Annotated in this window: 47 protein-coding genes and 2 pseudogenes (1 of these 49 running past the window's edge); 32 read left to right on the top strand and 17 right to left on the bottom strand. The window is 71.4% G+C overall.

What is annotated here, in order from left to right; all coding sequences use genetic code 11:
• The 4 genes in view from AB0I51_RS02710 to AB0I51_RS02695 are tightly spaced (at most 49 nt apart) and all read left to right on the top strand, a layout consistent with a single transcriptional unit that may run on beyond the window.
• Window positions 1-202 carry the final stretch of a toxin gene (locus AB0I51_RS02710; RefSeq protein ID WP_362970651.1) on the top strand. Its footprint begins 332 nt before the window's first position, so the window shows 202 of its 534 coding nt (coding positions 333-534); its start codon lies off the left edge, out of view; it ends in the stop codon at window positions 200-202.
• The gene (locus AB0I51_RS02705; protein ID WP_362970649.1) at window positions 199-1,383 is read left to right on the top strand and encodes an MAB_1171c family putative transporter; all 1,185 of its coding nucleotides are present in this window, start codon (window positions 199-201) and stop codon (window positions 1,381-1,383) included. The genes AB0I51_RS02710 and AB0I51_RS02705 overlap by 4 nt, the downstream gene beginning before the upstream one ends.
• Window positions 1,380-2,555, top strand: coding sequence for an MAB_1171c family putative transporter (locus AB0I51_RS02700; protein ID WP_362970647.1), 1,176 nt, complete (start codon window positions 1,380-1,382; stop codon window positions 2,553-2,555). Before AB0I51_RS02705 ends, AB0I51_RS02700 begins: the two co-directional genes overlap by 4 nt.
• Before the next feature lie 49 nt (window positions 2,556-2,604).
• Entirely contained in the window at window positions 2,605-4,002 is a 1,398-nt protein-coding gene (locus AB0I51_RS02695) for an FAD-dependent monooxygenase (protein ID WP_362970645.1), read from the top strand.
• A gap of 34 nt (window positions 4,003-4,036) precedes the next feature.
• Here AB0I51_RS02695 and AB0I51_RS02690 read toward each other — a convergent pair whose 3' ends face one another.
• The 4 genes from AB0I51_RS02690 to AB0I51_RS02675 form a co-directional block, all read right to left on the bottom strand.
• Entirely contained in the window at window positions 4,037-4,879 is an 843-nt protein-coding gene (locus AB0I51_RS02690) for an SMP-30/gluconolactonase/LRE family protein (RefSeq protein ID WP_362970643.1), read from the bottom strand.
• Complete coding sequence (locus AB0I51_RS02685; RefSeq protein ID WP_362970641.1) at window positions 4,876-5,649, bottom strand: IclR family transcriptional regulator; 774 nt, start codon at window positions 5,647-5,649, stop codon at window positions 4,876-4,878. Before AB0I51_RS02685 ends, AB0I51_RS02690 begins: the two co-directional genes overlap by 4 nt.
• A gap of 133 nt (window positions 5,650-5,782) precedes the next feature.
• Window positions 5,783-7,024 carry a helix-turn-helix domain-containing protein gene (locus tag AB0I51_RS02680; RefSeq protein WP_362970639.1) on the bottom strand — a complete coding sequence of 414 codons (1,242 nt, stop codon included), beginning with the start codon at window positions 7,022-7,024 and terminating at the stop codon, window positions 5,783-5,785.
• A 4-nt stretch (window positions 7,025-7,028) separates the two neighbouring features.
• The gene (locus AB0I51_RS02675; protein ID WP_362970637.1) at window positions 7,029-7,181 is read right to left on the bottom strand and encodes a hypothetical protein; all 153 of its coding nucleotides are present in this window, start codon (window positions 7,179-7,181) and stop codon (window positions 7,029-7,031) included.
• Between the two features lie 154 nt (window positions 7,182-7,335).
• On the opposite strand from AB0I51_RS02675, the gene AB0I51_RS02670 reads away from it, so the two are divergent.
• The 10 genes from AB0I51_RS02670 to AB0I51_RS02625 all read left to right on the top strand — a co-directional run bounded on the left by AB0I51_RS02670 (window position 7,336) and on the right by AB0I51_RS02625 (window position 19,509).
• Complete coding sequence (locus AB0I51_RS02670; RefSeq protein ID WP_362970635.1) at window positions 7,336-8,313, top strand: DUF3068 domain-containing protein; 978 nt, start codon at window positions 7,336-7,338, stop codon at window positions 8,311-8,313.
• A 201-nt stretch (window positions 8,314-8,514) separates the two neighbouring features.
• A complete protein-coding gene (locus AB0I51_RS02665) occupies window positions 8,515-9,738 on the top strand; it encodes a glycosyltransferase family 4 protein (RefSeq protein ID WP_362970633.1) in 1,224 nt (407 codons plus the stop codon).
• Window positions 9,735-10,469, top strand: a complete 735-nt coding sequence (locus AB0I51_RS02660; RefSeq protein WP_362970631.1) for a class I SAM-dependent methyltransferase — start codon at window positions 9,735-9,737, stop codon at window positions 10,467-10,469. The genes AB0I51_RS02665 and AB0I51_RS02660 overlap by 4 nt, the downstream gene beginning before the upstream one ends.
• On the top strand, window positions 10,466-14,938 hold the full coding sequence (locus tag AB0I51_RS02655; RefSeq protein ID WP_362971133.1) for an alpha-(1->3)-arabinofuranosyltransferase family protein: 4,473 nt from the start codon (window positions 10,466-10,468) through the stop codon (window positions 14,936-14,938). Before AB0I51_RS02660 ends, AB0I51_RS02655 begins: the two co-directional genes overlap by 4 nt.
• Window positions 14,935-16,224 (top strand): condensation protein, encoded by a 1,290-nt coding sequence (locus tag AB0I51_RS02650; RefSeq protein ID WP_362970629.1) that lies wholly within the window; start codon window positions 14,935-14,937, stop codon window positions 16,222-16,224. Before AB0I51_RS02655 ends, AB0I51_RS02650 begins: the two co-directional genes overlap by 4 nt.
• Complete coding sequence (locus AB0I51_RS02645) at window positions 16,221-16,949, top strand: class I SAM-dependent methyltransferase (protein WP_362970627.1); 729 nt, start codon at window positions 16,221-16,223, stop codon at window positions 16,947-16,949. The genes AB0I51_RS02650 and AB0I51_RS02645 overlap by 4 nt, the downstream gene beginning before the upstream one ends.
• Before the next feature lie 23 nt (window positions 16,950-16,972).
• Entirely contained in the window at window positions 16,973-17,878 is a 906-nt protein-coding gene (locus AB0I51_RS02640) for a hypothetical protein (protein WP_362970625.1), read from the top strand.
• Complete coding sequence (locus AB0I51_RS02635; protein WP_362970623.1) at window positions 17,875-18,084, top strand: Trm112 family protein; 210 nt, start codon at window positions 17,875-17,877, stop codon at window positions 18,082-18,084. Before AB0I51_RS02640 ends, AB0I51_RS02635 begins: the two co-directional genes overlap by 4 nt.
• The gene (locus tag AB0I51_RS02630) at window positions 18,081-19,031 is read left to right on the top strand and encodes an FkbM family methyltransferase (protein ID WP_362970621.1); all 951 of its coding nucleotides are present in this window, start codon (window positions 18,081-18,083) and stop codon (window positions 19,029-19,031) included. Before AB0I51_RS02635 ends, AB0I51_RS02630 begins: the two co-directional genes overlap by 4 nt.
• Window positions 18,919-19,509 (top strand): hypothetical protein, encoded by a 591-nt coding sequence (locus AB0I51_RS02625; protein WP_362970619.1) that lies wholly within the window; start codon window positions 18,919-18,921, stop codon window positions 19,507-19,509. Before AB0I51_RS02630 ends, AB0I51_RS02625 begins: the two co-directional genes overlap by 113 nt.
• Here AB0I51_RS02625 and AB0I51_RS02620 read toward each other — a convergent pair.
• Window positions 19,499-20,371 (bottom strand): hypothetical protein, encoded by an 873-nt coding sequence (locus AB0I51_RS02620; RefSeq protein WP_362970617.1) that lies wholly within the window; start codon window positions 20,369-20,371, stop codon window positions 19,499-19,501. The two genes, AB0I51_RS02625 and AB0I51_RS02620, sit on opposite strands and share 11 nt — an antisense overlap.
• 139 nt (window positions 20,372-20,510) lie before the next feature.
• On the opposite strand from AB0I51_RS02620, the gene AB0I51_RS02615 reads away from it, so the two are divergent.
• The 5 genes from AB0I51_RS02615 (at window position 20,511) to AB0I51_RS02595 (ending at window position 27,268) form a co-directional block, all read left to right on the top strand.
• The gene (locus AB0I51_RS02615) at window positions 20,511-21,557 is read left to right on the top strand and encodes a MerR family transcriptional regulator (protein WP_362970615.1); all 1,047 of its coding nucleotides are present in this window, start codon (window positions 20,511-20,513) and stop codon (window positions 21,555-21,557) included.
• Window positions 21,558-21,615: 58 nt separating this feature from the next.
• The gene (locus AB0I51_RS02610; protein WP_362970613.1) at window positions 21,616-23,061 is read left to right on the top strand and encodes an acyl-CoA synthetase; all 1,446 of its coding nucleotides are present in this window, start codon (window positions 21,616-21,618) and stop codon (window positions 23,059-23,061) included.
• The gene (locus AB0I51_RS02605) at window positions 23,054-24,607 is read left to right on the top strand and encodes a carboxyl transferase domain-containing protein (protein ID WP_362970611.1); all 1,554 of its coding nucleotides are present in this window, start codon (window positions 23,054-23,056) and stop codon (window positions 24,605-24,607) included. Before AB0I51_RS02610 ends, AB0I51_RS02605 begins: the two co-directional genes overlap by 8 nt.
• A 193-nt stretch (window positions 24,608-24,800) precedes the next feature.
• A complete protein-coding gene (locus tag AB0I51_RS02600) occupies window positions 24,801-25,841 on the top strand; it encodes a rod shape-determining protein (RefSeq protein WP_362970609.1) in 1,041 nt (346 codons plus the stop codon).
• A 62-nt stretch (window positions 25,842-25,903) separates the two neighbouring features.
• Window positions 25,904-27,268 carry a GAF domain-containing protein gene (locus AB0I51_RS02595; protein WP_362971131.1) on the top strand — a complete coding sequence of 455 codons (1,365 nt, stop codon included), beginning with the start codon at window positions 25,904-25,906 and terminating at the stop codon, window positions 27,266-27,268.
• Window positions 27,269-27,536: 268 nt separating this feature from the next.
• Here the strand turns inward: AB0I51_RS02595 and AB0I51_RS02590 are convergent, their stop codons facing one another.
• Window positions 27,537-28,061, bottom strand: a complete 525-nt coding sequence (locus tag AB0I51_RS02590) for a hypothetical protein (protein WP_362970607.1) — start codon at window positions 28,059-28,061, stop codon at window positions 27,537-27,539.
• Window positions 28,062-28,279: 218 nt separating this feature from the next.
• On the opposite strand from AB0I51_RS02590, the gene AB0I51_RS02585 reads away from it, so the two are divergent.
• A complete protein-coding gene (locus tag AB0I51_RS02585; RefSeq protein ID WP_362970605.1) occupies window positions 28,280-29,119 on the top strand; it encodes a DUF1932 domain-containing protein in 840 nt (279 codons plus the stop codon).
• A gap of 40 nt (window positions 29,120-29,159) precedes the next feature.
• Here AB0I51_RS02585 and AB0I51_RS02580 read toward each other — a convergent pair whose 3' ends face one another.
• Window positions 29,160-29,669, bottom strand: coding sequence for a hypothetical protein (locus tag AB0I51_RS02580; RefSeq protein WP_362970603.1), 510 nt, complete (start codon window positions 29,667-29,669; stop codon window positions 29,160-29,162).
• Between the two features lie 160 nt (window positions 29,670-29,829).
• On the opposite strand from AB0I51_RS02580, the gene AB0I51_RS02575 reads away from it, so the two are divergent.
• Window positions 29,830-30,366, top strand: a complete 537-nt coding sequence (locus AB0I51_RS02575; RefSeq protein WP_362970601.1) for a hypothetical protein — start codon at window positions 29,830-29,832, stop codon at window positions 30,364-30,366.
• A gap of 56 nt (window positions 30,367-30,422) precedes the next feature.
• On the opposite strand, the gene AB0I51_RS02570 is transcribed toward AB0I51_RS02575, so the two are convergent.
• Window positions 30,423-31,343 (bottom strand): DUF4231 domain-containing protein, encoded by a 921-nt coding sequence (locus AB0I51_RS02570; RefSeq protein ID WP_362970599.1) that lies wholly within the window; start codon window positions 31,341-31,343, stop codon window positions 30,423-30,425.
• Window positions 31,344-31,579: 236 nt separating this feature from the next.
• Between AB0I51_RS02570 and AB0I51_RS02565 the strand changes: the two genes are divergently transcribed.
• The 5 genes from AB0I51_RS02565 to fxsT all read left to right on the top strand — a co-directional run bounded on the left by AB0I51_RS02565 (window position 31,580) and on the right by fxsT (window position 40,281).
• Complete coding sequence (locus AB0I51_RS02565; protein WP_362970597.1) at window positions 31,580-31,741, top strand: hypothetical protein; 162 nt, start codon at window positions 31,580-31,582, stop codon at window positions 31,739-31,741.
• A 160-nt stretch (window positions 31,742-31,901) separates the two neighbouring features.
• Window positions 31,902-34,079: a radical SAM/SPASM protein FxsB, inactivated metallohydrolase extension form gene (fxsB, locus tag AB0I51_RS02560; protein ID WP_362970595.1), complete on the top strand. Its 2,178-nt coding sequence runs from the start codon at window positions 31,902-31,904 to the stop codon at window positions 34,077-34,079.
• Between the two features lie 16 nt (window positions 34,080-34,095).
• The gene (locus AB0I51_RS02555; RefSeq protein ID WP_362970593.1) at window positions 34,096-34,905 is read left to right on the top strand and encodes an AAC(3) family N-acetyltransferase; all 810 of its coding nucleotides are present in this window, start codon (window positions 34,096-34,098) and stop codon (window positions 34,903-34,905) included.
• A 106-nt stretch (window positions 34,906-35,011) separates the two neighbouring features.
• Entirely contained in the window at window positions 35,012-36,343 is a 1,332-nt protein-coding gene (locus AB0I51_RS02550) for a TIR-like protein FxsC (RefSeq protein WP_362970591.1), read from the top strand.
• On the top strand, window positions 36,340-40,281 hold the full coding sequence (fxsT, locus tag AB0I51_RS02545) for an FxSxx-COOH system tetratricopeptide repeat protein (protein ID WP_362970589.1): 3,942 nt from the start codon (window positions 36,340-36,342) through the stop codon (window positions 40,279-40,281). Before AB0I51_RS02550 ends, fxsT begins: the two co-directional genes overlap by 4 nt.
• 3 nt (window positions 40,282-40,284) lie before the next feature.
• Here fxsT and AB0I51_RS02540 read toward each other — a convergent pair whose 3' ends face one another.
• The 5 genes and pseudogenes from AB0I51_RS02540 to AB0I51_RS02520 all read right to left on the bottom strand — a co-directional run bounded on the left by AB0I51_RS02540 (window position 40,285) and on the right by AB0I51_RS02520 (window position 44,247).
• On the bottom strand, window positions 40,285-41,163 hold the full coding sequence (locus AB0I51_RS02540; RefSeq protein WP_362970587.1) for an alpha/beta hydrolase: 879 nt from the start codon (window positions 41,161-41,163) through the stop codon (window positions 40,285-40,287).
• Between the two features lie 291 nt (window positions 41,164-41,454).
• Window positions 41,455-41,817: pseudogene (locus tag AB0I51_RS02535) on the bottom strand (beta-ketoacyl synthase N-terminal-like domain-containing protein); the annotation flags it as partial.
• Between the two features lie 280 nt (window positions 41,818-42,097).
• Window positions 42,098-42,856, bottom strand: a complete 759-nt coding sequence (locus AB0I51_RS02530; RefSeq protein ID WP_362970585.1) for an SDR family oxidoreductase — start codon at window positions 42,854-42,856, stop codon at window positions 42,098-42,100.
• A 50-nt stretch (window positions 42,857-42,906) separates the two neighbouring features.
• A complete protein-coding gene (locus AB0I51_RS02525) occupies window positions 42,907-43,878 on the bottom strand; it encodes an alpha/beta hydrolase (RefSeq protein ID WP_362970583.1) in 972 nt (323 codons plus the stop codon).
• A gap of 51 nt (window positions 43,879-43,929) precedes the next feature.
• Window positions 43,930-44,247 (bottom strand): antibiotic biosynthesis monooxygenase, encoded by a 318-nt coding sequence (locus AB0I51_RS02520; protein ID WP_362970581.1) that lies wholly within the window; start codon window positions 44,245-44,247, stop codon window positions 43,930-43,932.
• 153 nt (window positions 44,248-44,400) lie between these two features.
• Between AB0I51_RS02520 and AB0I51_RS02515 the strand changes: the two genes are divergently transcribed.
• Window positions 44,401-45,306 (top strand): AraC family transcriptional regulator, encoded by a 906-nt coding sequence (locus AB0I51_RS02515; RefSeq protein ID WP_362971130.1) that lies wholly within the window; start codon window positions 44,401-44,403, stop codon window positions 45,304-45,306.
• A gap of 999 nt (window positions 45,307-46,305) precedes the next feature.
• Here AB0I51_RS02515 and AB0I51_RS02510 read toward each other — a convergent pair.
• A complete protein-coding gene (locus tag AB0I51_RS02510) occupies window positions 46,306-48,063 on the bottom strand; it encodes an AMP-dependent synthetase/ligase (RefSeq protein ID WP_362970579.1) in 1,758 nt (585 codons plus the stop codon).
• Between the two features lie 228 nt (window positions 48,064-48,291).
• On the opposite strand from AB0I51_RS02510, the gene AB0I51_RS02505 reads away from it, so the two are divergent.
• From AB0I51_RS02505 to eno, 3 genes are all read left to right on the top strand, one after another.
• The gene (locus AB0I51_RS02505) at window positions 48,292-48,966 is read left to right on the top strand and encodes a GNAT family protein (protein WP_362970577.1); all 675 of its coding nucleotides are present in this window, start codon (window positions 48,292-48,294) and stop codon (window positions 48,964-48,966) included.
• A gap of 677 nt (window positions 48,967-49,643) precedes the next feature.
• Entirely contained in the window at window positions 49,644-51,380 is a 1,737-nt protein-coding gene (locus AB0I51_RS02500) for a stealth family protein (protein ID WP_362971129.1), read from the top strand.
• 424 nt (window positions 51,381-51,804) lie between these two features.
• The gene (eno, locus tag AB0I51_RS02495) at window positions 51,805-53,079 is read left to right on the top strand and encodes a phosphopyruvate hydratase (protein ID WP_362970575.1); all 1,275 of its coding nucleotides are present in this window, start codon (window positions 51,805-51,807) and stop codon (window positions 53,077-53,079) included.
• Window positions 53,080-53,878: 799 nt separating this feature from the next.
• Here the strand turns inward: eno and AB0I51_RS02490 are convergent.
• On the bottom strand, window positions 53,879-54,805 hold the full coding sequence (locus AB0I51_RS02490; RefSeq protein WP_362970573.1) for a LysR family transcriptional regulator: 927 nt from the start codon (window positions 54,803-54,805) through the stop codon (window positions 53,879-53,881).
• A 119-nt stretch (window positions 54,806-54,924) separates the two neighbouring features.
• On the opposite strand from AB0I51_RS02490, the gene AB0I51_RS02485 reads away from it, so the two are divergent.
• Together AB0I51_RS02485 and AB0I51_RS02480 are read left to right on the top strand one after the other, a co-directional pair.
• Window positions 54,925-55,668 (top strand): SDR family oxidoreductase, encoded by a 744-nt coding sequence (locus AB0I51_RS02485; RefSeq protein ID WP_362970571.1) that lies wholly within the window; start codon window positions 54,925-54,927, stop codon window positions 55,666-55,668.
• Window positions 55,669-55,705: 37 nt separating this feature from the next.
• Window positions 55,706-56,140, top strand: a complete 435-nt coding sequence (locus AB0I51_RS02480) for a hypothetical protein (RefSeq protein WP_362970569.1) — start codon at window positions 55,706-55,708, stop codon at window positions 56,138-56,140.
• 505 nt (window positions 56,141-56,645) lie between these two features.
• Here the strand turns inward: AB0I51_RS02480 and AB0I51_RS02475 are convergent.
• On the bottom strand, window positions 56,646-56,858 hold the full coding sequence (locus AB0I51_RS02475; protein WP_362971127.1) for a hypothetical protein: 213 nt from the start codon (window positions 56,856-56,858) through the stop codon (window positions 56,646-56,648).
• 138 nt (window positions 56,859-56,996) lie between these two features.
• A pseudogene (locus AB0I51_RS02470) lies at window positions 56,997-57,671 on the bottom strand (hypothetical protein); the annotation flags it as partial.

Genomic DNA, 57,671 nt, shown 5'->3' with positions numbered 1-57,671 from the left:
CGTCGCCGCCCGCACCGACTTCAGCGTCGCCGACGAGCAAGAGGCGGACCGGTTCGGCATGTTGATGAGCGGGCGGCTCCGCCCCTGGCTGGAGTCGGCGGCCGGCGCCGACCCCGTGTACGGCCCCGCCGACGACGGTACGCAGCAGGGCGTCGCCGGGCGCATCGGCGCCGCCCTCAACTACCGCGGGACCAGAAAATGAGCGGCCTGATCAACTACCTCAGCTGCGGCCTGCTGTGGCTGGGCATGCTGGTGAAGGCCCCGGACCTCGTACGTCACTGGCGCGACCCCTATCTCCGCGTCATCTGTGTACTCCTCGCCCTCGCCGGGGCCTGCTTCTTCCTCGGGGCGCCGCCCACCGTCGGCGCGATCAACCACCTCAGCGGCGTCCCCAACCTCGCCGCACCGCTGACGTACGCGTCGATCACCGCGTACAGCGCGTCCTCGCAGGTCCTGATCGTCTACTGGCGGGGCGGACCGCACGTCCACCGCACCGCCCGCCGCTGGATCGTGGCCTACACGGTCGTCCTCGTCGGCATCGCCGTGATGTTCGCGCTCGGCCACACACCCGTGGAGCGCCGCACCGACTTCGACACCTACTACGCGACGACACCGTTCACCGCCGAGATGATCGTGCTGTATCTCGCCGGTCACCTCGCCGCCGTCAGTGTCACCACGGTCTCGTCGCTGCGCTGGGCCCGGCAGGTGCACGGCTGGCTCCGCGCCGGGCTGGTCACGCTGGGCGTCGGCTCGCTGTGCGGCGCCGGTTACAGCCTGACCAAACTCGCGGCGGTGATCGCGCGTTGGTGCGGGCGGGACTGGACGGAGCTCGGTACGACCGTCTCGCCGGCCGCCGCCGGACTGGGCGCGGTCCTGATCGTCGTCGGCGTACTGATCCCGCTGGGCGGCCCCCGGCTGACCCAGCGGCGGCAGGCCCGGCGGACGTACGCCCGGCTCGAACCGCTCGCGCACGAGCTGGACGAACTCCTCACCCGCCGTGCGCTGCGGCTGCCTCGCCCGCGCTGGTCCTCGCCCGCGACCCGGCTGGTGTGGCGGCAGACCAGCATCCACAACGCGCTCGGGCACCTGGACGCGTTCTTCGACCGGGCCCTGTACGAGCGGACGCTGGAGGCCGCGGCACGCACGACGGGCGGGGCGGAGCAGGCCGAGGCGACCGCGTGGGCGGCGGTCGTCGCCGCGGCCGTGGCCGAGGATCGCGCCGGCGACCCGGGCCTCGCCCCCGCAGACGCACCGGACCGGCTCCCGGACCGGACCCCGGGCACCGCACTCCTCGTGCCCATCGCCGACGCGCTGGCCCGGTCCCCGCTCGTCGCCGCCGCCCGGGTCCGCACCGGCACGACGGAAGGGAGTTCGCGGGCATGAGCCTCATGGTGTACATCGCCGCCGCCGTCTTCGGACTGTCCTGCACCGCTCTGCTGGCCCGGCCCTCAAGGGCCCCGCGCGACCCGCTGACCGTGTCCACCTGCGCGGCGATCGTCCTCGGCTCCCTTGGCCTCGTCTGCGCGGCGCCGACGACCCTGAGCGCGGTCAACAGCCTGACCGGCATCCCGAACTTCGGCGCACCCCTCACCTACGGCATGATCTCCGCGTACAGCTGCTCCCTGCTGATCCTGCTCATCCAGTGGCGCGGCGGCTCCCCCGCCCGGATCCGCCGCATGGTGCTGCGCAGCATCGCCGCCTACAGCGCGCTGATCGGCGCCATCGTCGTGCTGTTCACGCTGGCCGACCCGAGCGTCGAGCGGCTCACCGATCTCGACACGTACTACGCCAACACGCCCTACATGCGCGAGATGATCGTGCTCTATCTGCTCGGGCACAGCGCGGCCACCCTGGCGATGTGCTCGGTGTGCGTGGCCTGGGCCCGAAAGGTCACCGGTCTGCTGCGGACCGGTCTGCAACTCATCCTGGTCGGCACGATGTTGGACGTGATCGGCTTCCAGCTCGTCAAATACACGGCGGTCGTGGCCCGTTGGACCGGCCACGACCTGGACTTCCTCTCCACCGGAATCGCCCCGCCGATGGCCTCGCTGGCCGCACTCACCTGTTCCGCGGGCTTCGCCCTGCCCAGGCTGCTGCCCACGTTGCGCGCGCACTGGCGCGACCTGGGCGACCTGCGCGGGCTGGGCCCGCTGTGGTCGGAGGTCCGCTTCGCGTCCCTCGCCCCGAAGCCGCCCAGCGCGCTCTGGCAGCTTCCCCGGATGCGGCTGCACTGGCGTGAAGTGTCCATACACGACGGCCTGTTGGCGCTCGCCCCGTACTTCGACGACCGGGTCCGCGAACGCACCCGCGACGCCGCCCTGCACGAGGGCCGCTCCGCGCACGAGGCCCGGGTGGCGGCCGAGGCGGCGATGGTGGCCGACGCCGCCCGCCGCGCCGCCGCCCGCGAGGAGCCCTTCGGTACGCCGAGCACCTACCGCCTCTACGCCACCGAGGTCTCCGACACCTGCGGGCTGGTCGAGCTGGCGCGGGCCCTCGCCCGGTCACGGCTCGCCACAGCCGTACCGGAGAGTACGGTGAAGGCCACCCCCCGCTGACCCACGGTCGCGCGAACACCTGAGTTTCCAGGCTGACTTGAGGAGCCCCATGCCGCGGAGAGCTGTCGTCGTCGGTGCCGGACTGGCCGGCCTGCTGGCCGCCGCCGCCCTGTCCGTCCACACGGACGAGGTGATCGTGCTGGACCGGGACGAGCTGCCCGACGGACCGGAGCACCGCAGGGGTCTCCCGCAGGGGCGCCACGCCCATCTGCTGATGTCCGGCGGCCTGGCCGCGATGGAGGACCTCGTGCCCGGCCCGAGCGTGCGCGAACAGCTGCTCGCCGCGGGCGCCCACGAGATCTCCCTCAGCTCGGGCATGCTCGCCCTGACCTCCGAGGGCTGGCTGCGCCGCTGGAAGCACGAGGGCCCCCGGATGCTCACCTGCACCCGTGCGCTGCTGGACTGGGTGGTGCGCTCGGCGGTCCTGGCCGACACGAAGACCGAGATCCGTACGGCCCGGGGCCTGGGCCTGCTCGGCGACGCCCGGCGCGTGACCGGCGTACGCGTCTCGACAGACGCCGGGGTCACGGAACTCGAGGCCGATTTCGTGGTCGAGGCCAGTGGCCGCGGCTCACGGATCGTGCGCTGGCTGGGAGCGCTCGGGGTGACCGGGATCGACGAACGGACCGTCGACTCCGGCCTCGTCAACGCGACCCGGATCTACCGCCGGCCGGAGGGCGCCGAGCGCTTCCCCCTCACGATCCTCCAGGCGAACCCGTACGAGTCCCGGCCCGGCCGCGCCGGAATGGTCCTGCCCATCGAGGGCGACCGCTGGATGGTCAGCCTCGCCGGCACCCGGGGCGGCGAACCGCCCGCCGACCCGGACGGCTTCCTCCAGTACATCCTCGACCTGCCGGACCCCATCCTCGGTCGCCTCGTCTCCGGCGCCGAACCCCTGACGGAGATACACACGAGCCACAGCAGCAAGAACGTCCGCCGCTATCTGGAGAAGGTCCGGGACTGGCCCGAGGGCCTGATCGTCCTCGGCGACGCCCTCGCCACCTTCAACCCGGCCTACGGACAAGGCATGTCGGTGGCCGCGCTGGGCGCACAGATACTCTCCCGTGAACTGGACCACGAGGGTTTCACCGCCCCCGGCCTGGCCGCCAAGGTCCAGCGCGGAGTGGCCGCCCCGGTGGAGGGCGCCTGGGCCATGGCGGTGGGCCAGGACGTCTGGTACCCCGAGACGAAGGGTCCCGAGCCGACCAGGGCGGACCGCCTGATCACCGGCTACTCCCGCCGCCTCCTGAAGTCGGCAACGGGTTCGTACAAGGCGGCGGCAGCACTCGCAGCGGTGACGAGCATGGAGGCGGACGCGTCGACCCTGATGCGCCCCAGCACTTTGCTGGCGGCCCTCAACGGCCCACTCCTGCCGCCGCTTTCGGGCCCACCGCTGACCTCGTCGGAACGAAAGACGCTGGCCGACTTGGAGCGCGCGGCGAGCTGAGTCTCTGTCTTCTTGGGGGGGGCCGTATCAACCGTCACCCGTCAAATGCAGGCTGCGCCAACCCCTTTCCCGCCCCCGGCACCACCAACAGCGAACCAGCAACAGGATGCGGCGAGTTGAGCCCCACCCGGGCTGTGGTGACGTACAGGTCGGTCAGGTCCGCCCCGCCGAACGCGCACGCGGTGACCAGCGGAACAGGCAGCCGGACCTCGCGATCCAACTCCCCGTCCGGCGTATACCGCCGCACCGCGCCCCCGTCCCACAACGCGACCCACACACACCCGTCCGCATCGACGGTCAACCCGTCCGGGAACCCCGCACCGTCCTCGATCTCGGCGAACCGCCGCCGCTTCGAGACCCGCCCGTCCGCGTACTCGAAGACATCGATCCGCCGCGTGGGCGAGTCGATGTAGTACATGAGCCGCCCGTCCGGACTCCACCCCGTCCCGTTGCTGACGGCCACGTCGTCGAGGACCAGCCGGACCGCCCCGTCCCCGGTGATCCGGGACAGCGTGCCGCCGCACGCCGCCTCGTCGTAGCGCATCGTGCCCACCCACAGCGCCCCGTCCGGTGCCACGGCCGCGTCGTTGGCGCGCCGCCCGGGGACCGGGTCCCGGTGCAGCCACCGGAAGCCGCCGTCCGGATCGACGAGACCGACCCCGTCCCGGAGATTGAGGACCAGTCCCCCGCCGGCCCGGGGCTTCGCCGCGCCGACGTGCTGTTCGGTCACCCGGACCGTGCGCGCGCCGGTCGCGGGGTCGTACGTATGGACCCTGGAGCCGAGGATGTCGATCCAGATCAGCCGCCCGGCCGCCGCGTCCCACGTCGGCCCCTCGCCGAGGGTGGCCTCGGCCCGTACCGCCACTTCGTACGTCATGCCACGCTCCGGTGTCCGAGTCGCTCCGACAGTTCTGCGGCGCCCTTCGCGGCGAGCTGCTCCAGTTCGACGCGGCGCTCGTCGCTCCATCGGATCATGGGGACGGAGATGGAGAGCGCGGCGACGACCTGGCCGGTGCGGTCCCGGACCGGGGCAGCCACACAGGACACGTCCGGATTCGACTCACGGCTCTCGACCGCGACCCCGCGCGACCGGATCTCGGCGAGAGCCTCCCTGAGGGCGTCCGGCTCGACGATGCTGTTGGGCGTCATCGCGACCAGCGACGCGTCCGCGGGGATGCGGGCGGTGAGCTCCGGCTCGGGGAGGGAGGCCAGCAGCATCTTGCCCACGGAGGTGCAGTGGGCGGGCAGCCGGCGGCCGGCCGCCGACACCATGCGCACCGCGTGCGTGGAGTCGACCTTGGCGATGTAGATGACGTCGGTGCCTTCGAGGATGGCCACGTGCACGGTCTCGTCGCAGGTCTCGGCGACGGACCGGGCGACCTGCTGGCCCTCGGCGGCGAGGTCGAGCTGCTCGGCGTACCGGCTCCCGAGCTGGTACGGACGGACTCCGAGCCGGTAGCGTCCGGGTTGTCCGGGCACGGGCACGATGTACGACCGGGCGGAGAGAGTGGTGACGAGTTCGTGCACGGTGGTGCGCGGCAGTTGCAGCTTGCGCACGATGTCGGGGGCGGAGAGCGTCCCGTCCCCGTCGAGGAAGAGCTCAAGGATGTCGAGAGCCCGGGTCACGGCAGGTACGAGGCGTCCCACAACCGGCCCCCTTCTTGGATGTCGATGAGTGGCTGCGCCAGCTGGCGTGTTCGAAATTTCAACTGACGATCGGGATAACGAACACAGGCTAGCCATAGAGGGTTGCACGGGCAATGGTCGGGTGACCGTGTGACTACCGCCGGGCCCGCGGATCGCCCAGCGCGCCACGCAACCGCTGGGCCCGCAGGACGAGTTCGAGCTCGAAGCGCCGGTCGGGATCGTCGATCTCGCCGCCCCACAGTTCGCGGATCTGACGCAGCCGGTAACGCACGGTCTGCGGGTGCACACCGAGCCGCGCGGCCACCTCCGGCGCCCCGCCCCGCGTCTCCAGCCAGGCCAGCAGGGTCTCCGCGAGCCGCCGCCCGTGCGTCGGCCCGCAGTGCGCCAGCGGCGCCAGACACCGCAGCGCGAGATCGTCGATCAGCTCCTCCGGCTGCAGCAGCACCAGCGCCTCGGTGTGCTCGGTGCAGTACAGCACCTCTCCGGCCGGCAACAGCCCCCGCTCCATCAGCCCTACGGCGGCCTCGGCCCAGCGCGCCGACTTCACCGCGTCGGCCAGCGGCACCGGGGGCCCGATCGCGCCGGCCCAGCCGGTCAGCGCGCGGTGCAGCAGCTCGGGGCGGCCGGCCGCGTCCGGTTCGGGGACGACCATGCGGGGCTGCTCGTACTCCATGTCGAGCAGGACCTCCTGCCCTACGGCGGGGGCGACCGCCTCGCGGGCCGGGCGCAGCAGCACGCCGACGGAGACCTTGTCGGGCAGCGGCCAGCCGATGCGGGCGGCGCGTTCGGAGAGGGCCTCGGCCGGGTCGCCGCGGTGGTGCTCGGCGAGGAGGAGTTCCATCAGCCGCCGCTGGAGGCGCAGCCGCTCCCCCGCCTGCCGTGCGGCGGCCTCGGCATACCCGCGCACGGACTGGTCGACCAGCCCGTCGAGGTACTCGTAGCCCGCGTCGACGAGTTCGTACATCGCGGGCGGCGGGATCTCGACGCGCTGGCCGATCTCGGCGAAGCGCCGCCAGGCGAGCCGTACGCCCATGCGGTAGATGGCCTGGAGCGAGTCGAGGCTGCGGCCGTGCAGGCCCTCGCCGCGCCCGAACTCCTGGAAGACGCCCGGCGGTACGGTCGGGCGGCCCTCGGCGGTCTCCAGGTGCTGGACGAAGACCTCGATGGCGCGGCGGATGCCGATCAGGGCCATGGGCTCGCCCGAGTCGTCGAGGACCAGGGGCAGTTGGGGGTGCTCGCGGCGGATCTCGCGCAGGATCTCCTCGGCGAGCGCGGGCGCCTCGGCCATGACGATCGCGGCGAACTCGCGCACCTGGAGGCGCGGCACGTCGAGCCACGCCGAGCGTGCCGTCACGGTCGCCGGTCGAGCAGCCATGGGGTCAACTCCCCTGACCCGCTTGCTCGTAGGTGATCAGAGGCGTGTTCGGCTGATCCGGCCTGGCGTCGAGCAGCGCGACGATGCCGAGCGCGGCGCCGACGGCGAGGGCGGCGGCGAGAGCCATGGTGAGTACGGCGGCGAGCAGTCTGGACATCGCAGGGTCAGCCTCTCTGTCCTGAGGTCCGTGCGCCCGACCCTGCCCGTCGGCCCAGTGTCGGCAGACATTGACACTCCGTCAAGGGGCGCCTACGGTTCCCGGCCCAAGGGCCGGCGAGAACTCCGTAACCGAATTCCACTGGAGTGTCCGGATGCGCCGTACAGCCTCTCCATTCTCGTTAATCCTGCTGGGACTTGGCACGTTTCTGCTGGTCCTGGCGCCGCTGCTGGCGTGGTACGTCGAGCCGCGGGCCGCCGTGACGCCGATCGACATCGACACGACCGCCGTCTACCGGGGCACCGGAAGCTACTTCGACACCGGCGAGTTGCGGACCGTGGACAACCAGCGGATCACCGTCACCCAGCAGGTGCGCGGCGATGTCGCGGACAGCGAGAAGAGCGGGCACGCGGTGTGGGACGTCACCACGACCGTCGACACCGACAAGTCCCTGCCGGCCGCCGATCCCCACGACGCGCTGGAGTTCTTCCCCAACCGGTGGGTCACGGACCGCAGGACCAACAAGCCGGTGCACTGCTGCCACGAGAACCCGTACTTCGAGGGCGACGCCTACCTGAAGTTCCCGTTCGACGTGCGGAAACAGCCGTACCAGTGGTGGGACAACTCCCTCGGCGGGACGGTCACTCTGCGCTACTCCGGGACCAGGAAGGTGCAGGGCTACTCGGGTTACGTCTTCAGGGGCACGGTCCCGCCCACGAAGATCGGCACCCGGCTGGTCCCGGGCAGCCTGGTCGACCAGCCCGGCTCCCCGCAGATCCTGGCCGAGGAGTGGTACTCCAACCACGGCATCGAGTTGGTCGTCGACCAGCGCACCGGCCGGGTGGTCTACGCCCGGACAGGCCCCCGCCGCACTCTGCGCGCCCCCGGTCACGCCTACGACGCGGTGCTCCTCCTGGACGCCGACAAGCTCGCGTTCACCACGGCCACACAGAAGGAACAGGTGAAACTGGCGAAGCAGGAGAGTGGTCAGCTGCGCCTGGTGGGGCAGTCGTTGCCGATCGGTACCGCTGTGGCCGGATTCGTCCTGGCCGTGATCGGCGGCGTTTTGGTGCTACGAGGACGCCGACGCCCCGAATCACCCGTTTCACCCGAGTATCCGCCCACGATGTGACGTGACGTCAGTTCTAATAACCCCGGAAATTGTCACGCGGGTGAGTAGCCGTCGGGAACGCCGAAGCGAAAACTGTCCACCCACCCGAGCACAGCCCACCCACAGAAATCCGCACCGCGCCCGCCCTTGTCCGCCCCTGCCGGCCCTTGCCACTCCCTTGTCCCCGCAGAGTTCCGCACCCCGAGACGAGTTGGAGCACCCATGCCCCAGCACGTGCCCCACCATCCCCCACCCTCGAACTCGCTCGGGTGGGGGGACCCCCACCGCACCGCGTCTCCACCGGCCGCGCAGCACCACCCGACCCCGGTGCCGCAACCGCGCCGCATCGTCTTCCTCGCCCACCGGGATCTCGGCAGCCCCTCGGCGGGCGGCTCCGAACTCCTCGTGGACAGACTCGCCGACGGCCTGACCCGACTCGGCCACCAGGTGACCCTGCTGTGCGGCGGCCCCGCCTCCCCCGTTCCCGGCTCCGCTCGAACGGGAGAAGCCCCCATCCGCGACTACCGGGTCGTGTCGGCGGGCGGCGCCTACGGCCACTACCTGCGCGCCCGTTCGGCGTTCAGCCGGCGGATCGGTGACTGCGATCTGCTGGTCGAGGTGTGCAACGGCATGCCCTACTTCGCTCCCGTCTGGCACCACGGCCCCACCATCTGCCTGGTCAACCACGTCCACACGGACGTCTGGAGGATGCGGTTCGACGGCCCGATGGCCCCGGCGGCGAGAATCGGCCGACGCCTCGAACAGTGGGCGCTGACCGGGGCGCAGCATCGCGGCCTGCTGGTCGCGGTCTCCCCCTCCACCGCACACGCGCTGCGCGGGATCGGGATCGAGCGGGACCGGATCCGGGTCGTCCACAACGGAGTCGAAGAACCCGGTCCCTGTGCCGAGCGCTCGCCGGAGCCGCTGTTCGTGGCGGTGGGGCGGCTCGTCGAGTACAAGCGGATCGATCTGCTGCTGCGGCTGTGGGAGCGGGTGCGGCCGGTCACCGGCGGGCGGTTGTTGATCGTCGGCGACGGGCCCGAGCGGGATCGGCTGGAGCGACTCGCCGGTCCCGGCGTGGAGTTCACCGGGCATGTCTCCGAGTCACGGAAACACGAACTCCTCTGCGCTGCCTGGCTGTTGCTGCATCCGTCCGCGCTGGAGGGATGGGGGCTGGTGGTGACGGAGGCCGCCGCCCGGGAGACGCCGGCGATCGCGTTCGACGTGCCCGGGCTCCGGGACTCCGTCGTGGACGGGGAGACGGGGGTACTGGCGCGGGGGGAGTCCTCTTTCGCGGCGGCCTGGTGCACGCTGGCTCTGTCCGGGCGTCGGCGTGAGGCCATGGGCAAGGCCGCGCGTGACCGTGCGGCGCGCTACCGCTGGGATCGGACGGTGAGACAGTTCCGGGCTGTTGCCGCTGAGGCGGTGAGGGGCTGGGGGTCGTGACCGGCCCCAAGGACCCTTCCCTACGCAGGTCGGTGGCTCTGTTCCGGGCCTTCCTGCACGAACAGGACGACCCGGAGTCCTGCTACTCGCTGCTCGCCCGCGACGCAGCCGATCAGGTCGAGGCCTACGACGGACCTGTCAGCGGGCGCACGGTCCTGGACGTCGGCGGTGGCAGTGGCCACTTCACCGAGGAGTTCCGGCGACGCGGAGCCCACGCCTATCTCTTCGAGCCGGACGTACGGGAGTTGGGGCAGCAGCCGCCGGACGGGACGGTGATCGCCGACGGGTATCTGCTCCCGCTGTCCGACGGGGTCGCCGATGTGACCTTCTCGTCCAACGTCCTTGAGCATGTGGCCGATCCGCAGACGTTTCTCAGCGAGCTGACGCGGGTGACCCGGCCCGGTGGGCTGATCTATGTGTCGTTCACCAACTGGCTCTCCCCGTGGGGCGGTCACGAGTGGGCGCCCTGGCACTACCTCGGCGCCGAACGGGCCCGGGCCCGCTACCGGCGGCGTACCGGCAAGGCCGCCAAGCACACCCTCGGCGAGAACCTGTTCGCCGTGCACATCGGTGCCACCCTGCGGCAGGTCCGTGCCCGCGACGACGTGGCGGTCGTCGCGGCGCGCTCCCGCTACTGGCCCTTCCTCGACCGAGCCGTCGTCAAGGCGCCCGGGATAAGGGAGTTGGCCACCTGGAACCTCCTCCTCATCCTCCGGCGGTGTCCACGATGACGGCGACCACGGTCCAGGCTCCGCCCCCGGCGGCCGATCCCACCAGCACGACCCTGGCCGGACCCCCGGAGGGTCCGAGGTCGTGGCGCTGGCTGCTGGGTTTCTGGGCCGTGGTGTTCGTGCTGTTCCTGGCCGTGCATCCGGGTCGGCAGACCTTCGACACGAAGCTCGGCGTCACCGTCGACCCGGGCCAGTTCCTCTCCGATCTGGGCCAGTTGTGGCACGACCGGGGTTCGTTCGGAGGCATCCAGGACCAGTACGCCGGCTACCTCTGGCCCATGCTGCCGTTCTACTGGCTGGCCCACGCCGTGCACCTGCCGGTGTGGCCGGCGGAACGCCTGTGGCTGTCCCTCGTCGTCTCGGTGGCCTTCTGGGGCGCGCTGCGGCTGGCCGAGCGGCTGCGGGTCGGCAGTCCCGCGTCCCGGCTGCTCGCCGCCGTGACCTACGCGCTGTGGCCGGTGTTCACGATCGTCGTCGGTTCCACGTCGGCCGCCGCGCTGCCCGGCGCCTTCCTGCCCTGGGTCCTGCTGCCGCTGACCAACGAGCGCCACACGGCCCGCGTGGCCGCCCTACGATCGGCGCTGATCGTCCCGTTCATGGGCGGGGTCAACGCCGCGGCGACCCTCGCGTCCCTGTTCCCGGTGGGCCTGTATCTGCTGTCCCGCCCGCCCGGAGCACGGCAGCGCAAGCTGATCGCCTGGTGGGCGCCGGGGGTCGTGCTGGCTACGGCATGGTGGTGGATCCCCCTCCTCATGCTCGGTGTCTACGGCGAGAACTTCCTTCCCTACGTGGAGACTTCGCAGACCACGACGGACACCATGTCGGCGACGGAGGGCCTGCGCGGAGCCGGTGACTGGGTCGCCTATCTGCACCTCGGGGAGGCCTGGATACCGGCCGGCTGGACGGTCGTCTCCTCGGTGATCGTGATCGTCTGCTCGGCACTCGCCGCGGGGCTCGGTCTCGCCGGGCTGGCCCGCCGGGACATGCCGGAGCGGCGCTGGCTGGTACTGGTCGCGATGTCGGTCGCACTGATCCTGTTCGCCGGGTACGGCGGCCCGTTCGGGGCGCCCTTCCACGGGCTGGTCCAGGACTGGCTGAACGGCCCGCTCGTCCCGTTCCGCAACATCTACAAGTTCCAGGCGGGCCTGGCCCTCGCCCTCGTCCTGGGCCTGGCCCACCTGGTGGGCGTGGCCGCCGAGTCGCGGGGCGCCCGTCCGGTCCGCGGGCGTCGGCTCGCCCCGCTGATCGCGGTGGTCCTGGTCCTGCCCGGCCTTGCGTGGCCGTATCTCAACGGGTCGATCCTGAACCCGGGTTCGTTCCAGCAGCTCCCCAAGTACTGGCAGTCCACGGCCGATTGGCTGCACAAGTACTCGCCCGACTCCCGCGCCCTGGTCGTCCCGGCGACCGCGCACGGCATCTACACCTGGGGCTCCCCCATCGACGAGCCTCTGGATGTGCTGGCCGACTCCCGCTGGGCGGAACGGGACTACGTCCCGATGGGCACCCCCGGCAACCGGCGCGCGATGGACGCGGTGGAACAGGCACTGGACTCCGGCGGCGAAGTCCCGGGCCTGGCCGACTACTTGAGCCGGGCCGGCATCTACTACGTCGTCGTCCGCAACGACCTCGACCCCGACCAGATCGGCTATGTCCCGACGACCACCGTGAAGCGCGCCCTGGAACAGTCCGGCTACCAGCGGGTGACCGGCCTCGGCCCCGTGATGACCGGCGGCCGGATCGCGGGCGGCACCCCGCTCCAGGTCGAGGGCCTCTACCCGCGCCAACGGGCGGTGGAGATCTACGAGCCGACGAGCAAGGACGCGGTACGGCCGGGCCAGGCGGGCCTGACACAGGTGGCCGACACGGCGGTGGTCTCCGGCGGACCGGAGTCCCTGCTGCCCCTCGCCACCGAACTCCGGGGCAGGGCAACGGTGTTGACCGGCGACAACCACCCGGGGCTGGGCTCACCCACCCTCCAGGTACTCGGCGACGGACTGCGTCGCGCGGACACCCGGTTCGGCCTGGTCGACGCCAACACCTCGTACACGTACACCCCCGACGAACGCAACGCGCCGGACGCGGTCCAGGACGCGGGCAAGAAGCCGAAGCAGATCCTGCCGACGAAGGGCATCGCCCATCAGACGGTGGCCGAGCTGCGCGGCGCCCGCTCGGTGACGGCGTCCTCCAGCGGCAACTGGCTGTTCCAGCTGCCCCAGTTCGACCCGGTGAACGCCTTCGACGGCAACCCCGACACCGCGTGGGCGGAGGGCGCGGCGGGCTCCCCGAACGGGCAGTGGCTGCGCATCGGCTTCACGGGCGGGTCGTACGACATGCCGGGTTCGTTCAAGGTGACCCCGCTCCCGCAGGAGAGCGTGCGGGCCGCGGCGACCGAGGTGAGGGTGGAGACGGCGAAGGGCTCGGCGACCAGCTACCTCCAGCCGAACGGCATGACGCAGACGGTCAGAGCCCCCTCAGGAACAACGAGTTGGATGAAGCTGACGATCGTCGACTCGGTGGTCCGCCGCACCGGTCTCACCGGCGCGGGCTTCTCCGAGATCGCCCTGCCGCACGTCCAGGTCACCCGGCTCCTGAAACTCCCCACCGACGCGAACAGCTCCGACGCCACCGCCGAGATCGTCTCCCTGCACCGCACGGCCGACCCGACCGGACTCTCCCCGACGGGCACGGAGGCGGGCCTGCACCGCACGTTCTCGACGTCGACTGCGGGAACGTACGAGGTGAAGGCGAGCGCGGTGGCGATCCCCGGCGAGGAGTTGGACAAACTCCTCTACGAGGTGGCCCCCGCCCAGCAGCACCGCATCACGGCGACGGCCGACTCCACGGCGGCGCTCGGGGCAGGCCTCTCGGCCCGCAACCTGACGGACGGCGACCTGACGACGGGCTGGGTGGCGGGCGACCGCCCCACGATCCATCTCAGCTGGACCGGTAAACAGGCGGTCGGCGAAGTGGTGTTGGCGCCCGCCGGCGGTCTCTCGACCCGCGCCACCGAGGTCGACATCAGCTCACCCGACGGCGCGACGATCGCCGGCGTCGACGACAACGGCGTGGTCCGCTTCGACCCGATCACCACGGACCACCTCGACATCACGATCACGAAGACGGCCCCGCTCACGCTCCACAACCCGGTGGCCGACGAGAACCTCCAACTCCCCGTGGGCCTGTCCGAGGCGTACGTCCCGGCCCTCGACCAGTACCGCACCCCGCAGCCCGACCCCACCCGCACCTTCACGCTGGCCTGCGGAAAGGGCCCGGTGGTGGCGGTGGACGGCGAGCTGTACCGGACGAGCGTGACAGGGACGGTACGGGACCTGACCGAGCGCCGGGCCGTGCAGGTGACGCTCTGTCAGGAGGGGCGGAACGACCCGGCACTGGAGCTGGCGTCGGGCACGCACCGGGTCGAGGCGGGCGACGCGGGACCCCTCTCCCTGACGGCCGTGACACTGACCCGGGGAAGTGTCACACCGGCGACGGACGCCGGTCGGGGGCTGCGGGTCGTGGACTGGCTGGGCGACCGCCGAGAGGTGACGGTCGGCTCGGGCACGGCCTCCTACCTCACCACGTACGAGAACTACAACGACGGCTGGAAAGCCACCCTGAACGGCAAGGAGCTGTCCCCGGTCCGCCTGGACGGCTGGCAACAGGGCTGGCGCGTCCTGGCAGGCGCGGGCGGCACGATCAAGCTGTCCTACACCCCGGCGACAACATACGAGGCAGGCCTCATCGGCAGCGGGGCGGCGTTGGCCGTACTTCTGGCCCTGGTGATCTGGCGCCGCCACGAACCGAACCCCGACGAGCTCCGACCACCGCCACCCCTCCCTGGATTGTGGCTGGGCGCGGTGGCACTGACGCTGGTGGGAGTGGTGATCGCGGGCTGGTTCGCGCTGCTGGTACCGGCGTTGGCATTGCTCGCCTACCGCCGTCACGCACTGCTGGTCCCGATCGCCTTCGTGGCACTGGCGGGCGCGGGGATCGTTGCGGCGACGGGAGCCGGCGACCCGGTGGGCGCGGGCGAGGGCGCGTTCAGCCGCGCCGCCCAACTCCTCGCGCTGATCGGGTTGTTCGCGGGGCTGGTGAGCGTACGGGAGTGGCGGGACCCGGAGACCCCGGACTCGACGCCGGTCCTGCCGCCGTCACCGGCGCCACTGCTGCAACGGGAGCGGGGGACGAGCGCGATGGGCGAGCAGCCGGGAGGCGAGGGAAAGCCAAGTACCTGGGAGGAGCTGGCCGGACGGTGGTCGGAGACCGAATCGGAGCCGAACGCCGCGGAGGGCCCAGGGGCGATCGAGTCCGGTCCCACGATCTCGGCGCGCGGCCCGGGCCACCAGGAGTCTCGGCCGACGCCACCGCAAAGCGCCCCTTCAGGGGGGCGGGGCCGTGACATCAGCGGCTCCGCCGCGCGGGCGCGACCAGCCCCCACGCACCCGCACCAAGAGGACGACCCCCAATGACCGCACTCGACCACCCCGTCCACACCCCCCGCATCCCCTTCCCCACAGTCGACGAAATAGCCCGCCACTGCCACCAGTCCGCCGAACCCGAAACCGTCCACATAGAGGTCCACCTCCCCGGTCCGCTCGACCCGGAACGGCTCCGCGCCGCGTTCACGCAGGCCCTGCACCACCACCCCCGCATCCTCATGCGCGAGGCCCCGGGCCCCTGGTACCGCCGCCGCTACGAATGGGAGTTGACCGACAACCCGGACACAGAGGTGGTGGCCTTCCCACCCCCCACCCGAGACGCCCTCAAACACGCCCGCACCCGCTCGCTGGACCACACCCCACCCCTGACCGCATCCCCACCCATCCGCCTGGAAGCCGTCGAACTCCCCCACGGCACCGCCCTCCTCCTCACCGTCAACCACACCGCCCTGGACGGCCCCGCCTGCCTCCGCGTCCTCGCCACCGCGGCGGAGCTGTACGGCGGACACCCCAACGCCCCGACCGACCCGCCGACCCGCCCCCCGGACACCCCCGAACTCCCCACGGCCACCCCGTCCGTGTGGACCCCGCCCGCCCGCGTCGCTCCCGGCGCCCCCGACCCCTGTCCCGGCGGCAACGGCCTCCTCCTCACCGAACTCGGCGTCCCGCACCGCCCCAAGGGCTCCCCGTACACCGTGAACGACCAACTCATGGTCACGACGGCCCTGATGATCGCCCACTGGAACCGCGAACACGGTGCGCGCCCCCGCCCGCTGCGCATCACGATGCCCGTCGACGACCGCCCACGGGGCACGGACATGCCCATCGGCAACGGCACCCGACTCGTCGAAGTCACTTTCGCCCCGCACGAGTTGACCACCGACCCCGCCGAGATGGGCGAACTGCTCCACCGCACGGCGACCCGGACCCGCGCACTGAAGGCCCTCCCCCGCCCCCAACTCGGCCACGGGGCGGCTCTGTTGACCGCCCCCGTCGTCCCCGTCGCCTGGCGGGCCGCCCTCACCCGGGGTCTGCGCAGAGCCGCCGCGCCCTGGACCTCGACCACCCTCCTGAGCAACATCGGCCGTATCCCGTACGCCCTGGACTTCGGCGGCATCGCGGGCCGGGCACACGCGGTGTGGTTCTCGGCGCCGGCCCGGATGCCCCGCGGGTTCACCGTGACGACCGCCTCCACCGCCGGAAAGCTGCACGTGGCCCTGCGCTGGTCCCGCACCCTCCTCGGCCCCGGCGACGGCGCCCACCTCCGCGACCTGTTCGAGCACTACCTGCACACGACGGAGGAGCACGAGGCATGACGACCACCGCCCCGCACCACCCCGGCCTCCCCGACTTCTACGAGAACCCCGCCGTCCCGGTCGCCTCCGGCCCCTCCCGCACCCTCCGCCAGGCCCGCGTCCTGGCCACCGCACTGGGCCCGCCCACCGAACACCCCCGCACGATCCTCGACATCGGCTGCGGCGACGGCACGGCGGCGGCCACCGCCGCCCCCCTCCTCGCCGGCCACCGCGTCATCGGCGTCGACTGGTCCCAGGACGCCCTGACCCGCGCCCGGACCCACCTGCCGTACACGGTCCGTGGCGAGCTCACCGCGCTGCCGCTGCGCACAGCCGTCGCCGACGCCGTGCTCTTCAGCGAGGTGGTCGAGCATCTCGTCGACCCGGACACGGCGCTCGCCGAGATCCGCCGAGTACTGCACCCGGGAGGCCATCTCATGCTGTCCACACCGAACTTGGCCGCCTGGTACAACCGCGCCCTGCTGCTCGCCGGCGTCCAGCCGGTGTTCTCGGAGGTGAGCCTGCGCGCGATCCACGGCCGCCCGGGCAAGGAGGTCGTAGGACATCTGCGGCTCTACACCCCGCGCGCGCTGCGGGAGTTCGTGACGGCGGCAGGTTTCGAGGTCGTAGGACTCAAGGGTGCCCCCTTCCACGGCGTACCGCGCCCACTGCGTCCCCTCGACCGACTGGCCTGTGCCAGACCGCAGTTGGCGTCGATCCTGCTGTTGCACGCGCGGAAGACGTAGGGGGCGCGGCCGTGTGGTGGGGAGTGACCGCGGCCCTGCTGGCGAACGTGCTGTACAGCACCGGTTTCGTGCTGGAGAAACGGGCGCTCACGGCACTGCCCGAGGTGACGGTCCGTCAACCGGGCAGGCTGCTGCGGCTGGTGCTGGGCAGCCCGCTGTGGATCGGCGGGTCCATCGCCCTCGCCGCCGGGTTCGGCGCGCAGCTCGCGGTGTACCGGACGCTGCCGATCGCCGCCGCGCAGGGCATCTTCGTGTCCGGTCTGGTACTGCTCGTGCTGCTGTCCGCGCGCCTGCTCGGCGAGGAGACCAGCGGTCGGGAACGGTACGCGCTCGGCGCGATCCTCGCCGCCCTGCTGATGGTCGTACTGTCGCTGAAGGAGGGCTCGGACCACGTCAGCCGCGCCGCCCCCTACCCACTGATCCTGCTGGTGTGCGTGCCCTCGCTGGCGGCCGGCGTCTGGCTGTACCGGTCCACCGAGCGCCGCGCGGCCCACCGGCACCGGCTGCCCACCACGGGCGTCGAATACGGCGTGGCGGTGGGCCTGTTGTACGGGGTCAGCTCGCTCGCCATCAAGGGGGTGTCGAGCTTTCTGACCACAAGTGACCTGGGCGGGGCGGTGGTCGACCTGCTGCGGTCCCCGTACCCGTATCTCCTGCTCTGCACGGGCGCGTTCGGCCTGGTGATGTCCCAGGCGGCGCTGCAGCGCTGCCGCGCCTCGCTGATCGTGCCGGTCTGTACGACGGTGACGAGCCTGTTCACGGCCGTGCTCGGCACGCTCGCGTTCGGCGAGGCGCTGCCGCACGACCCGCTGCGCCTCGCCCTGCGGATCGGGGGCACGACCCTGGCGGTCACCGTCCTGCTGACCATGCCGAAGCACGACAACGCGCCTCAACGACCTTCCGAGGCCAAGGAGTTGACTCCCCCGTGAATCCGGACGACCCACTGCTGAAGATCCTGGCCTGCCCGCTCGACAAGGGCCCGCTGCACCTGCTGCCCACGGGCTCCCTCTACAACCCGCGCCTGCGCCGCCGTTACCCCGTCGTCGACGGCATCCCCCAGCTCCTGCCCTCATCCGGGGAGCAAGTGACCGACGACGACGAGCACTTGGAACTCCTCAAACGGATGGCCCCATGACAGCCGCACGCACTCCCCGCACGCTCACCGCCCGTCTCGCGCCGCTCCTCCCCACCCGCCTGGTCGCCGCCACCGCCCGAGCCGTCTACCCCCGCTTCGAACCCGAACTGGCGCGCCTGGGCGACCTGTTGCCGCCCGACTGCGGCACGGCGGTCGACGTCGGCGGCTGGTACGGCCCCTGGACGCACCGCCTGTGGAGACACGCGCGCCGGGTCGTGACCGTCGAACCGGTCCCCCACCTGGCGCGACTGCTCGCCGCAGCCGCCCCCGCGCACGCACGGGTGATCCCGGCCGCCGCCTCCGACCGCCCGGGCACCGCCCGCCTGTGGCTGCCGCCGGACGACGAGGGCGACCGGGGTGTGTCGTCGCTGGTCCGCCGGGACATCCACGCCCGCGCCGTGCACGTCCCCTGCGTCACGCTCGACGGCCTGGGCCTCAAGGACGTCGACTTCATCAAGATCGACGTGGACGGCAACGAACTGGCCGTCCTGCACGGCGCGACCGGCCTCCTGACCCGCGACCGCCCCGCGCTCTTCGTCGAACTGGAGTCACGCATCCAGCCGATCGCCCCGGTGGTGACGTACCTGTCGCTGCTCGGCTACGAGGGCTGGGTCCTGCCGGACAGGAACGGGCACTGGGTCCGGCTGTCCGCCTTCCCCCTCGAAGCGCACCAGACCCGGACCTCGTACGTCGTCTCCCGGGGCCTGCTGCGCCGCGTCCTGCCGTTCGCGCGCGGCCCCCGCTACGTCAACTCGGTCCTGTTCCTGCCGGACGGCCGCAGCCCTGGCATCGATGACGACGTCGATGTCAGTGCCGTGCGCGACGATGGATCGCATGCCCGACGCGAAACGCCCCGCGAGCCCCTTCGGCCCCCTCGACTTCCAACTCGTCCTGCTGCGCCGCATGGCGGACCACAACCCGGACCTGGTCGAGGACGCCCGTCATGAGCTGGGCGTCTCGATCGCCGACATGCGCGAGGCCAACAAGCGCTGGCAGGCCATGCTGCACTCCCCGAGAGGCCGGGCCGCCGCCTCCCGCTACCGTTCGATCCTCGGCACCCCGGAATCGACCGCAAACCGCAGGATCGGCGACCTGGACTGCGAGGCCCGGCTGTGGCCGGTCCCCCTCTGGCCCGACCTCCGCTTCGAGGTGCTCACCGCCCCGAACGGCGCCGTGTGGAACGAATGGCTGGTCCGCGCCCCCGGCGCCGCGCCCCCGCCCCTCCACACCCTCGACGACCTGACCCCCTGGTCCTGCACGGTCGACGAGGCAGCCCGAGCCTTCGCCCCCGCCCGCCCCCTGGAGGGCACGGCCCCCACCCGCTGGGGCCTCGCCTTCACCGCCCCCGACGGGCAGGGCGTACGACATCGGTGCGCGGCCGAGTTCACCTGGGGGCTGCTCCAGAGAACGGCGGTCAGCGACTAGCGGCGGCGAGCACCGCGTCCACCACCACAGCCAGCGACCCCGGATGCAGATCGAGGAAGAGGTTCGGCTCGACGAGTTCCAGTTCCATCACGCACGGCTCCCCGTCCGGCCCGTCCACCAGGTCGACGCGGGCGTACAGCAGCTCCGGTGCGTCCGGTACGGCGGCCAACGCCCGTTCGGCGACGGCGAGTTCGGTCTCGGTGGCGGTCCACGGCTCCAGGTCCGGGTGGGACACCTTGTCGTCGTCGTAGGCCGTGCCGCGCGAGAGCACGGCGCCCTTCCGCGAGGCGTGCACGTACCGCCCGCCGAAGAACAGCAGCGCCCGCTCTCCGCTGACGTCCACGTTCGTGAGGTACGGCTGGACCATCGCGGTGAGCCCCTCCGCGTGCATGCGCTCCAGCTGTCGTACGGCCGTCTCGTGCTCGTCGGGTGTATAGCGGGCGGCGAAGCGGGCGCCCGCGCCGGAGGTCGGCTTGACGACGTACTCGTGGTCGTCGGGGAGGTCGGCCGGGTCGCCGGGGGCGAGATAGCGGGTCGTTACGACGGGCACGCCGGCCGCCGCGAGGTCGCCGAGGTAGCGCTTGTCGGTGTTCCAGCGCACGACCTGCACCGGATTGGCGAGCCGCGTCGCCTTGGCGACCCGCTCGGCCCAGGCCACGAACTCGGCCGCCCGCCAGCTGTAGTCCCAGGTCGAGCGGATGAGGACGAGGTCGTGGCCGCCCCAGTCGGTCCCCTCGTCGTCCCACGGCGCGGCGACCGCCTCGGCCCCGGCCGCCCGCAACGCCTCGACCAGCACCGGGAGGTCACGGTCCTTGCTGGGCTGGGATCCGGGATCGTAGGTGGCGAGCGCGATTCGGGGCACGGGAGCCTCCAGCTTCGTACGGCGGTAGATCGTTTTCGCAGGGTAACCACGCGCCCGGCGACCGGGGCAACCGGATTGACCTTCCCCATTGGTGAAGCCCCAGCATCGGTGGCGGAACCGGAAGAGACTGGGGGCCTGCATGAACATGCTGACGATCGGGGCCTTCGCGCGGGCGTGCAGGCTGTCGCCGAAGGCGCTGCGGCTGTACGACGAGCTGGAGCTGCTGCGGCCGGCGCGGGTGGACCCCGACACCGCATACCGCTACTACGCGGTCGAGCAGCTGGAGCAGGCGCGGCTGGTCGCGTGGTTGCGGCGGCTGGGCATGCCGCTGGCCTCGATCCGTGAGGTGTGCGCCCTCGAACCGGCCGCCGCCGCCCGTGAGATCCGCGCCTTCTGGGTCCGGGTCGAGGCGGAGACGGCGGTGCGGCGGGATCTCGCCGGGTTCCTCGTCGACCATCTCTCGGCCGTGGCGGCCGTACCCGGAAAGGACACCACCATGCTCGAACTGCGCTACTCCGCCCACTCGGACCGCGGGCAGGTCCGCCCCTCCAACCAGGACACCACGTACGCGGGCACACGGCTGCTCGCAGTCGCCGACGGCTTCGGCCCGGCCGGCGGGCCCGCGAGCAGCGCGGCGGTGGAGGCGCTGCGGTTCCTGGACACCGAGGAGGTGCCTGCGGGCAATGTGCTCAATCTGCTGGAGGAGGCGGTACGGGGCGCCACCGACGCGGTCCGTGACGTGGCCGATCCCGCCGAGAACGGCACGACCCTGACCGCGCTGTTGTGGACGGGCTCGCAGCTGGCGCTCGTGCACATCGGGGACTCGCGCGCGTATCTGCTGCGCGAGGGCGGGCTCTTCCGGATCACGCACGACCACTCGGTGGTCCAGTCGCTGATCGACGAGGGCCGGCTGACCGCCGAGGAAGCCGGGTCGCACCCTCAGCGCTCGCTGCTCCTCAAGGCCCTCACCACCGGCGACCCCGACCTGAAACTCCACGACACCCGCCGCGGCGACCGCTATCTGCTGTGCTCGGACGGTCTGACCGCGGTCGTCCCGGAGCACCGGATCCGCGAACTCCTCACCGCGGGCCAGGACCCGGAGGAGACGGTACGGTCCCTGGTCGACGCGGCGAACGCGGCCGGGGGTCCGGACAACATCAGTTGTGTGGTGGCGGACGTGGTGTAGGAACGGGGGTGTCCCCGACGCCGGGGACCACTGCCCCGACCGCCAAGGAGCGCACCGCGTGTCCACCCTCTTCCCAGCCCTGACGAACCCGGGCGAGCAGCCCGCCCTCAGGTTCGGTGACCGGTCACTGACCTACGCGGAGCTGGGCGCGGCGGCGGACGCCCTCGCGGTCCGGTGCGCGGGCAGCGACCGGGTCGCCGTGTGGGCCACCAACTCGCTGGAGACGGCGGTCGCCGTGGTGGCGGCGCTGCGGGCCGGGGTGGCCGCGGTGCCGCTCAACCCGAAGTCGGGCGACAAGGAGCTGGGGCACATCCTGGCGGACAGCGCGCCGGCTCTGGTACTCGCAGCGCCCGGCGACGAACTCCCTTCTGCACTCCGGGACTTGGAGCGCGTCGACGTCGACGTGCGGGGTGTCAGGGGCGAGGGTCCGGCCGTCTCGCCCGACGACGAGGATCCCGCCCTCGTCGTCTACACCTCCGGCACCACAGGCCCGCCCAAGGGCGCCGTGCTCCCGCGCCGGGCGATCGCCACGACGCTGGACGCGCTCGCCGACGCCTGGCAGTGGACCGGCGAGGACGTGCTCGTGCACGGGCTGCCGTTGTTCCATGTGCACGGGCTGGTGCTGGGGATCCTGGGACCGCTGCGGCGCGGCGGCTCGGTGCGGCACCTGGGCAGGTTCAGCACGGAGGGCGTGGCGCGGGAGCTGAACGACGGGGCGACCATGCTGTTCGGCGTGCCGACGATGTACCACCGCATCGCGGAGACGCTCCCCGACGACCCCGGACTCGCCAAGTCCCTTGCCCGGGCACGGCTGTTGGTCTCCGGTTCGGCCGCGCTCCCCGTCCACGACCACGAGCGGATCGCGTCGGCGACCGGGCGCCGGGTGATCGAGCGCTACGGCATGACGGAGACCCTGATGAACACGAGTGTCCGGGCGGACGGTGAACCCCGCGCGGGGACGGTGGGGGTCCCGCTGCCCGGCGTGGAACTGCGGCTGGTCGAGGAGGACGGCACGCCTCTTCCGGTGTACGACGGCGAGAGCGTGGGCGAGATCCAGGTGCGCGGGCCGAACCTGTTCACCGAGTACCTCAACCGGCCGGACGCGACGGCCGCGGCCTTCACCGCCGACGGCTGGTTCCGCACCGGGGACATGGCCGTGCGCGACCCCGACGGCTATGTGCGGATCGTCGGCCGCAAGGCCACCGACCTGATCAAGAGCGGGGGTTACAAGATCGGCGCGGGTGAGATCGAGAACGCGCTGCTCGAACACCCCGGGGTGCGCGAGGCCGCCGTCACCGGTGAACCGGACCCCGACCTGGGCGAGCGGATCGTGGCCTGGATCGTGCCGGCGGACCCCCAGTCCCCGCCGGAGCTGGCCGAGTTGGCCGACCATGTGGCGGGCCGCCTGGCCCCGCACAAGCGTCCCCGTGTCGTCCACCACCTCTCCGCGCTTCCCCGCAACGACATGGGGAAGATCCTCAAGCGGGCCCTGACCCATGACTGACCGCCCGTCCGCCCGGGAGACCCTGGCCCTGGTCACGGACGACTCCGCCTTCGCCGAACTCCCCCACCCCGTACGGGAGTCCGCGCCCGACGGCCCCCTCGCCTGGCAGGGATACGACGCCTCGCGGGCCCGCGCCGCCGACCGCACGGGTGAGTCGGAGTCGGTGGTGTGCGGCACGGCGACGGTCGGAGGCACGCGGGCGGTGCTGATCGCCTTCGAGTTCGGCTTTCTCGGCGGCTCGCTGGGCGAGCGCACCGGGGACCGTCTGGAGTCGGCGTACACATACGCCCGTGAACACCGGTTGCCGGTCGTCCCGTTGATCGCCACCGGGGGCAGCCGGATGCAGGAGGGCATGATCGCCCTCACCCAACTCCAGCGCGTGGCACGGCAGTCTGCGCTCACCAGGGAGGCCGGGCTGCCGCAGATCGCGGTGCTGCGGGACCCGACCACGGGCGGCGGCTGGGCCACCCTGGGCGCGGGCGCCGATGTGATCCTGGCGCTGCCCGGCGCCCAGGTCGGCTTCGCGGGCTCCCGGGTCCGCCCACCGGACGCGGACCCCACGGCGTACACGGCCGAGGCCCAGGTGGCCGCGGGCGCGGCCGACGCGATCGTGGAACCGGAGGAGCTGCGGGCGACCCTGGGAGGGTGGCTGCGGCTGCTGACCACGCCGTGGGAGGGGCAGGCGCCGGTACCGGCGGCGCTCGGCGCGTCGGGTCTGCCGACAGCCGGACGGGAGGGTGCGGCGAACGACGCCGGCAGGGACGGCCCGGCACACCACGCCCGACCGGCCCGGCACGCGACGGACGGTCCCCCGGCGTCCCCGCGGGAGGACGCGGCACCTTCCCTCGACGAGGTCGGCGAGGCCACGCGGCACGCGTCGGCCGGCCTCCCGACGACCGGGCGGGAGAGCATGCCACCCGCTCTCGGCGCGGCCGGCCCCCCGGGCACCGGCTGGGAGGCCGTGCAGCGCGCCCGTTCCCCCCAACGCCCCCGCGCCGAGCGCTACTTGGACGACTACTTCACTCACCGGCTCGCGATCAGCGGGGACCGGTGCGGTGGTACCGACGCGGGCGTGCTGTGCGGGTTCGGGGAGCGCGAGGGGCGGACCGTCGCGTATGCCGCGCAGGCCGGGACGGCGACGCGGCCGGCCGGGTATCGGACCGCCGCGCGGCTGATCCGGCTGGCGGACCGGCTCGGGGTGCCGGTGCTGACGCTGGTGGACACTCCGGGCGCGGCGAACGACGCCGAGGCGGAGCGGGAGGGGGCGGGTGCCGCGATCGCGGATCTGTTCGGTGCGGTGGCTTCCGCCCGGGTCCCGGTCACCACGCTGCTGATCGGCGAGGGCGGTTCCGGTGGTGCACTGGCGCTGGCCGCGCCGGGCAACACCTGGGCCACGCCTGACAGTTACTTCTCGGTGATCGCCCCGGAGCTCGCCACCGCGATCCTGAAGCGGGCGCCGGCGGAGACGGAGCGGACTGCGAACCAACTCCGGGTCCGTCAGGAGGACTTGGCGGCGCTGGGGGTGATCAGGACCCGGCCCGTCTGAGCGACGGGCAGTCATGAAGGCTCCCTCCGGCACTCTTTACATGTTTCTTACTTCGGACATAACAGACAAATACCCCCATTTAGCCGCACCCCGCCCGGCCCACCACAAGGCGCGCCGACCGCCCCGCCCCCGCACGATGCGAAAGAGGCCCGCCGCCCGGCGACGCCCCGGTCCGCTCTCGGGAGAACCTTCCATGACCGTCAGTCTGGAGCAGTTGCGACGCTGCCATTTCGCCGTCGACCTGGGAGCGGCCCGCACCCGTGTCTACGTCAAGGGTGCCGGGCTCGTCGTCGACCAGCCGTCCGCCGCCGCCGTGAACACACGGACCGGCGCGCTGATCGCCGTAGGAGAGTTCGCCGAGAAGATGACGGGTCGTACGCCCGACTACATCCGGGTCGTCCGGCCGGTCTCCGGCGGGACCGTCGTCGACATCGAGATGGCGCAGCGCATGCTGCGGCACCTGATCGGCGACAAGGTGCGCCGCGCGCTGCGCCGCAAGCCCCGGCTGCGGGCCGCCGCCTGCACCCCGCACGACGCCGATCCGCTGGCGCAGCGGGCCGCGATCGAGACGCTGGTCGGGCTCGGGGCGCGCCGGGTGGAACTGGTCGACACGCTGATCGCCGCCGCCGTGGGCTGCGGACTCCCCGTGGAGCGGCCCGAGGCCACCATGATCATGGTGTGCGGGGCCGCCGCGACCCAGGTCGCCGTGCTCTCCCTCGGCTCGATCGTCACCGCCGAACGCATCCCGGTGGGCGGCGAGGCCGTCGACCACGCGATCGTCCAACACCTGCGCCACGAGCACGAGTTGATGCTGCCGAGCCAGTCCGTGCGGCCACTGCAGCTCGCCCTCTCCGGCAACGGTCTCACCGCGCACGGCCCGGCCCTGACCGAGATCCACGGGCGGGACGTGGCGACCGGGCTTGCCCGTTCCGTGCAGGTCGACACCGCCGCCGTACGGGACGCGATCGAGACCCCGCTGACCGCCGTGCTCGACGGCATCGGCCGCGTGCTGCGCAACTGCCCGCCCGACCTGGTGGCCGACCTCGCCGACCGCGGGATCATGATGGTCGGCGGCAGCGCCCTGCTCCCCGGCCTCGACCAGATGCTGCGCGCGGCGACCGGCATGCCGGTCCACATCGCCGAGCGGCCGGACGTGTGCGCCGTACAGGGCCTCGGTTACATGCTGGAGGGCAAGATCGAGCCGCTGGTCCTGGACCCGCTGGCGACCGCCTGAACCCGGACCCGGCCGGCCCGCGGGCCGGCGCCCCCGACCTCTCCCGCCTCCTCGAAGCCGTCCTGAGCGTCGGCTCCGAGCTCGAACTGCGCACCACCCTCCAGCACATCGTGGACGGCGCGGCCGAGCTGACCGGCGCGCGGTACGCGGCGCTCGGCACGACGGACCCGGGGCAGGACGGCCTCACCGAGATCCGCACCGGCGGGGCGGAGCCGCCGCCTCCGGGGGTGCTCAGCGTGCCGATCCACGTCCAGGACGAGGTGTTCGGCCACCTCCACCTGGCCGGCAAGCAACCCGCCGCCCCCTTCACCGCCGAGGACGAACACCTGCTGCACGTCCTCGCCGCGCAGGCCGGCATCGCGATCGGCAACGCCCGCCTGTACGAGACGGCCCGGCAGCGCGAGCGCTGGATCGAGGGCGCGGCGGCCGTGACCACCGCGCTGCTCACCGGCGAGCGGGCGGCCGACGCGCTGACGACGGTCGCCGAGGGCGCCCGGGCGCTGGCCGACGCCGCCGCGGGTGTGATCCTGCAGCCCACCGAGGCGGGCGGCATGGAGATCGTCACCGCCTCCACCTTCGAGGACCCGGGCGACATCGTCGGCACGACCATCGCGCCCGGCAGCCCGGTCCTGGTCCAACTCCTGGGCGGCGAACCGGTGTTCATCGACGACTCGGCGACCGACCCGCGCATGACGACGCATGTACGGCACCGGTTCGGCCCCAGCATGATGCTGCCGCTCCAGACCGAGGGCCGTCTCATCGGCACGCTCGCCCTCCCCCGCCACCGGGGCGACCGCCCCTACACGGCCGTGGAACGGTCGCTGGCAACGCAGTTCGCGTCCCAGGCCGCGCTCGCGCTGGTCCTGGCCGACGCCCGGCACGGCCGTGAACGCCTCGCCGTCTTCGAGGACCGCGACCGTATCGCCCGCGACCTGCACGACCTGGTCGTCCAACGGCTGTTCGCCACCGGCATGTTGCTGGAGTCAGCCCAGCGCAGGGGCGGACCGGCCGACCCGGCCCACGAGGCCCTCGGACGCGCCGTCGACGAACTCCAGTCGACGGTCCAGGAGGTCCGCACGGCGATCTTCGCCCTGCAGCAGCCACCGGCCGAGGCCCCAACGAGCCTTCGCGGCAAGGTACTTCGGGAGGCGGCGGCCGCCCTCGCGGGCCGGCCCTCGACCCGCTTCAAGGGCCCGGTGGACACCCTCGTCCCCGATCAGGTGGCGGTCCGGCTCCTCGCCGTCCTGCGTCGCGCCCTCGCCACGGCGTCCGGCCGCACCGACGTATCCCGTCTGTCCCGTCTGGAGATCACGGTCGACGTGACGACTCCGCTGCCGGACGGCCGGGACGCCGTACGGCTGAGGGTGTACGACGGCGAAGGCACGACGGTGAGTTGGCGGTCGCCCCTGCGGCAGGAAAGTCAGTAGGGCAGGATCCGCCCCGACGGCGTCCTGCGGTCGATGGTGTCGTCGCGGGGCGCGGCGGGCCGGCGAATCACGCGAACACGGATCTGTCGGTTCATGGCGCCCTCCCGAGGCTCATATCTCCTATGCCCCTCTCCTATGCCCCACACTCTTCCTCGCGACGCCGAAGAACATCGCCCTTGCGGAGGCACTTGGTCTGCCTCCCCGGAAGGAGCGGCGAGGGGCCGGCTGCTCCCGGAGGAGGAGACCGGCCCCGAGTCGGGCGCGGAGTTCAGCTCAGGCCGAGGTCGGACAGTGCGGTCGTCCAGTCCGTGAGGATCGCGTCCTGGGCGTCGGAGAGCGTGACGGTGCCCGCGCAGACGGCCTTCTTCAGCTTGTTCTCGACGGTGTCCTTGTTGGCGGCGGTCTTGGTGCCGTACTCCGGCTCGGGCCAGAGGTTGAGCTCGCTCTTGGGGGCGCCACCGAGTTCGAGCGGGAGGAAATGGTCCTCCTCGTAGTCCGAGGTGCTGGTGTCCGTGTAGCCGTACTCGACGATCTGCTTCTTCTTCAGCGCGGTGGTGTAGGAGCTGGAGGGCCGGACGGTCGCGGTCCACCCGGAGACGCAGATGGTGGAGTCGATGGTGGACTGGGTGACGTCCGGGTTGAAGTCGCCGGGCTGGCAACTGGGGTCGGGGAGCGGGAGGTAGTCCTGGCTGCAGCTCTGTGCGTGCGCGGTGCCCGCGGCGACCGTGAGGCCGGCGGCGGCGAGCGCGAGGGAGGAGAGGGCGGTGACCAGGGAGCGGGATATTCGGGGCATGGGGGATCTCCCGGAGTGGTGCCCGGCAGGGATTCCAGGCAGTCGTGAGCATGACAGCACCGGGATCATCTATGCGGGTAGAGCCCTTTACCGGTCCCGAAGATCCATTTATTGAATGTTTCAGCAATCCGGGGCCGACGGAGGACAAGTCATGGCCCGCGCTTGGTTGTCGGCACCGCGCACCGACCCGGTCGCGGGCCCCGCCTAACGTGGGGCCCATGACCACGCTGACGCTTCTGCATCCCGGCGCCATGGGCGCGAAGGTCGGCGGCCAGGCGGCCCTCGCGGGTACCCGGGTGCTGTACGTCCCGACCGGCCGCGGCACCGCCAGTCTCCAACGGGCCCGGGACGCGGGCCTGGAGGCGGCCGAGTCCCTCCAATCGGCCCTGGCAGCAAGCGACTTCGTGCTGTCGGTGTGCCCGCCGCACGCGGCCGAGGACGTGGCGCACGAGGTCCTCGCGCACCCCTTCCGGGGCGTGTACGTCGAGGCCAACGCGATCAGCCCGGACCGTACGAGGCGTATCGCGGCGGCGTGCGCGGAGCGCGAAGTGCCGATGCTCGACGGTTCGATCGTCGGCGGCCCGCCGGGGCCGGGCAGCGCCCCGCGCCTCTATCTGAGCGGCGACGGAAAGGAAGTCGCCAGGGTGGCGGCGGTGTTCGAAGGCACCCAGGTACTGGCCCGCCCCCTCAGCGCCGGGATCGGTGCCGCGTCGGCGCTGAAGATGTCGTACGCCTCGTACCAGAAGTCGGCCCGCGTACTGGCCGCCGTCTCGCACGCGCTGGCCGCGAGCCACGGCGTGGCGGCCGAACTCGCCCTGGAGGCAGGCTCGTTGACGTCCAACATCCTCGCCGAGACCGACCAGCTGCCCAGCGTCGCCGCCCGGGCCTGGCGCTGGGCACCGGAGTTGGAGGAGATCGCGGCGACCCTGCGCACGGCGGAACTGCCGCCGGACCTCGCGGAGGGCGCGGCGAATGTGCTGCGCCGGTGGGCCGGCGACAAGGACCGGTTCGACCTGCCGCTCGCGGAGGTGTTGGGGCACCTCCGCACGGAGCGGTGACCAGGGGACGGAAGGGCGACCCAGGAGACGCAGGGACGGCTCAGGAGGCCGACGCCCCGGGCCCGAAGGAAGGTGACGCGGCAGGCCCGGCCCCGCGCAACTCCTGTACGGTTCCGCCGAGTCGGGCGCGGAGACCCTCCAGCAGCTCCGGCCGCGCGCTGACGACCCAGCGGGTGCCGACGAGGTACTTGCCGCCGTAGACGGCAGCCGTGTCGAGCCAGGTCACCTTGAACCGCTCCTCGGGGAACGTGGTGATCCGGTACTCGCCCTGCCCCGTACGGCACTGCCCCTCACGGAGTTCCTCCGCCTCGATCCGGATCTCGGCGGTGCACCCGGTCAGCCCGGCGATCACCTCGACCTTCGCGGGCGCGACCACGCCGGCCGCGGGGGCGGCGGTCACGGAGGGTGCGGCCGACTTCCGTCTCCCCTCCCCGTCGTCCTCACCCCCACCGCACGCCACGGCGAGCGGAAGCAGCGCCAGCGCGGCGCCACGACGGAGACGGAGACCGGCGGTGCGGTGCCGGTCGGGCTGCTGTGTCTGGTGGGTCACGGCAGGGGGTACGGGTGGGGCGCGGCGGGCGTTCACTCTGCCGGGCCTCGACGCCCCACACCCCGGAGCGCACACCGTCCGTGACCCCCTGCGCCCCCTGTGCGCCTTCATCGCCCTGCGTTATGGTATGCGTACTGATGGTGTCGGGAGGGGCGTTCCCATGTCGGCTGAGACCACCCGGACCCTCGACACCGCCGCCCTGAAACCGCGGGTCGCCGCCACCTGTATCGGCATCACGGGACATCGCGTGATCCCGCCGGCCGCACTGCCCTTGGTCCACTCCGCGCTGCGGCACAAACTGTCCGGCGCCGAGGGCGAGTTGGCGGCCATCAGCAGCCTCGCGGCGGGCGCCGACCAGATGTTCGCCGACATCGCCCTGGCCCACGGGGTGTCCGTGACGGCGGTGATCCCCGGCATGGACTACGAGGCCCACCTGGGCGGCGCCGAGGTCCGCTCCGCGTACCGCAGGATTCTCAGGTCCTGCGCGGCCCGCGTCTACCTGCCCGCCGAACCGACGCACGAGGAAGCCTACTTCGCCGCGGGCCGCTGGATCGTGGACCACTGCGACCTGCTGATCGCCGTCTGGGACGGCCGCCCGGCACGCGGCCTGGGCGGCACCGGCGACGTGGTGGAGTACGCCGAGCGCACGGGGGTGCCGTTCACCGTGGTGTGGCCGTCGGGCATGCGGCGGGACTGATCCGACCGCCCGGTTGCGGATCAACCCGCCCTTCACAGACGTGAACTGACGTCACATCAGCCGCCGAACCGCACCAGCCACTCCGTGTGCGCCGGTGACATCAGCCGCTCCGCCTGCTCCACCGCCTCCGCCCAGCCGCCCTGGGTCACCGTGGTGGACATGGCGATCCGGGTCGTCTCCAGGTCCTGTTCGATGAGGGAGTGGGCGTAGGTCAACGGACCGTGCCGGCGTACCTCCTGCCAGGCGACGCCCGCCGCTGCCGCCGCGCTCAGCAGTCCTGCCACGTCCGCGCCGCCGAGTCCGGCGCCCGCGCTCGGCAGCAGGGCCGCCACCAGGGCGAACAGGGTCAGGACCGCGGTGACGGCCGACCAGCGGGCGGCGGAGCGGTACGCCCTCGACGCCTTGTTCCGGTACCAGAGCAGCTGTTCGAGAAGCCGGTCGCGCAGATAGAGGTCCCGGCGTGCGGCGTACGGCTTGGCCCGCACCGCCCGCATCCGGGGCGTGATCTGGCCCCTTCCGCGTTCGCCCGAGCCGTCGCGGGAGTCCTCCCAGCCCCATTTGCGCAGCTCGCGCAAACGTTCCTCCAGCCGTTCGGCGAACAGCCCGTCCGGGTCCGGTACCCCGGAGTGGAAGGGGCCGCCGTGCACCATGTACTGCCAGGCCAGCGACTTGAGCAGCTCGGCCGCCGCACGGTGGGTCTGCCAGCGGGCCCGGGCTCGACGACGCGAGGTGCTCAGCCCCAGCAGGATGGTCGCGCCGTACAGCACGCCCGCGCACACCGTCATCGCCCGGCCGGACGCCGCCTGGGTCAGTGCGGCGGCGGCAGTGGCCAGGATCAGGACGGTCAGATGGGTGCGGGTTCCCCGGAAGGAGTCACTCTGATGGTGCAACGCCGCCTCATCACTGAAACGGAACAGCGGCGGCAGGTCCTCGTCGTGCAATACGGTGCTCGGCACAGGTGTGGCAGCAGCCCCCATGGCGCCCCCCGATGTCGTTGCGCGCCCCGAATTGTTTCGCGCGCCCCGGCATCCAGACTAAGAACTCTGTGAGTACGGGAACCAGCCTGATGTGGGACACCTCTTGGCTCGATCCTCCGGTATGGTCCGCATCATCGGGAACACGAGTCGACCGGCTCGCTGGACTCCCCTCGTAATCTCCATCCGATCCAGTCGAACCGGAGCGACCAAGCGACATGACCGCCGTCATCAATGACATGAGGTCTTCCTCCAGCCCTGCCGGGCGGACCCCCCGGCGCACCACCCCGCTGAAGGACATCGACCCGTACACCGCCGCCGCCGTGCACAACGCGGGCCGCGTCACCGATCGCCCGGGCCACGGCACGCGCCGTCCGATCACCTTCAACTCGGCGACCTGATCCAGGCCGCCGCCCGCGGAACTTCACACTGACGTGGGTGCGCCCGGCGGACACGTCCACCACCAGTACCCACGTCAGTGAGCCGTCAGGACGTCAATGCTTCAACAGGGTTGCGTCATTCCGTACTTTCCTCTGCTCCGAATCTGCGATAGTGCTGCCGGTGACGAGTCAGGATGTCGGCAACCCACCTCTGAGACAGTTGGTCCTCAAGATCCACAGTAGGTGCGATCTGCTCTGCGACCACTGTTACGTGTACCAGCACGCCGACCAGAGCTGGCGCTCCCGCCCCACCTTCATCCGTCCCGACACCGTGCGGGCCGTCGCCCGCCGACTCGCGGACCACGCCACCGAGCAGGGCCTCGACTCCGTCTCCGTCATCATGCATGGGGGAGAACCGCTTCTCGTGGGCCCGACGAGATTACGGGACATCTGTGCGGAACTCACCCGCACCCTCTCCCCGCACACCGCACTCGACCTGCGCATGCACACCAACGCGGTCACCCTCAACCGCCGTCACCTGGACGTCTGCAAGGAGTTCGGGGTCCACGTCAGCGTGTCGCTCGACGGGGGCCGTGCGGCGAACGACAGACACCGGGTGGATCGTCAGGGACGCAGCAGCTACGACCGTGTGGTGCGCGGCATCCGGCTGCTCCAGGAGCCCGGCTACCGGCACCTGTTCAGCGGACTGCTCTGCACGGTGGACGTGACCAACGACCCGGTCGCCGTCCAGGACGCGCTCAGCGAACTCGACCCGCCCCGCATCGACTACCTCCTCCCCCACTCCACCTGGGACCGGCCGCCGCCCAACCCGTCCGGCGCCGAGACCCCGTACGCGGACTGGCTGCTCAAGGTCTTCGACCGCTGGGATCAGCAGGGCCGCCCGATGCCGGTGCGGACCTTCGAATCCGTGCTCAGCACCCTGCGCGGCGGGCCCAGTCTGACCGAGGCGATGGGACTCGCGCCGAGCGATCTGGCCGTGATCGAGACGGACGGCACCTTCGAACAGGCAGACTGGCTGAAGACCGCCTATGCGGGCGCTCCCGAGACCGGCTATGACGTGTTCCAGCACGGTTTCGCCGAGTTCGCCTCCCACGAGGGCGTGCAGGCACGGCAGTTGGGGATCGACGGAATCAGCGACACCTGCCGCCGCTGTCCCGTGGTGAGTTCGTGCGGCGGCGGACTGTACGGGCACCGGTACAGCTCCGGGCAACAGCCGGGCATCGAACCGGGGTTCGGAAACCCCAGCGTCTTCTGCGGCGATCTGCGCTCGTTGGTGGAAGGTATCGCCGACCGGGTGACCGACCGCTCCTTCGCCCCGTCGGTGCTGGGCACCGAGCAGCTGCAATGGGCCCAACTCGACCTGGACCGAGTGCTGTTGCGCCGGGCGCGGGAGCAACTGGCTTCTGGCCCCGATGAGTTGGAGGCCTGGCGGCTTCTGCTGGCCGTGGACGGGGACCGTGAGACCTCCCCGCTCCTGGACCAGATCCTCGCCCACCCCTACGTCCGCACCGGCCTCCAGCGGTCCCTCAGCGGCCCCCCCGACACGGCCCGGTTCATGGCCCTGTCCGTCGCCGTGGCCCTCTGGACGGGTGTCAGTACCTCCCTCTCCTGGGACCAGCCCGGCACCCTGCTGCATCTGCCCGCCCTCGGCTCGTACCGGCTGGACGCCCCGGGCCGCGTCGAAGTGACCGTGGGACCGGGTGAGTTCCGGGTGCGCGAGAGCGGTCGGCCCGGCGGGGACACGGAGGAGACACGGATCGCGCTGGACGGGACGGCCTCGTCCGGGCGCTGGCGCCCGCTCGACCGGCTGTGGGCGAAGGACGGCCCGCTGATCGACGACGCGGATCCCTACCGCGACTGCTTCCCCGCGCCCGTCGCACCGCCGCTGGAATGCGGAGAGTTCGCGGAACGGGTGATCCGTGGCTACGAACTCCTGGAGAAGGACACCTCGGCGCGGCGCACCGGCCCCGACCTGTTCCGCCCCACCGTCCTCACCCCGCTCGTCCGCGGCAGCGGTCTGCTGCTCGGGGCACACGGGCTGGGCGCGCTGGGCGTGGCGGTGGACGTGCGGCCCGAGGAGTTCGCCCGGGAGCTCCCCCGCCTCGGCCGCCGGGCCCGGCTGACCGCCCTGCGCGAGACGGCGGACCTGCATGTGCTGGGCAGCCCGGCCGGCGCCCTGCTGGACGAGGCGGACGAGGCGCTGGGCGCGGCGGCGGACGGCCACCGGACTGCCCGCGCGCTGACCGCGCTCACGCTGCTGCCCGAGGGTGAACTGACCGTCACCGGTTCCGTGCTGGTGGCCCGGATGTGGTCCCAGTGGGCGGACGCCCGTGGCTGAGCAGTCGTATGCCTCCGTGACCCAACGCGGTTCGCGGATCGGTGAACTCCCGTCCCTGCTGCGGTCGTTGGGGGTCCGTCGGGGTGGTGTGCTGATGGTGCACGCGGCACTCAACGGCACCAGGACCGCTCCCGGGCTGGTCCGGGACGCGTTGCTGGACGCACTCGGCCCCGAGGGCACCTTGATCGTGCCCGCGTTCACCCCGGAGAACTCCGACACCTCGCGGGCGTACCGGACGGCCGTCGCGGGGCTGAGCGAGGAGGAGGCGGAGCGGTACCGCGCGACGATGCCGTCCTTCGACCCCGACTCCACCGGATGCCCCACCATGGGGGCGCTCGCCGAGTGCGTGCGCTCCACGCCCGGCGCCGTGCGCAGCGCGCATCCGCAGACCTCGTTCGCCGGACTCGGGCCGCGGGCAGGGCGGTTGCTGCGCCGGCATCCCCTGCGCAGTCATCTCGGCAGGCTCTCGCCGATGCGGCGGCTGTACGCCGCCGACGCCCAGATCCTGCTGCTGCGGGTGGGGTTCGAGGTGTGCAGCGCCTTCCACTACGCCGAGTATCTGGCGCGCCCGCGCACCGACTACTTCCTGCGTCCCCGGCCCGCCCGGCGGACGTACCGGTGCGTGATGGGGCAGGAGGGGAACTGGATCGCGTACCGCGATCTCGTCCTGGACGACAGCGACTTCGGCGCGATCGGCTCCCGCCTGCCGGGAGAACTGCTGCGCCAAGCCGACTGGGCGACAAAAACGGTCACCTTGTGTGGAATAAGGGACGTGGTCGGTCACGCCCGAGTCCAGATGTCCAGATATCGCCAGCCTTTGGCCTGAAAATAGCGAACCGTAGGGGCGCCCGGTCCGGCACATTGTTGGTTCCGGCCGGAGGGGCGCCGTCGGCGGGGCGGACCGGCGGCTTGTCGGCAGGCAGGGGGGACTGGTGGACAGAGCTGAACGGGCACAGGGCCGCGTTCCGGACCACCGGCCCTACTTCTTCCTGTCCTACGCCCACACACCGCCGTGGGGTCCGGACAGCGGGGACCCCGACCACTGGGTGCGTGTCCTGTTCAAGGATCTGTGCAGCCACATCATGGCCCTCACCGCCCTGCCCGCCGGTTCCAACGCCGGTTTCATGGACCGGGAGATGCGCTCCGGGGAGGGCTGGCCCGAGAAGCTGAGCCAGAACCTCGCCTCGTGCCGGGTCTTCGTACCGCTCTTCTCGCCCCGCTACTTCTCCAGCGAGATGTGCGGCCGGGAGTGGTTCGCTTTCACCGAGCGGATGCTGCACGCCAGGACTACCGGGGAGAGCGAGGTGCCCGCGATCGTGCCCGCGCTGTGGACCCGCGTCGAGTTCAACGAACTTCCCGACTCCGTACGCCACATCCACCTGGACGACTCGGGTCTCGGCAGCGGATACGCGACCCGGGGGATCTACGGACTGATCAAGCTCAAGCGACTGCGCGAGGAGTACGAGGAGACCGTGCTCGGTCTCGCCGAGCGCATCGTCCGTGTCGCCCACGAGTCGAAGCTCCCGCCCAGCCGGCCCCGCGACTACGAGGCCACCCCCAGCGCCTTCAAACCGCCCGGCACCGGCCCCCGCCACATCCGCCTGACCGTGGCCGCGCCCACCCGCGACACCGTCCCCCAGCACCGCGACCTGCAGCCGTACGGCGACGACGCACTGGGCTGGAACCCGTACCACTCGGAGTCGACCCGGCCGCTGTCCGCGGTCGCCGAGGATCTGATCCGCACCCTGGACTACCGGGTGACGGTCGCCTCCTTCGACGACGAGGACACCAGCGAGCACGTGTTCGCCGCGGGCGCGCACGAACCCCCGGTCCCGGGCCCCGGCATCCTGCTGGTCGACCAGTGGGCGCTGAGCGACGAGGAACGCCGGCGCCGGCTCAAGACGTTCGACGCGGCGGCCCGTCCCTGGCTGAGCGCGATCATCCCCCGCAACCGGGCCGACATCCAGTGCCGCGGGCCCGAAGGACAGCGCCTGGCCGAGGAGTTGGAGCGGGCGATGCCCACCATCCTGGACCGGGCCCGGCGCAGCGACCACCGCATCGCCGTCAACGGCGTCCCCACCCTGACGGCCTTCACCAATGTGCTGCCCGCCGTGGTGGCACACACCACCCGGCAGTTCCTCAAGCACGCCGAGGCCCGGCCGCCGGAGGTCCCGCACGTTCCGCGACCTCGGCTGCTGGACCTTTCCGCACCGCCCGGACCCGGTCCGGAGAACCCGGAAGACGACGACAAGGGAGAGGCATGACGGCCGCACGAGACGGACGCATCATCACCTTCTACTCGTACAAGGGCGGCACCGGACGGACGATGGCGCTGGCCAACACGGCGTGGATTCTGGCCGCCAACGGAAAACGCGTGCTCGCCGTCGACTGGGACCTGGAGGCACCGGGCCTGCACCGGTTCTTCCATCCCTTCCTGGACCCCAACGTGATCACGGCCACCACGGGTGTCCTCAACATCCTCCAGGACTACGCCTGGGCGGCGACGGACGGCACCCATCGCACCGGCGCCTGGCACCGGGAGTTCGCCGACGTCGAACAGCACGCCGCCTCCCTGTCCCCCGAACCGCTGGGGCTCAGCTTCCCGGACGGCGGCTCGCTCGACTTCCTCTCCGCGGGCCGCCAGTTCCGCGCCTACTCGGCGACCGCCTCCTCCCTGGAGTGGGACAACTTCTACGACCGGCTCGGCGGCGGCGCCTTCCTGGACGAGCTGCGCGACAGCATGAAGCGCTCCTACGACTACGTCCTGATCGACTCCCGCACCGGCCTCTCGGACACCGCGGACATCTGCACCCTGCAGATGCCCGACGTCCTGGTCGACTGCTTCACCCTGAGCGACCAGTCCCTCAACGGCGCCGCCGACGTCGCGCACAGCGTCGGGGACGAGCACCGCAAACGGCGCATACGCGTGCTCCCGGTGCCGATGCGCATCGACGAGGGTGAGAAGGACAAGGTCGACGCGGGCCGCGCGCTGGCCCGGCTGAAGTTCGCCGGACTGCCGAAGGGACGGCAGGGCGAGCAGCTGGGCGCCGACGAGATCACCGACTACTGGGGCCATGTCGAGATCCCCTACCGCCCCTACTACGCCTACGAAGAGACCCTCGCCACCTTCGGCGACGAGAAGGGCGACCCCAAGTCCCTGCTGTCCGCCTTCGAGCGGCTCACCTCGGTCCTCACCGACGGCGCGATCACCAGTCTGCCGACCATCCCGGAACCGGTACGGCAGCGCTGCCGCGACGCCTTCATCCGGCGCCGGCCGTCGGCCACCACGGCCGAGATGATCATCGTGTACGCGGCGGAGAACCGGATGTGGGCCGACTGGGTGGAGTCGTTACTCAAGCGGGCCGGCTGCAACGTCACGCTGCACGAACTGTCCGCCAGTCCCGTCGAGCGCACCGGGTCCGCCACCCGCACCCTGGTCCTGCTGTCCAGCGCCCTCCAGCACTCACGGTATGCCGAGGGCGTCCTGAGCGCCCTGATGAGCTCCACCCCGACACCGGGCACGCTGGTGCCGGTACGGATCGACGAGGCCCGGCCGCAGGAGTCGTACCTGGACCAGGACCTGATGATCGACCTCCAGGGGTCCGACGAGTCGCAGTGCGCCGCCGCCCTGCTGAGCGCGCTGGAGCTGCCCGTGCAGCTGCCGGACGCCGGGCCCGCGGCACCCCGGTTCCCCGCGCACGAGCCCCGGTTCGTGAACGTGCCGCAGCGCAACACCACCTTCACCGGGCGCGGCCCGATCCTCGACCAGGTGCGCGAACAGCTGCGCGGCGGAATGTCGGTCGTCCTGCCGCAGCCCCAGGCCCTCTTCGGCCTGGGCGGGGTCGGGAAGACCCAGATCGCACTGGAGTACGTGCACCGTTTCATGGCCGACTACGACCTGGTCTGGTGGGTCTCGGCGGAGCACGTCGACGACGTCGTCGCCTCGCTCGCCGAACTCGGTGCCCTCATCGGGGCGCCCGGCGGCGACGACATGGCGCTGGCCAGCCAGGAAGCCGTGCACATGCTCGCCGAGGGGAACCCCACCCGGCGGTGGATCCTCGTCTTCGACAACGCGGACGACCCCGAGGACCTCGTCGGCTACTTCCCGGCAGGCAGCGGCGGCCACATCCTCGTCACCTCCCGCAACCAGTCGTGGTCCCAGCGGGGAGCCACCCTCGGCGTCGACGTCTTCCTGCGCCGCGAGAGCACCGAGCACCTCTCCCGCCGCGCCCCGGGGCTCACCCTGGAGGAGGCCGACGAGGTGGCCACCGCCGTCGGCGACCTCCCGCTCGCCGTGGAACAGGCCGCGGCCTGGCTGGCCGAGACCGCCACCCCGACCGCCGAGTACCTGCGCCGGCTCACCGAACAGGCGGCCGCGGTCCTCGCCCTCAACCAGGCCGCCGACTACCCCGAGACGGTGGCCGCGACCTGGAACATCTCCATCGAGCGCCTGAAGGAACGTTCACCCGCCTCGGTACGACTGCTCCAGCTCTGCGCCTTCCTCGCCCCCGAGCCGATCTCCTCCCATCTGCTCTACGGCAAGGAGATGCTCGACGCGCTCAAGCCCTACGACCCCGCGCTCCAGGAAGGTCTGCTCCTGGGCCGGGTGATCCGGGAGATCGGCAGGCTCGCGCTCGCCAAGGTCGACCAGGTGTCCAGCTCCATCCAGATCCACCGGCTGGTCCAGGCCGTGATCCGCTCGCAGATGACGGAGGACGAGCGGCGCACGGCACGGCACATGGTGCACACCGTGCTCGCGGGCGCCCGGCCCGACGGCGACGAACCCACCGACGACCGGGAGTCCTGGCCCCGCTTCGACGCCATCTGGCCGCACCTGTCGGCCTCCGACATCCGCAACTGCACGGAGGCCGACCCCCGCCGACTGCTCATCGACCGCGTCCGATACCTGTGGAAACGCGGCGACTTCCCCCGCGCCCAGCAACTCGCCGAGACCCTCCTCGCGCACTGGAAGCCGATGCTCGGCGAGGACGACGTGCAGTACCTCTACCTCCAGGGCCAACTCGCCAACGTCCTGCGCTCGCAAGGACGTTACGTCGAGGCGCAGAACATCAACGAGGCGCTGCGCGAGCGACAGCGCCGGGTCCTGGGCAGCACCCACCCGCACACCTACGTCACCACCTCCAGCCTCGCCACCGACCTCGCCGCCCTCGGCCAGTACACCCGGGGCGTGGAACTGGCCCGGGAGGCGCACAGCGGGTTCAGCGAGATCTTCCACGAGTCGCATCCGCGCACCCTGAACGCGGCCAACAACCTGGCGCTGGCGCTGCGCATGGTCGGCAGGTACAGCGACGCGCGCCAGATCGACAAGGACACCTTCGACCGGCGCACCCGGGTCCACGGCCCCGATCACATCTACACGCTGTCGTCCGGGGAGAACCTCGGCCGGGACCTGCGCGAGGTCGGCCGCTACACCGAGTCCGTGACCGTGCTGGAGGACGCGTACGCCAAGCACGAACGCACACTGGGCCCGGAGTTCCCCGGCACCCTGCGGTGCGCGAAGTCGCTCGCCGTGTCGCTGCGCAGGGCGGGCCGGTTCGACGAGGGGCAGCAGCTCACGTCGGCCACGCTGGAGCAGTACCGCAAGCAGAACGCAGCGACCACACCGGACGCGCTGGCCTGTGAACTGAACCTCGCCGCCGACCTGTTCGCGGTCGGCGACCGCCAGGACGCGCGCAGGACCGCCCAGCGGGTGCTCGCCGAATACGTGAAGGTGCCGGGCGAGGCCCACCCGTACACCCAGACCGCCATGAACAACCTCGGCATCTTCCACTGGGGCTGCGGCGACCTCGAAGAGGCCGAGTCGGTCTTCCGCAAGGTGCTGGACCGGATGAACACGGTGCTGGGCGACCACCACCCGCACACTCTGTTCTGCTCCGCCAACTACGCGATCGTGCTGACCGAGACCGACCGGCTGGAGGAGGCCTGGAAACTGGAACAGCGCGCCATCGACTCGCTGCGCGAGATCCTCGGCCGGCAGCACCCCGAGACCCTGGCCGTCGTCAGCAACGGCGCGCTCACCCTCGACGCGCTCGGCCGCACCGACGAGGCCCACGTGCTGCGTCAGGAGGCGGTGACCGAACTGCGCAGGCAGGCACGGCAGCTCGGCGAGAACAACGGCATCACCCACCTGGCGACGCACGAGCGGCGCGTGTACCGGGACCTGGAACCGCTCGCGGTGTGACCTTCAGCCCCGGGGCGTGCCCGACAGCAGCCAGTCCAGTACGTCGGGCAACGCGCGCAGCGCCGAGAAATGGGCCGCCTTGGGCTCCAGGACGGCCTTGGCCCGCGGAATACGCGCGGCCAGCCAGGAGAAGTGGGCGGCCGGCGAGAAGACGTCCTTCGCGCCGTGCCACAGCAGCACCGGCACCCCGATGTGCGCCGGGTCGAAGCCCCAGGGGCTGGTCAGAGCGATGGCGTCGTCGATCCAGCCGTACGGCGAGGTCCGCAGCGCCTCGTGGTAGTTGCGCAGCAGCATGGAGCGGATGCTGTTGTCCGAGACGATCAGCCGGTCCTCGTCGGTCAGCTCCGAGCGCAGCTCCTCCAGCAGACGGGCCGGGTGGCTGCGGATGGCCGCCGAACGCGGGATGATCCGGGCCGCGTACCGCTCCGGGTCGGTGAACGCCGTATGGAACTCCATGACGTTCGAGGGCGTCATCCCGGCGAACCAGTCGAGCCCCTTCGCGTCCCGCGGCGCGAGTGCCACCAGGGCGGCCGCGCGGGTCACCCGGCCGGGCAGCAGCGCGGCGCAGGCCAGGGCGTGCGGTCCGCCGCCGGACCGGCCGACGACCGCGAAACGGCCGAGCCCGAGGGCGTCCGCCACGGCCGTCACGTCCTCGACGACGTCCACGACGCGCCGGCCGGGCCTGCGGTCCGAACCGCCGTACCCGGGGCGGTCGAAGCTGATGAGCCGCGCGCCGTGTTGATAGAGGAACATCGACCGGGGCCGCGGCCCGACGCGGCTGCCGGGCATGCCGTGGAGGAGGAACACCGGACGGCCCCGCGGGTCCCCCGAGACCTCCACCTGCAGCCGCCGCCCGCTCTTCGTCTCCACCAGATCAGGCACCGCCGAGTCCCCCTCCCGTGCCCGTGGTCTGCCCGTACGGCCGCGAGGCGAAACGACGCGGAAGACCAACTGCCCGGTCACACCTGGGCGTTCACCTCAAGGACATACGCGGCCGACACGAGCGGTACGACCACGGTAAGACGTTACGCCGGCCCGCGGTCGGCCAGGGCCGGACCCGGTCCGGAGCCTCGCGCCTGGCGGGTCGGGTCGCGCCATGTTCGGCGGCGCGCTCGGTGAGGTACACGCCGCCAAGATCCACAAAGTCATGGACATGGCCCCGCTGGAGCACCAGTGCGGGGAGAGGAAACCGTCGTCCACCAGCCACTGCCGGCCGTTGTCGGACAGCACCAGGTACTCCCGCTCAAGGCTGGTCGCGGACGCGACCGCGCTGCCCGGGCTCACCCCGATACGGCACAGGTCCAGAGCCGTGAGTTCGAGGCCCCTGTCGGCGACCGCGTCCCGGCTGCAGGCGACGGCGAACTGCGTCGCGCGGTCCATCCAGCGCACCTCGCGCGGGCTGAACCTTTCCGCCTCGGCGTCGAAGTCCACCTGCTCCACCCCTACTCTCGGGGTGAAGCACCGTCCTCTGACGTCAAGAAGCGAGTTCGTCCACCGGACCGCGCATGGACCTGAGGCGCGGCGGGTCGATCGGATCAGCCCAGGACGTAGCGCCCGTCATCGAAGTCAGCGACGATCTGCTTCGGCGACCTGAACCTGCGTGGTGTGCTCCGCTTCGGCGACTCGGCGAGGCGATGGCCTCGGGGAGGCCAGGACCATCGCCGTGCCGTCCACCGGGCGGTGCCGCCCATGGGGCCGGCTGTCCGAGTCAGGACCGTTTCGGAGGGCGGGGACCGCTCCCGTGGGATCGCCGCCCCCTACGCCCTGCGCGCGAGCCGCGGACCGGTCGGCCACATGGTCGGCCGACGAGTCCTGGCTAAAGGTTGTAGCCGCCCGATACCTCGATGTTCTGACCGGTGACCCAGCGGCTCTCGTCGGAGACCAGGGCGGCGATCATCGCGCCGATGTCGTCGGGTTCTCCGACCCGGCCGAGAGCGGTCCTCGCGGCGAGGGCCGGGACGACCTCGGGGTACCGGGTGAAGGCGTCGTCGGCGATCCGGGTGCGGGTCGATCCCGGCGAGACAGCGTTGACGCGGATGCCCCGCGCGCTGAATTCCTTGGCCATGTACCGGGTCAACACGTCCAGGCCGCCCTTCATCGACGCGTAGGCCGAGTAACCGGGCTCCAGGCCGACGATCGCCGTCGAGTTGCTGCTCGTGTTGACGATGGCCCCACCGTGCGCCATCAGGGGCAGCAGCCTCTGCGTCAGGAAGTACGGGCCCCTGAGCAGTACCCGCATGAGCCTGTCGAAGGTCTCCTCGGTCGTGTCCTCGATCAACGAAGTCTGCGCGAAACCGGCGTTGTTGACCAGGTAGTCGAATGTGTCTCGTTGCCAGGTGCCGCGCAGTACGTCGGCCACCGTGTCGCGGAAGGCCGCGAAGGTGGCGGTCTCGCCGACGTCCAGCGGCAGCGCGACGGCCGTGCCGCCCTCCTTCTCGATGGCGGCTGCCGTCTCCAGCCCTCCTTGCCGGTTGTTGCCGTAGGTCAGGACGACTCCGGTTCCGCGCTTGGCGATCTCGATCGCGGCGCTCTGTCCGATGCCGGAGCTGGCGCCCGTGACGATGGCGACCTTCATGGTGTTCCTCCTGGGTGGGGTCGTGCGTGTGGGTGAGTGAGCCGGCGGCGCTATGCGGCGGAGTCCGAGGGCAGAACTCGGGCCAGCCAGTCGGTACGGGTCCGGCGGGCCGTCGCCGAGATGGGCGCCTGCGGATACAGCGCGTCGAAGCCGTGGAAGCCGCCCGCCCAGACGTGGAGTTCGGCCTGGCCGGCGGCCGCCCAGATGCGGGTGGCGTAGTCGCCGACCTCATCGCGGAACACTTCGGCGGACCCGGTGTCGAGGTAGGTGGTCGGCAGGCCCGAGAGGTCGTCGGCCAGCGCAGGTGAGACGTATTCGGGTACCTGGTCGTCGGTGAGGTCGCCGAGGACGGCGCGCCATCCGAACTCGTTCATCTCGCGGGTCCAGACGCCGGGCCCGTCGGAGTACTGACGGCTGGAGGTACTGGTGTTGCGGTGATCGAGCATGGGGCAGATCAGCATCTGCGCGGCGATCGCCGGGGCACCGAGGTCACGGGCCAACAGGGTGACACCGGCGGCGAGTCCGCCGCCCGCGCTGGCGCCCGCGACGACGATCCGGGCGGGATCGATGCCCAGTTCGGCGGAGTGCTCGGCGATCCAGAGCAGTCCCCGGTAGCAGTCGTCGACCAGGGCGGTGCCGGTGGCCTCCGGTGCCAGCCGGTAGTCCACGGAGACCACGACCGCGCCGAGCTCGTCGAGCCACTCCAGCGGGATGTCGATCTGCGAGAAGCGGTCGCCCATGACCATCCCGCCGCCGTGCATCCAGTAGACACAGGGGGCGGGACCGGTGGTGCCGTCGGTGGTCGCGGGGCTGAACACCGACAGGGGGATCGGGACGCCGTCCTTGGCGGGCACGGTGATCTCGCGCCGGTCGACCTGCCGGTGGGCGAGCAGGGACTCGACGGGGGCCGAGGGGAGCTGACGCAGCTGCGCGAGCACTTCCGGGCTGAGCCGGGACATCAGCGGCATCTCGGCCAGCAGTTCACGCAGTTCGGGGTCGAGGGCGGGGCGTGCTGTGGTCATGGTCGTTGCCTTTCGTCGGGTACTGCCGGCCTGGGGGGATCGGTCGGGGGTTCAGAAAGCGGCCTTGCCGCGGACCGGGACGTAGTCGGTGTACTCGGACTCCTTGGCCAGCAGTCCGTCGATCTGCGCCACGATGGCCTGGGCGGCCTCGCCGGCAAAGATCCGGTGGTGGTCCTCCTCGCTGGTCCAGCCCTCGGTGACGTGGACGACGTCGGGGTCGGACGCGGAACGGGAGACGAGGTAGACCACGCAGTGCTCGCTCGCACCGGGGCTGCCCTCGTCCAGGCCGGTCAGCAGCAGGTCGACCAACCGGTCGCCCATCCGGGGCCTGGCGGTCAGGGTGGCGTTGAAGCCGTACTTGGCGATCACGGGGTCCTTCTTCTCAGTCGCTGGAGTGAAGTGACTCCATTCAATCGCTCTGACCTGCTAAAACGTTAGAACGATGCTCGCCGCTACTTGCACAATCCTCTCGGCCATGGGAGGCAGAGTGCGGAATGATGCTGCAATGGACGCATGCACCGCGTGTATCTCGAAGAGCTCCGCACCCTGCTTGCCCGGCATGCCCGTCCCGACTGGACCACCGCCATCGACGGCGTCCTCATCTCGAAGGTCGACCGGCCGGATCCGCCGGCGCCCTCCATGTCCGGCACGGTGCTCGCCGTCATCGCCCAGGGCGCCAAACGCCTGGCCCTGGGCGACCGGGTCTACGAGTACGGCGCCGGGCAGTACCTGGTCGCGTCGGTCGACCTGCCCGTCACCGGGCAGTTCACCCAGGCCGACCCCGAGCAGCCGGCGCTGGGCTTCGGTCTCGTGTTGGAGCCGTCCGCCGTGGCCGAGTTGCTGCTGCAGGCCGGGTCCGGTGACACGCCCCGCGCCGGCGGTGGCACGCCCTCGGGGATCGCCGTCAGCGACGCTCCGGCCACGCTGCTCGACGCGGCGGTCCGGCTGCTGCGCCTGCTCGACGAGCCCCGCGACCGGGCCGTACTGGCCCCGCTGGTCAAGCGCGAGATCCTGTGGCGCGTGATCACCGGCGAGCAGGGCGCGACGGTGCGCCAGCTCGGCCTCGCCGACAGCGGCCTCAGCCACATCTCCCGGGCCGTGCGCTGGATCCGCGAACACTACGCCCAGCCCTTCCGGGTCGAGGACGTGGCGCGGATGTCCGGCATGAGCGTCTCCGCCTTCTACCGCAACTTCCAGGCGGTGACCGCGATGAGCCCCATCCAGTTCCAGAAGCAGATCCGGCTGCAGGAGGCCCGGCTGCTGCTTGCGACCCACCCGGGCGACGTCACCGGAGTCGGCCACCGCGTCGGCTATGACAACCCGTCACAGTTCAGCCGGGAGTACCGCCGCCAGTTCGGCGCACCCCCCAGCCGGGATGCCGAACGCCTGCGTCACAGCGAGCGCCCCCCGGCAGCTGTCCTTCCCTGAGCCAGCTCGCCCGGAGACGAGGATCGCGCAAGGTGAAGTGAGGACAGTTCTACGATTTCCACACTCATGAGGGCTGGGCTGTCACGGCGTCAGAAGCCGTCATGACGCGTGAGGTAGTGCGCGCAGGACTGGTTGTGCCTGTGCGCCGGGTGCCCGGCGAAATCTTCTACCCCACGCGGAGAGCCCGGCCGTCGAACCGTGGAAGCGACAGCGAGACGGCCGAGTGGCTGTTGCCGTTCCGATCTTGAGGGTTGGGCGTCGTACGGGAGTCTCCATCGGGTGACCGCAGTCGGCCGCGTGCGTGAGACCGGGGGCTCTTGGTGGCGTCGGCGGCCGCAACAGGTACGGCTCGGCAACGCCGGCCCCAGGCCAGGAACGGGGCCGGTCTTCCGTTATCGTCCACGTGGTTGGGCCATGGGGCTCCACTTGGCAGGAAGGGATCAGCCGTGGGGATATTGCAGAAGTGGGCGCGCAAGCGCATGACTCAAGGCGCTGTCGCAGCACGGGAACGGGGTGAGACCACCTACGTTCACAGACTGGCCAGTTCGAATCAGCAGATCCAGGACCGGTACACCTCGGTGATCGAGTCAGAGGGCTGGAAATTCGCCGGTATCCACGAAGATCCTTCACACCCCAAGGAGCGCTGGGTGATGGCCTTCGAGCGCGCAGGCGAGTCGAGCGGGACACGTACCCGATCCTCTTAGCACGCCGAGTGGCTGTTGCCGTTCCGATCTTGAGGGTTGGGCGTCGTACGGGAGTCTCCATCGGGTGACCGCAGTCGGCCGCGTTCTCCTTCAACTCCCCGCACCCCGAACAAGGTTGTTCAGCCGTGTCCGCACTGACCGGATGGTGCCTCCGCCACCGTCGGCGTCGGGATCCGGCCGCGTCGCTGGGCGCGCTCGCCGTGCCGTACGCGACGCTCGGCACCAGGTACTCCGACGCGTTCAACCCTCGACGGAAGTCAGCCGGCCGCTCCCGGTCGAGGTTTCCGCGGCATCCTCAGGCCTTCGGCCGGTCCGGTGCGTAGAGCGCCTCGATGTCCTCGGCGAACTTGGCGACCACGTATCCGCGCCGGACTTTCTGCGAGTGTGTCAGTTCCTCACCCACAGCGAACTCTCGGCTCAGGATGCGGAACCTCCTGATGGTCTCGGCCGCGGACACCGTCCGGTTGGCCTCGTCCACCGCGGCCTGGACGGCCGACCTGAGTTCCGGGTCGTGGCGGATTTCCTTGATGTCGGCCGCTCGCGGCCGGCCGTGTTCGAGCATCCACCGGGTGAGGAATTCGGGGTCGAGGGTGATGAGCGCACCGATGTAGGGGCGTTGGTCGCCGACGAGCACGCACTGGTCGATCAGCCAGTGGGCCCGGAGCCGGTCCTCCAGCGGAGCGGGGGCGACATTCTTGCCGGCGGCGGTGATGATGAGGTCCTTCATGCGGCCGGTGATGGTCAGATACCCGTCGTCCAACTCGCCCACGTCACCGGTACGGAACCAGCCGTCGGTGTCGAACGCCCCATCCGTGGCCTCCTTGTCATGCAGGTAGCCACCGAAGACGTTCGGCCCCTTCACGAGCACTTCGTCCCCGGGACCGATGCGTACCGCCCAGCCGGGCAGCGGGCGGCCGACGCTGCCGACACGCTGGGCGGCCGGCAGGTTGAGGGTCACTCCGGAGGTGGTCTCGGTCAGCCCCCAGCCCTCCAGGACGGTCACTCCGGCACCGCGCCAGAAGTGCCCGAGGCGGGCTCCCAGGGGCGCGCCGCCGCTGCACGCGTAGGCGACCCGGCCACCCAGCGCGGCCCGCAGCTTCCCGAACACCAGCCGGTCGAACAGCCGGCGCCTGCCGCGCAGCCACAGGCCGGGGCCGCCGTGGTCCAGGGACCTGCTGTAGGCGACAGCAGTGGCTTCGGCGGCGCGGAACAGTCTCGCGTGGCCGCCCTCCACGGCCGTGCGCTGAGCGGTGTTGCGCAGTTTCTCGAACACCCGCGGGACGGCCAGCAACAACGTGGGCCGGTAGGTCCGCAGTTCGGTGGGGAGGTTCTTGAGATCGCTGGTGTGCGCGACCTGCGCGCCGTTGTGCACGGCGGCGAGCCCGACGACCCGCGCCAGAACGTGGGCCGGCGGCAGGAACATCAGGATCGTCGTGTGTTCGGTCAGGACCTTCTCCCCGATCCCGTCGGCGAGGGCGACGTTGCGCACCTCGGCGACCAGATTGCCGTGGCTGATCAGACAGCCTCTGGGTGTGCCGGTCGTGCCGGAGGTGTATACGACGGTCGCCAACTCGTCGGCACCGACCGCACGCCGCCGCCGCTCGACCCGTTCCGGGGAGATCGGCCGGCCCAGCTCGACGAGGTGCCCGAGCCCCTCGTCCATCCGCCACACCTGGCCCACCGCTGCCACCCCGGCCTCGGCCAGGACGCGTTCCCGCCCCTCGTCCTCGACGAACGCGGCCCTGGCACCGCTGTCGCGCAGGATCCACGCGACCTGCGTCGGGGACGAGGTCTCGTACACGGGTACGGTGACCGCCGCCGCGGTCCAGATGGCGAAGTCGCACAGCATCCATTCGTAGCGGGATGCCGACATCAGCGCGATCCGGTCGCCCGGCGCGATCCCGGCCGCGATCAGGCCCGCAGCCAGCGCCCGGACCTCGTCGGCGAACTCCCTGGAGGTGACGGTCCGCCAGACACCGTCGACCTTGCGGGCGAACGCCTCGTGGTGGGGGCGATGTAGAGCGTTGTCGACGATGTCGTCGGTTGCGTTCACGTGAGGCGACGTCACGTACCGCGCCGGGGTGCGCCACGTCCCCGAGTCCGGTGACTCCTCCATACCCTCATAGTGCCGCTCGCGTGAGGCCCCGCAAGGGGCCCAACGGCACCATGCGCAAGCCCACCGGCCCAGGACGGACCGAGGGACGGACATCCCACTATGGAGTCATCCCGCGGAGGAAGGATTCCCCGTGCCGACAGGGCGGTCCGCGGACACGGAGCACCGATGACTCTCCAACGACATCCCGCAGACGTACCACCGGGCTACCCGCTCGCGTACGAACGCGAAGTACGGCTCGGTGACGGTCGACGCGCCGCGATCCGGCCGATCGTGCCGTCCGACGCTCCGGCCCTGGCCGCGGCGATCAGGTCGGCGGACGCCGAAACACTGCGCCGGCGTTTCCTGGGCGGCTCGCCGCGCCTCACGCCGGAGCTGCTGACGCGGCTCACGACGCTGGACTACAAACTCCGATTCGCCCTCATCGCCACGGAGGCCACCTCCGGAAAGGGCATCGCCGTCGCACGCTACGAGCATGTGGCCGACGGTGTCGCGGAAGTCGCCGTCGCGGTGGACCCGGCCTGGCGCCGGGTCGGGCTGGCGACCGCGCTGGTAGAGCTCCTGGCCCAGTCGGCGCTGGAGCGGAGTATCCACACCTTCAACGCCTCCTACATCGCCGAGAACCGCCCGGTGACGGCACTGTTGTCCCTCGCCGACATCACCGCTCCCCGCGCGATCGGACAAGGACTGGCCGAGTCCGAAGTGGAACTCGACCGCGCCGGCGTCGCCGCGGCCGTGCGTGCGCTGGACACGGACCGGACGACGCCGCGGCGGGGGAAGAGCGCGGCCTTGTCCCGCGACGAGGGCCTTGGTGAGAGGCATGCCGACGTGACGACCGAGTAGGCGGTCGACCGCGCGGCAGCGAGCCCGCCGACTGCGGGCCGATCGGCGACCGGCGTCGCGACCGCGCACGGCTGCTCGGCTTCGTCACCTCACCCGTCGGTCTCGTCGCCGCACTCGTCGGCGGTGCACGGCCGTCCCCGAACGGCCCCGCAGTGTGGCGGCCGGCCGAGGGTGCCCGGCGCCGCCGGGAGCATCGGCCCGGCCCCGCCCGTCCGCGGCCGGAGTCGCCGCCCGTCGGCCGAATCCGGCACTCGGCAGGTTGCGGAAGCGAACGCGGCCGGGCCGCCGGGGTGTCGCGCCACCTGGGCGGTGACGCCGCAGAAGAGCGACCGCTGGTTCCGGGCGTACGTCGCTCCGACCGCGTCGGGGTCATGCCTCTCGCATACGTGGGCAGCACGGCGGGGCGGCGGCTCGTGGTGCGACTTCCCGGACGGGTGATCGGCCGCACCCCCAGATCCGCGAACGCCCCTGTGGTTGCGGTCCTGTTCGGCCCATGACATGGCCCGAAGGGCTCAAGCCCGTCGCCCCGGCGAGAGGGACATTGATCGTGCAGCGAGGCGACGCACAAGGAGGGCCGTCACGTGAACACCGCCCTGTCCCCAGAAGGAGAACCCTCCCGCCGGCCGGAACCGTCGCACCCATCCGCGGTCCACCACAACCCCGAGGCGTCATTGCCGGTGCGCCTGTACCGGCGCGCCGTGCCCGCCCGCCTCAGACGGGCCCTCGTGGAACGCACGACCCCGCAGGCCCGCGCGCGCGTCAAGCAGCGGATCGCGAGCCTGCCGTCGGTGCACCGTCTGCTGGGTGTCGTGCGCGCGGCATGGCTGGTGCGCCGGCATCCCGGCCTGCTCGCCGAGCACGACCGGGAGGTGCGGCTGGTCCTCGATGTACCCAAACTGGTCCTCGTACGCCCCGGCATCTCGCCGCTGGCGGCGCGCAACGCCAACGCGGCCGCGGTCCGCACGGCCCTCGACGGGGCGGGTCTCGACTACTTCTGCGTACGCGGTCGCAGCAGCACCTCCGCGGTCGTCGCCGTCGCCGCCCGGGACCGGGCGTCGGCTCTGCGCGCCCTGGAGCGGGCGGGCCGCGAGCGTCCCGGTTACGTGTGTGCCGTCGACGGTGTCCGGCGTGCGCGGCGTACGACCCGGCCGGCGTTCAGTCACCGCACCTGGCGGCGGCTGGCGCGGGCGGACGTACTCCGCATGACCTGGTACTACGGCGATCAGCGAGAGCAGTTGACTCTCGGCTCCAAGTACGGCTGCGACATCGAGTTCTGGGCCGCCGACGACGAGACGGGAGACCTGTTGCTGGCGCCACGCCCCAACCGCAGCGCCGAGCAGGTGCCGCGCGCCGACACCCCGGTGCACGTCCCCGACACCCTGTTCACGGCGCTCGCCTCCGCCGACCGCCCGTTGCCCCTGGTGCGCACCCGCAAGGAGTTCGCCCGGCCGGCCCCCGAGGACGTCCGGTTCCCCGTCGACGTCGTGTACACCTGGGTCGACGGGCAGGACCCGGAGTGGGCACGGCGCCGGGCGGCCTGTGCGGGACAGGCATACCACGAGGAGGCGGACAACGCGGCCCGGTACCTCAACCGCGACGAACTGCGCTACTCACTGCGGTCGCTCGACCAGTACGCCCCCTGGGTGCGCACGGTCCACCTGGTCACCGACGACCAGGTCCCGTCCTGGCTGAACGCGGGCATGCCCGGTCTCCACGTCGTCAGCCACAAGGAGATCTTCGACGACCCGAGCCTGCTGCCGACGTTCAACTCCCACGCCATCGAGAGCCAACTGCACCACATCGACGGCCTGTCCGAGCACTTCCTCTACTTCAACGACGATGTGTTCCTGGGCCGCCCCGTCGTCCCCCAGGACTTCTTCCTGGCCAACGGCCTCACCAGGTTCTTCCCGTCCCCGGTGCTCATCCCGCCGGGCGAGCCGACCGAGTCGGACGTGCCGGTGGCGGCCGCGGGCAAGAACAGCCGCGCCCTGGTGGAGGCCACCTTCGGCACGGTCATCAGCCAGAAGATGAAACACACACCGCACGCTCTGCGGCGCAGCGTCCTGTACGAGTTGGAGACGAGGTTCCCGGCCGAGCACCACGCCACGGCCGGCCACCGTTTCCGCAGCCTCGACGATGTCTCCTTCGTCTCCTCGCTGCACCACTACTACGCCTTCCACACCGCCCGCGCTGTCCCCGCCCAGGTGCGCTACGCCTACCTCGACGTGTCCCACCCCGCACTCGCCACCCGCCTCGAAACCCTGCTGGCCCGCCGGGACAAGCAGGTGTTCTGCCTGAACGACACCGTCTCCGCCGAACAGGAACTCGACACCCAGCAAACCCTGCTCACCGCCTTCCTGGAGACGTACTTCCCGATCCCCGGCCCCTACGAGCTCGACCGCCCCGGCGGGTGAGATGCGGACCAGTCGGCGAACAGGTCATGAGGGGGCGTTCGAGCGGGGAACATCGCCTGTTCCAGGATCTTGAAGACTTGAAGAGCTGTCGGCAGACGGTTCGTTCGAGGCGATGTCGTCCGTCGCGTGACGCCTCGCTCTCGGCGACCGGTCGGGACGACGTACGTCTTCGCGGCAGGGTCGTGCCGCACACTCCGCTGCGCCGAGGTCGAGACCTCGGAGCACGGCCTGGGCCGACCGGTGGTGACGAACGGCGCCCACAACCCGCGGTACGCCGAGATCGACGCCTCCCGCAGACGGCCCGTGAGCCGCGCAGTGGTCCGAACGGCCGCGCTTCAGGGCCGAACGGACCCGGAACCCGGCGGTGTCAGGCGCCTACGGTGACAGTGAAGCCCACCGACTCAGGGACGGAAGGCAGCCGACCATGACGCTACGAATCGAGCACGTGCACGCGGTGGAGATCCTGGACTCCCGCGCCCGGCCGACCCTCTCGGTGACCCTGCGCACCACGGCCGGCATCACCGTACGCGCCGGCGTGCCCTCCGGCGCGTCCACCGGTACCCGGGAGGCGGTCGAACTGCGCGACGGTGACCAGTCACGCTACGGCGGCCAGGGGGTCACCGGGGCGGTGGCACACGTCAACGGCGAGATCGCCAAGGCGCTCGTCGGCCGGCGCTTCGGCTCCGCGGCCGAACTCGACGCCGTACTCGTCGAGTTGGACGGCACACCGACCAAGTCCCGGCTCGGGGCCAACGCGATCGTCGGCGTCTCCGTCGCCGCCGCCCGCGCCGAGGCGGCAGCTCGCGGCCAGGAGTTGTGGCAGCGCATCTCCGAGACCACCGGAGCCCGACCGCTGCTGCCGGTCCCGCACTTCAACGTCGTCAACGGCGGCGCCCACGCCGCCAACAGCCTGGACTTCCAGGAGTTCATGCTCGCTCCGCTCGGCGCGCCGAGTCTGCCCGAGGCCGTACGGGCCGGGGCCGAGGTCTACGCCCGGCTCAGGGCCCGCCTCGCCGCCGCCGGGCATGCGGTCGGACTGGGCGACGAGGGCGGCTTCGCCCCCGCCATCGACCGGCCCGAAGACGTCCTGCACCAGCTGGTCGAGGCCATCGACGACGCCGGATACACCCCGGGCCGCGACGGCATCGCCATCGCCCTGGACCCCGCCGCCAGCGAGTTCTACCGCGACGGCCGCTACCGCATCGCCGGCCAGGACCTGACCTCCGCCCAACTCATCGACCGCTACGAGGAGATGACCGACCGCTTCCCCGTCTGGTCCATCGAGGACGGCCTCGCCGAGAACGACTGGGACGGCTGGACACAGCTCACTGCTCGCCTGGGGACACGGATCCAGCTCGTCGGCGACGACATCTTCGTCACCGATCCCGCCATCATCACCGAGGCCGTCGACCGCAAGGTCGCCAACGCCGCCCTGATCAAGGTCAACCAGATCGGCACCGTCACCGAGACCCTGGAAGCGATCCGGATCTGCCGCGAGGCCGGTTACACGCAGATGGTCTCGCACCGCTCCGGCGAGACCGAGGACACCTTCATCGCCGACCTCGTCATCGGCGCCGGCTGCGGCCAGCTCAAGTCCGGTGCCCCGGCCCGTGGCGAGCGCATCGCCAAGTACAACCGGCTGATCGAGACGGCGGACGCCCACCCGGAGCTGCCGTTCGGCCTGACGAGCGACCGGTGACGGCCAGCGACAGCTCCAGAACGTGGACAGCAGCCACCACCTGATCGGCACCGGGACCGAACAACCGTACAGAGCCCCGGCAGCGCGCCTCGGACCAGGCTCGCCGCGCCGACCACACCCGTGAAGATCCCGTACGCGGTGGCCCAGCACCCGGACTGGACCAGCTCGGCGACCCTCGCCCGCCCCTCGCCGCGGCTGATCCACGTTCGGGCAGAGCGGCCACCAACGCCCACCTCCGCACTGCTGCGAGAGAAATCGAAGGCCGCTAGAACTGCGCGAGGGCAGTTTCCCCTTCGGGCCGGCCCCTGTACGGCCCCTGGGTCTTGGCATCGGTCCTCAGAACAGCTGCCCGAGCCGCGAGCGGTAACCTCGGTCACCAGCTCCACCGCAGGTCAATGACCTGCTCAGGTGGGGCTCGAACTCACGGCCGACGGATTATGAGTCCGTCAGGGATCTTGGCGGCCCTTGTCGATCAGTGCCGATTCACGCCGTTCATGCAGGTCACATGTGCTGATCCAGGTCAGTCCTGCGTGGTCCTTGTCGATGCGCTCCTGTCCGTGTGGCCCCTCCAATGGCCCCTGGGGATCGATGAGTTGGATGCCCACCACAGAAGCTGCCGCGTCCGCGCAGTTCAGCCAAGGAGATAGAGCCCTCGCACAGCGGATTCCCCTTCCCCGCGTGCTGAGCTCTTCAGAAGCCGGTTCACCTCCACGCACACCCGGAGGGCGCGCGTATCGTGCGCGGATCCGGGCTCCGTCGCGCAAAGGCCACCGGCCCGGCGGGCCTTCTCTGCCAGCCGTCATCCTTTCGGCGGGCAAGGGACCAGCTGGTCGTGGACGTGTGGAGGCATGACGCGCGCATGCTCGGCGACTGTGTCGAGGAACGCTGTGGTCAGTGGGTCGGGACTGGACCGGGTGTAGGCGGTCAGGGTGCGGCGTACGGGCGGGTCGGGGCGGAGCAGACGGCCGGCGAAGTGGGGCGGGACGACGTTGGCGGGGACCAGCGCGGGGCCCAGGCCGGCCGCGGCGAGCAGGGGTGCGGCGGCGGTCTGCTCGGTGCGTACCGCCGTATGCGGGCGGAATCCGGCCGCAGCGCAGGTCCGGTCGAGGATCTCGGCGAGGCCGTTTCCTGCGGCGTAGTGCACCCAGCTGCGGTCGGCGAGGGTCTCGAGCCGTACGCGGGTGGCGCCCTGCCCGGCGGCCGGGTCGTCGGCGGAGACGACCACGACGAACTCCTCGGTGCCCAGCTCGCGCAGCAGACCGTCCCAGCTCGGCGGTCGTGGACCGACCGCGAGGTCGGCGTGTCCGGCGGTCATCATGTCGTGGAGCTCCGCGGCGTGCCGGTGCTCCAGCAGGCGTACCTGAATCTGTGGGTGGGTCTTGTGCCAGACGTTCAGGACCGACGGGAGGACGCCAAGGACGACCGAGTACACGGCCGCAAGCTGGAGCTCGCCGGCTTCCAGCCCGGCCGCACGACGGGCCGCGGAGCGGGCCCGGCCCGCGTCAGCGAGGGCGGCGCGGGCGTGAGGCAGCATCGCGCGGCCCATCGGGGTCAGCCGGACCGAGCGCGGGAGGCGTTCGAGGAGGGGGCCTCCGCTGTCCCGTTCCAGGGCGCGGACCTGGTGCGAAAGAGCGGGCTGGGAGACATGCAGCAGCTCGGCGGCACGGGTGAAGGACCCCGTGTCCACGACGGTCACCAGGTATTCCAGCTGCCTCAGCGTTGCCATACATCTAGTTTATGACAGCGGTAGAAAGCATGTCTTGGACGAATCAATTGGGCATGGCGCAAAGTCGATGCGACAGAGCCGTACGCACCGGAGTGCGGTGTGAATGAAGAGGTGCCTCCATGTCTGATTCCCCTCCCCGCCACGTTTCCCCGGCTCTCGAAGGTCGGCGCATCGTCGTCCTCGGCGCAGGCTCCCGCATGGGCCGGATCCTGGCCGCGCGGACGTCGGCCGCCGGGGCCGAACTGATCCTCGCGGGCCCGGACACCGGCAAGCTCAAAGGGACGGCCGACGAATTGCCAGGAGCAGCCAGGGTGCTGGCGCTCGATCTCGCGGACGAGGCCTCGATCGCCGCGTTCGCGACCGAGGCCGGCGCCTTCGACCACCTGGTCTCGACGGCGGCGATGCCGGCCAACGGGCCGGTAGCCGAACTCGAACTCGCAGCCGTGCAGCGAGCGTTCGCCGCCAAGGTGATCGGCCCGCTACTGCTCGCCAAGCACCTGGCCGGTCAGGTGCGTGAGGGCGGCTCGTTCACCTTCTTCTCCGGTGTGGCGGCGTGGCGACCCGCACCGGGCCGGGTGGTGATGGCCACCACGAACGGCGCGCTGGCCTTCCTCGTCGAAGCCCTGGCGGTGGAACTCGCCCCGCTGCGGGTGAACGCCGTCTCCCCCGGCATCGTCGACTCCGGGGCCTGGGACGCCATGGGCGACGGCAAGGAGGCGTTCCTGCGCCGGACCGCCGAGAGCAACCCCGCCCGCCGCGTCGGCACCCCCGACGATGTCATCCAAGCGGTTCTGTTCACGCTCACCAACCCCTACGTCACCGGCAGCGTGCTGCACGTCGACGGCGGCGGACGCCTCGCCTGAGTCGACCCGACGACCCCTCACACGAACGGAACGACGCATGAGTACCCATGACGTGAGCGGTCTTCCACTCGCCGGAGACCTGATCGCCGACGGCTTCCAGGGCTGGCCTCCGCACCTGCGCCAGGAATTCCGGCGCAACGCATTCAACGGGCACGTCGGCCGGACGCTGCTGAGCGAGACCGACCGGGTGCGCGTGTGGGAGATCCGCCTCGCCCCGGGCGAGCGCATACCCGCCCACCGGCACGTCCTGGACTACTTCTGGACCGCGGTCACCGACGGCCGCAGCCGCCAGCACACCGACGACGGCACCACCCGGGAGGTCGAATACCAGGCGGGCGACACCCGGCACTTCACCTTCCGATCCGGCCAGTACCTCCTCCACGACCTGGAGAACACGGGTCCTACAACCTTGGTCTTCAACACTGTCGAGTTCAAGGACGGCCCCAACGCTCCGCTGTCCCTGCACAGTTGACGGACAGGGCCCGGACACGGTCACCAGCCCCGCGAGTTCGACAGGGCCGACGCCGAAAGTGGTCGGCGGACGCGTCCACTCCCTCGGGTGCCCCTGCATGAAGCCGCTCGCCGAGTCCAGCGCCGTACATCACCGGCTCCACCCCGAGGGAGTTGAGCCCGTCGCGGTCGTCATCCACTCCGCCGCAGGTCAGAGAGGTTAGGTCTCCCCGAGCGGCGCGCGTGACCCCGGACTCCAAACCCACGGGCAGCGGATTGAGTCCGTCCAGGCAAAGTTGACGCTCCAGCACCCTTGCAGGACGGCGGGGAAGACACAAACCGACTGACGGGCGCCTCGTCGGCCCTCGCAGGGCGGCACCTGGCGACGCCGGATGATCCGCCACCCCGCGGCTGCTGCCCGGATACGACGCCTCACCGCGCCACCTACTGCGGCCGACGACCGCCACAGCCACGCTCGCGCCGCCTTCCAGGTCTGCGTCGCCGACGGTGATCGGCGCTTGAGCGCGTCAGCTCCCGTCCCACAACCTCACCGTTCTGTCGGCGCCGCAGCTGGCCAGCAGCCGTCCGTCGGGACTGAACGCCAGAGCCCGCACGGCACCGCGGTGGCCGATGAGAGTGGCGGTCGTGGCCAGGTGCGCAGGGTCGGCGACATCCCACAGGGCCACGGTCGCGTTCTCGCTTCCGGAGGCCAGCAACCGCCCGTCAGGACTGAACGCCACCGCATACATCTGCCCCGCGTCCCCGCGACTGGCAAGGGGGAGGGCGGCTGTCCCAACAGGGTGAGCCGGGTCGGTGACATCCCACAACATGACGGCTCCGCTCCGCCACGACCCGAAGGTGCCGGTGACAACGCCGGAATCCCCGCTTCCGGTGGCCAGTAACCGTCCGTCCGGACTGAATCCCACCGAATGGACGGCAGGCGCCCCGCCGGAAGAGAGCTTCTTCGGCCAATCACGGACCTGCGGCCGGACGACGGCGGTCCGCACCGGATGCGTCGGCTCACTGACATCCCACAGGACACCGGTGTTCTTGTCACCGGAGGAACCCGTGGCCAACAACCGTCCGTCCGGACTGAACATCACCGTACCGACGGGACCTGACAGCCAGACGTGCCGTTGGTGGGTGGCAGCGGCGCAACGGGTCGGGCGTGCCGGGTCGGTGACGTCCCAAAGGATCACAGTTCGGTCGCTGCCGCAGGCAAGTAACCGCCCGTCCGGACTGAAATCCACTGCGTGGACACCACCCTGCCGCCAGCCGTCACGCACCAACCAGCCAGGGCGTCGATGGACAAGAGTCGCCGACCGGGTCACGTGTGCCGGGTCGGTTACGTCCCAGAGGATCACCGTCCGATCGCCGCTTCCGGACGCCAGCAGCCGCCCGTCCGGACTGAACCCCACCGCGTTCACCGCTCTGCCGTGGCCCGTGAGGTCGGCGGCCCGGGTCACGTGTGCCGGGTCGGTTACGTCCCAGAGGATCACCGTCCGATCGCCGCTTCCGGACGCCAGCAGCCGCCCGTCCGGACTGAACCCCAC

The organism is Streptomyces sp. NPDC050549 (assembly GCF_040655035.1).
In the GTDB taxonomy this organism is placed as follows: domain Bacteria; phylum Actinomycetota; class Actinomycetes; order Streptomycetales; family Streptomycetaceae; genus Streptomyces.
Note: the sequence above shows the minus strand (reverse complement) of the source record. Positions and strands in the feature narration are given on the sequence as shown.

Coding starts and splice junctions, on each gene's coding strand:
- AB0I51_RS02490 (WP_362970573.1), bottom strand. CDS start 54,805: ATGGCAACGCTGAGGCAGCTGGAATACCTGGTGACCGTCGTGGACACG.
- AB0I51_RS02585 (WP_362970605.1), top strand. CDS start 28,280: ATGACCACGCTGACGCTTCTGCATCCCGGCGCCATGGGCGCGAAGGTC.
- AB0I51_RS02690 (WP_362970643.1), bottom strand. CDS start 4,879: ATGACGTACGAAGTGGCGGTACGGGCCGAGGCCACCCTCGGCGAGGGG.
- AB0I51_RS02565 (WP_362970597.1), top strand. CDS start 31,580: ATGAGGTCTTCCTCCAGCCCTGCCGGGCGGACCCCCCGGCGCACCACC.
- AB0I51_RS02695 (WP_362970645.1), top strand. CDS start 2,605: ATGCCGCGGAGAGCTGTCGTCGTCGGTGCCGGACTGGCCGGCCTGCTG.
- AB0I51_RS02575 (WP_362970601.1), top strand. CDS start 29,830: ATGTCGGCTGAGACCACCCGGACCCTCGACACCGCCGCCCTGAAACCG.
- AB0I51_RS02665 (WP_362970633.1), top strand. CDS start 8,515: ATGCCCCAGCACGTGCCCCACCATCCCCCACCCTCGAACTCGCTCGGG.
- AB0I51_RS02530 (WP_362970585.1), bottom strand. CDS start 42,856: ATGAAGGTCGCCATCGTCACGGGCGCCAGCTCCGGCATCGGACAGAGC.
- AB0I51_RS02525 (WP_362970583.1), bottom strand. CDS start 43,878: ATGACCACAGCACGCCCCGCCCTCGACCCCGAACTGCGTGAACTGCTG.
- AB0I51_RS02645 (WP_362970627.1), top strand. CDS start 16,221: ATGACGACCACCGCCCCGCACCACCCCGGCCTCCCCGACTTCTACGAG.
- AB0I51_RS02680 (WP_362970639.1), bottom strand. CDS start 7,024: ATGGCTGCTCGACCGGCGACCGTGACGGCACGCTCGGCGTGGCTCGAC.
- AB0I51_RS02480 (WP_362970569.1), top strand. CDS start 55,706: ATGAGTACCCATGACGTGAGCGGTCTTCCACTCGCCGGAGACCTGATC.
- AB0I51_RS02670 (WP_362970635.1), top strand. CDS start 7,336: ATGCGCCGTACAGCCTCTCCATTCTCGTTAATCCTGCTGGGACTTGGC.
- AB0I51_RS02625 (WP_362970619.1), top strand. CDS start 18,919: ATGCCCGACGCGAAACGCCCCGCGAGCCCCTTCGGCCCCCTCGACTTC.
- AB0I51_RS02650 (WP_362970629.1), top strand. CDS start 14,935: ATGACCGCACTCGACCACCCCGTCCACACCCCCCGCATCCCCTTCCCC.
- AB0I51_RS02700 (WP_362970647.1), top strand. CDS start 1,380: ATGAGCCTCATGGTGTACATCGCCGCCGCCGTCTTCGGACTGTCCTGC.
- AB0I51_RS02505 (WP_362970577.1), top strand. CDS start 48,292: ATGACTCTCCAACGACATCCCGCAGACGTACCACCGGGCTACCCGCTC.
- AB0I51_RS02485 (WP_362970571.1), top strand. CDS start 54,925: ATGTCTGATTCCCCTCCCCGCCACGTTTCCCCGGCTCTCGAAGGTCGG.
- AB0I51_RS02615 (WP_362970615.1), top strand. CDS start 20,511: ATGAACATGCTGACGATCGGGGCCTTCGCGCGGGCGTGCAGGCTGTCG.
- AB0I51_RS02570 (WP_362970599.1), bottom strand. CDS start 31,343: ATGGGGGCTGCTGCCACACCTGTGCCGAGCACCGTATTGCACGACGAG.
- AB0I51_RS02605 (WP_362970611.1), top strand. CDS start 23,054: ATGACTGACCGCCCGTCCGCCCGGGAGACCCTGGCCCTGGTCACGGAC.
- eno (WP_362970575.1), top strand. CDS start 51,805: ATGACGCTACGAATCGAGCACGTGCACGCGGTGGAGATCCTGGACTCC.
- AB0I51_RS02630 (WP_362970621.1), top strand. CDS start 18,081: ATGACAGCCGCACGCACTCCCCGCACGCTCACCGCCCGTCTCGCGCCG.
- fxsT (WP_362970589.1), top strand. CDS start 36,340: ATGACGGCCGCACGAGACGGACGCATCATCACCTTCTACTCGTACAAG.
- AB0I51_RS02705 (WP_362970649.1), top strand. CDS start 199: ATGAGCGGCCTGATCAACTACCTCAGCTGCGGCCTGCTGTGGCTGGGC.
- AB0I51_RS02675 (WP_362970637.1), bottom strand. CDS start 7,181: ATGTCCAGACTGCTCGCCGCCGTACTCACCATGGCTCTCGCCGCCGCC.
- AB0I51_RS02600 (WP_362970609.1), top strand. CDS start 24,801: ATGACCGTCAGTCTGGAGCAGTTGCGACGCTGCCATTTCGCCGTCGAC.
- AB0I51_RS02590 (WP_362970607.1), bottom strand. CDS start 28,061: ATGCCCCGAATATCCCGCTCCCTGGTCACCGCCCTCTCCTCCCTCGCG.
- AB0I51_RS02655 (WP_362971133.1), top strand. CDS start 10,466: ATGACGGCGACCACGGTCCAGGCTCCGCCCCCGGCGGCCGATCCCACC.